Genomic DNA, 54793 nt, shown 5'->3' with positions numbered 1-54793 from the left:
CGCCGTCGCGCACGAGGAAGATGTTCTCGCCCGGCCCTTCGGCGACGTTGCCCTCCTTGTTGAGGAGGATGGCCTCGGTGTAGCCGTTGTCCTTGGCCTCCAGCGACGCCAGCACGCTGTTGACGTACGGGCCGGTAGTTTTGGCGTTGGTCGGAATCTGGCTCGAACTGTACTTGCGCCACGAGGAGACGGCCACGTCGACGCCCTCTTCGAGTGCTTCCTCGCCGAGGTAGGCCCCCCACGGCCAGACGGCGATGGCGACCTGCACGGGACAGTTCGAGGGGTTCAGCCCGAGTTCGTTGTAGCCGTAGAACGCCACGGGGCGGATGTAACAGGAGTCGAGGTCCTGTCGCTGGATGAGTTCGACCGTTGCGTCGGTCAACTCCTCGCGGTCGAAGGGAATCTCGATGTCGTACGGCTGGCCGGACTGGTAGAGCCGGTCGAGGTGTTCCTCCCACCGGAACATGGCGGGGCCGTTCTCCGTGTCGTAGCACCGGGCACCCTCGAAGACGCCGGTTCCGTAGTGGAGTCCGTGGGTGAGAACGTGGACCTGCGCGTCCTCCCAGTCGACGAACTCGCCGTCAAGCCAAATCGTGTCGACGTCCATTTCGTCGAAACCCATAGTGTGCGTTTCCTTGGCCCAATCCGCTCTTAACAGTTTCCGTGCGCCTGTGCGGCCGAACGCGGCCCTCGTAGCTCCACCCGACCCCGTGCATCTAATAAACCAATAACCGCGATACAGAAACTCAGATATCCCGGTGGGCGCGCCACCACTCGACAGTGACGATATCGCGGGCGAGTACTCCCGACTCGGCCGCCGTGGTCGCTTGCACGACGCATCTGCCCTCGTACCCCGAACTTCCGCGGACGTGTCGTCGTCGGGGACGGCACCGTCGGTTCGGCAGTCCCGTTGTCCCAATCCGTGCGACGCGCCCGCCGGTCACAGCGAACCCGATTCGAACCGTTCGCCGTCTTCCGCCGTGATTGACCTGCTCTCACCTCGTATCCGCGCCGAGAACGCCGTCTCTGCCGTGGCATGTATGCACGTAGCATCCTCGACTGTGGAATCCAGCGGTCGGCAACGCCTCTCCCGGTTCTGTGTATCGACTGTTGGGGCACGTCCGCTCGTTCTGTATATCGAAATCAGATTTATCCGGCGGCGCGCGCTGGCAGTCGGCCGTGTGGCCGTTACCCGAGGCGGTCGACGATTTCGGACCCTTCGACGTACGGAATCCCGTTTCGCTCGCCGTAGGTTCGGGCGGCGGCGGGTGGCAGGGCCGCGCCGCTCTCGTCGTCGAGCATCTCACAGACCACCGCGGCGGGTGGCTGGTCGGCGGCGTCGGCCAACACCACGGCGAGTTCAGTGTGGCCGAGGCGGTCCGAGAGGCGGTTCGGCGCGGCCTTGAGCAGGTGGACGTGGCCGGGTGCGCGGAACGCCTCCGTGAACGCCGTCGGGTCGGGGTCGGCGGCGGCGTGGCCCAACTCGGTGATGGTCAGGGCACGGTCCTCGTCGGTGATGCCGGTGAAGGTGTCGCGGTGGTTGACGGTCAGGGAGAACGACGACCGCTCGTCGTACGCGAGGTCGTGGTCGGCCGCCAGCGGGTGGTCGATGACCTCTTGGACGAACGGGAGGTCGAGGGCCTCCGCCACCTCGTGGCCGAGTGCGACACACACGAGGCCACCGGCGTCGTTGCGCATCCGTGCGACAGCCCCGGGCGTGACGCCGCCCGCGGGATACACGATGTCTGTCTCGCCCTCCCGGTCGGCCGCGTCGTGAATCAGGACGGGGTCGCCCGCGCGGAAGGCACTGATGGCCGCGTCTACGTTGCTCGTGGTTCGGGACATGCTATCGCTCCGTGACATGGATGGTGAGTTCGTCGCCGTCGTCCAGTCCCAACTCGTCGCGCAGTCGCTCGGGGGCGATGATTTCGAGTTGGTCCTCGTCGTGGTGGGTTCGCTCGGGTGTGATGACGTGTGCCGGCTCGTAGATGGCGTCGTCCGTCTCGACGCTCGCCGGGTAACAGTACGCCGGGCCGTACGTGCGCTCGTCGTCCTCCCAGCCTTCGATGGTGACGGGTTCGAGGGCGGCCACGCCCGCCCGGGTGCGGACGCTCTCGTCGGTGAGGTCCACGTTCAGCGTCCCCGCGAAGGGTTCGTAGCCCAACTTCTCGATGAACTGCTCCATGTAGCCCGGCAGCGAGATGTAGTGGCGTCCCTCGCCCATACCGCTGGTCACGAACCCGGCCAGGTCGATGCTCGCGTCGCGCTCGAATATCCGCCGGTAGTCGGCGTACTCCCGGCGAAGCGCGCTCTCGCCCTCCGGCGTAACCGTGACCCACTGTCCGTCGCTGACGATTTCGCGCTCGACGTAGTCCGCGTCGTCGAGCCGCTGGAGCCGTCGGGAGGCCGTCTGGTTCGAGGCCCCCAACTCGTCGGCTAGCACCGAACACGACACCTTCTCTTGGCCGTCGAGCGCGTCCGAGAGTGCCAACAGCTTCAGCGTCGCGAGTTCGTCGTACCCGACGTCGCGTCCCGTCGCTTCTGCCATACTCCGACGTAAGGGATTGCTCCGGATAAGCGTAACGAACGCGTGATGCGTCCCACGTTTGGAACGGTTGAGAACCGAACTCGCGTTTCTCGACTTGTGGTTCGGCCACACACGCCTAAACGTTCCGAACCGCGGTCAGCCGTGGTGGACGTGGCCTCGGGGGTCGTACTCCATCAGTCGGCAGACCTCGTCCGCTACGTCCGCGCCAGCGGTCCGTTCCACGACGTGGACCGCGAGGTCCAGCCCCGATGTGACGCCGCCGGCGGTCACCACGTCACCGTCGTCGACGACCCGGGCGTCGACAACGTCCGCGTCCGTCGCCCGCAGGTCGTCAAGCGCGCTCGCGTGTGTCACCGCCGGGCGGCCGTCGAGGACGCCCGCGCGAGCCAACAGCATCCCGCCGGTACAGACGCCGGCGACCTGCCCGCCGTCGTCGTAGTGAGCGGCGATGGCGTCGGGCACGGCACCGCGTTCGGCTTCGGCCCACGCGCCCGACTCGCTCCGGTCCGCCCATCCGCCGCCCGGCACGAGGAGGAGGTCCGGAGCCACCGCCGAGAGCGGGCCGTCCACCCCCACGTCGAGGCCGTGACTCGCGGTGACGCGCTCCCGGTCCTCGACGGTCCGAAGCGTCGTCGTCATCGCCGCACCGACGCGCGCCGCGTTCTCGAATATCTCGTACGGCCCGACGGCGTCCATCTCGTCGAAGCCGTCGTACAGCAGGATGGCGATGTCCATGTCCCACACTCGGCGGGCACGGACAAAAAGCCGCGCTCAGTCACCCGAAACTGGGTCGCGGTTCCAGAACTCGCTTCCCTTCTGCAACTTCGGCACGAGCGTGTTCCGCTCGCGGGCCAGCAGTGCGACGCGGGAGGCGGGCACCTGCTTGAGCACGTCGTGGTCGGGGAGGTGTTCCTGTACGGCCCCCGAGAACTCGACGACCCGTTCGTGGTCGGGCATCGACTCCCTGTCGAGGCGACCCCGCGAGTGGCCGACGTGCATGTACGCCTTCATCTCGACGAAGTCGGGGTCGGCCCGCTGGAACATCGCCGCGTACCACTCGGGGTGGTGCATGTTCAGCCCCTCGATGCACGTCGTCCGCAGGACCGTCCGGGTGTCCTCCTTGGCCGCGAGCACGTCCAGCGTGTCTATGAGGCGGTCCCACGCGTCGTCCTCGACGGCTTTGACCGTCTCGTCGAACGTCCCCCGGTCGGCGGCGTCGACGCTGACGTACAGTTGCGTGGGGTCGCACTCGGCCAGCATCTCCGGTCGGGTCCCGTTCGAGACGAGGAACGTGGTGATATCTCGGTCGTGGAACTCCTCGATGAGTTCCGGGAGGTAGGGGTACAACGACGGCTCACCGTCCAGCGAGATGGCGACGTGACGCGGTTCCATCGCCTCCTCGAAGACGTCGTCCGGGACTTGCTCGTTGCCGCCGAACCCCGAGAGCAGTTTCGTCTGGAGTTCGATGGAGGCGTCCGCGACGGCCGCCGGGTCGTCCCACGCCACGTCGTCCATCTCGTAGGCGTGGCCCGCGTGGTCACGCCAGCAGAAGACACACCGCTCGTTGCACTTGACCACCGGCGTCATCTGGATACAGCGGTGGGACTCGATGCCGTAGAATATTTTTTTGTAGCACTTCCCCTCGCCCCGGAGCGCGTTCTTCGTCCAGCCACAGGTCTGGACGGCCGTGTGGTTCTCGCTGTGGTAGTTCGGGTCCGACACCTGCTTGGGACCCCCGTCACCGGACTCTGAATCGCTCATTGTCAGGTGGGTGGTTTCCAGCGGCTAAAACCTCGTGGTCCACCCCAAGCCACTCCACGTCCCGCCGGCACGTGCCGGCCGATGCACCGCGATGCGTCCCCCCCATCTCTCCCTCGTCGGCCTCGTCGCGGACTGGTCGCCTCTCCCGCCCGCGAATCTCGTCCAAAGAATATACGGGAAACAGAGACAAAACGGCGAAAATAGAAACTAATGTTTCGATATACGATGTAGAACAATCTATTTGGGCGGAGAAAAGACTAATAGGGTGAAAAACAACACACGAGTATGGCTACCAACGCGGTGGACGGGCCGGAGACCGAGGACGGGGCGGAGGGAGACCCGGAGTTCACGGTGACGGTACACCTCCGTTCCTCGCCCGTCTCGGCGGCAGCGCGGCGTCAGAAGACAGTTCTCGACCGGGTACGGGAACTCGAAGCCGAGGGGGCCGTCCCCGAGTTGCGTGTCGAGCGGTGGGGCGCGCGCGTGTCCGTCCCCGCGGAGGACGCACACCCCGACGATGCGGCGGCGTTGTTCACGGAGTTCGAGGCGGCGGCCGAGGACGCCGGTCTCAGACTGACGCCCTTCTTCGAGACACGCGAGTCGGTCGGCGGACTGCTCTCCTCTGGCCCTGCAACCGAGCGTATCATCATCTTCCCCGTCGTCTCCCTCACGGTTCGTGACGACGACGGCCTCGCGGGGCTTTACCCCTGCTGGAACGACGGCGTCCACCAGAGCGTCGAGGATTGCCTCGGAACACTCGCCGACGGGGAAGACGTGCGGAACCTCTGACCGCCGGTCCGACTCGTTACGTCTATACGCGCCGCTCGAAAACGGGCGTGTATGTTCCTGTCTGCACGTGCGGAGGTCGAGGACGCCCTCGCGGGCGCGCTCGAATCGCTCGACCTCCCGACCGACGACCTCGGTGTCGAGGAACCACCGGAGGGCGTCGACGCCATCCTCGCATCCAGCGTCGCCTTCCGGCTTGCCGGTACGGTCGGCGCGCCGCCGCCCGAAGTCGCCGCCGACGTGGCCGCCGAAATCGACGCCGACGACTACGACCACCTCGGCAGCGTCCAAGCACAGGGGCCGTACGTCAACTTCCTGCCCAGCGACACCTACTTCGCCGACACGCTCCGGGCCGCCCAAGCCGAGGCGTACGGCCGACTCGACCCGAAGGACACCTCCGTCGTCGTCGAACACACGAGCGCGAACCCCACCGGCCCTGTCCACGTCGGGCGCGCGCGCAATCCCATCGTCGGCGACGCGGTTGCGAACGTCCTCGATTTCGCCGGCTACGACGTGGACCGCCACTACTACGTCAACGACGCCGGCCGCCAGATGGCCGTGTTCACGTGGGCCTACGAGACGTTCGAGGAGGCGGACCTCCCGGACCCCGAACGCGACCGAATCGAGTACGACCTCGTGCGCTACTACCGGGCTGGCAACGAGTTCCTCGAATCCGGTCCCGAGGACGAAGTCGAGGCCGCCGAGGCCGAAATCCAGTCCATCATGCAGGGGCTGGAGGCGGGCGACGACGAGGCCTACGAGCGCGTCAGCGAGGTGGTCGATGCGGTTCTCTCGGGGATGCGCGAGTGTCTCGGCCGACTCCCTGCGGAGTTCGACGAGTTCGTCAAGGAGACGCGGTTCATGCGCGACGGCTCCACTGACGACCTGGTACGTCGGCTCAAGGACCTCGACGAAGCGACCTACGAGGAGGACGCGTGGCAACTCGACCTCCCCGACATCGAGAAGAACCTCGTCTTTCTCCGTTCGGACGGCACCAGTCTCTACGCGACGCGGGACTTGGCCCACCACGAGTGGAAGTTCGAGAACTACGACCGCGCCGTGACGGTGCTGGGCGAGGACCACGAACTGCAGGCCCGGCAGGTCCGGGCGACTCTCGACTTGCTCGACAACGACACCAGCCAGTTGGAGCAGGTGTTGTACTCCTACGTCAACCTCCCCGAGGGGAAGATGAGTACGCGGAAGGGCACGGGCATCGACCTCGACGACCTGCTCGACGAGGCCATCGACCGTGCCCGTGCGGAAGTCGAAGACCGTCTCGACGACCGCCTCCGGGGCGACGACCTGACCGAGGCGGACATCGAGCGTGTCGCCCATCAGGTCGGCATCGGTGCCGTCCGCTACGACATCGTCTCGAAGCAACCCGCGAAGGCGATCACCTTCGAGTGGGAGCGCGCACTCGACTTCGAGGCACAGTCCGCCCCGTACGTCCAGTACGTTCACGCGCGTGCGTGCGGCATCGTCGCAGAGGCGCGCGAGGCCGGGCACGAGGTTCCCGACCCTGCCGACCTCGACCCGGCGACGCTAGCGACGCCCGAGGAGCGGGACCTCTTGCGCGTCATCGCCCGCTTCCCGGCAGTCGTCGATGCGGCGGCCGAGGACCTCACGCCACACGTCGTGGCGACGTACACCCGGGAGTTCGCCGACCAGTTCAACGCCTTCTACCGCGAGTGTCCGGTCCTCTCCGCCGACGGCGACCAGCGGGACGCGCGGCTCGCGCTGGTCGTGGCGGCGCGTCACACTGTCGCCAACGCGCTGTCTCTACTCGGGGTTGCCGCACCCGAGTCGATGTAACCTACACGGGAACGAGTGCCGGGAGGACGGTGCCACCGGTGAACTGGACCGCGGCCAGTCCGAGGCCGAGGGCTAACAGTAGGAAAATCAGCACCCAACTGAGCGGTATCGACTCGTCGTCTTCCATAGTGGACGTGGACGGACGTGCGGTTTAGAACTACCGTTTCTGCCGAGCGACGACGGCCGGCCGAGCCGTCAGCTGAACAGGCCGAAGGCACCGCCGTCGTCGTCGTCTTCCCCGTCGTCGTCGTCTTCCTCGTCGTCGTCTGGCTCGTCGCCGTCCGCGTCGGCCGCCGCCTCGTCGTCTGCCTCCTCGTCGTCCGCCACGTCGAACTCGGCGTCGGGACTCACGCCGCCTTCGGTGTTCGCCTCGTATATCTCTTCGAGCGTCGAGGCGAGGCGACGGTAGGCCTCGGCCGCGTAACTGTCGGAGTCGTTGATGAGGAGTGGCTCGTTCTCCGTCGCGTCCTGGTCTTCCGGGACCACGGCCAACATCTCGAGGTCGAGTTCGTCGGCGACCTCCGAGACGTTCGTCTCGTCACCGGCCCGCGTCAGGACGGCACCGAGCACGTCGCCCTCGATGCGCTCGGCCAGTTGCGCCGTCTTGATAGTGTCGCCGACGGCCACGTCGTCGGCCGTCGTCACGAGCAGGATGCCGTCGGACAGTCCCAGCGGGACCGTCGTCTCGTGGCTCAGGCCCGCCCCCGTGTCGATGAGGACGATTTCGTACGCCGTCGAGAGTGCCTTGACGACCTTCCGGAGTTTGGCCGGGTCCGCGTCGGCGAACGCTTCGAGGTCCCGCTCGCCGGGCACGATGGTGATGCCGCCCGGCCCCTCGGTAATCGCGTCGCTGACGGCGGCCTTGCCCGCCAGTACCTGATGGAGGCTCGGGTCGTGTTCGATGTCGAGCATCGCCCCGAGGTTCGCCATGCCGAGGTCGGCGTCGACGACCACTACGTCGTGCCCGGCGTCCTGCAACGCGACGGCGACGTTGATGGCTGTCGTAGTCTTCCCGACGCCGCCTTTGCCACCTGCGATAGTGTAGACGTATCCCGTCATGCTTTGTGGTATGGTATCACAGTCGAGGGGGAAACATAAACCCGTTCGTCCCACCGGGTCTCACCCTCACCGCGTCGCCCGACGCCCGCGCTCCGTACCCGACCGCGCCACGGGCGTACCTACCTCAACACATACCCGCAACCATTGTAAAGTTACACGCTCCCTATCAACCTATTGTCACTAGTGGCGAACCCCGCCCGCCGATGCCGGTCAACAGTTACTTACCGCTCATCGGGCTAGAAACCGGTAATGAGTACGCAGGACGAGGACGGGACGGACAAACAGCGGTACGAGTTCCAGAAGGTAATCGAGGACCTGAAGGAGTACGAGGGCTCGGGGACGCAACTGGTCACTATCTACATCCCCGACGACAGGCAGGTGAGTTCCGTCGTCGAACACGTCACCCAAGAGCACAGCGAAGCCTCGAACATCAAGTCGAAACAGACCCGTACCGCCGTCCAGGACGCCTTGACCTCCATCAAGGACCGTCTCCGTTACTACGACGTCTATCCCCCGGACAACGGGATGGTCATCTTCTCCGGTGCTATCGACTCCGGCGGCGGGCGTAGCGAGATGGTCACGAAGGTACTGGAGTCCCCGCCCGAACCCATCCAGTCGTTCCGGTATCACTGTGATTCGGACTTCCTGACCGAACCCCTGGAGGAGATGATGGGCGACAAGGGGCTGTTCGGCCTCATCGTCCTCGACCGCCGCGAGGCCAACGTCGGGTGGCTCAAGGGCAAACGCGTCGAACCCGTCAAGTCCGCCTCCTCGCTGGTGCCCGGCAAACAGCGCAAGGGTGGCCAGTCCGCACAGCGGTTCGCCCGCCTCCGGTTGGAAGCCATCGACAACTTCTATCAGGAGGTCGCTGGGATGGCCAACGACCTGTTCGTCGACGACAGACACGAGATGGACGGCATCCTCGTCGGCGGTCCCTCACCGACCAAAGACGAGTTCCTCGACGGCGACTACCTCCACCACGAACTGCAGGACATGGTGCTGGGTAAGTTCGACGTGTCCTACACCGACGAATCCGGCCTCTACGACCTCGTCGACGCCGCACAGGACGTGTTGGACCAGTACGACGTGATGCAGGACAAATCGGAGATGGAGGAGTTCTTCCGGGAACTCCACGACGGGAACCTCGCAACCTACGGTTTCGAGGCCACCCGCGAGAACCTCGTCATGGGTGCCGTCGACCGCCTGCTCATCTCCGAGGACCTCCGCCGCGACGTGGTGACCTACACCTGCGAGAACGGCCACGAGGAACGGGAGGTCATCGACCGCCGCGAGGAGACGCCCGACCACGACTGTACGCGCTGCAGTGAGACCGTCGACGCCGACGCGGGCGAACGCGAGGACCTCATCGACCACCTCATGGACATCGCCGGGCAACGCGGCACGGAGACGAAGTTCATCTCGACCGACTTCGAGAAGGGCGAACAATTGCTCGACGCCTTCGGCGGCATCGCGGGCATCCTGCGCTACGACACTGGCGTCTAACGACGACCTTTTTGCACCGTCACTCGGCCGTTCCGCGGCCTCGTTCGGGCAAAAATCGACCCTCGGTCCAGTCGTCGCTCGCCGCGCTCGCTCCGGTAGTCCTTCGGGTCGAACCGCTCGCACCCATCTCTCGGACGCCTACTCCAGCAACTGCTCCAACTGCCGTTTCCGTCCTTGGAGGTCTATCTGACTGTCCACACTTCCCGTGGTGGCGAGTCGGTCGAGAACGAGCATCGGGTCCGCCCCGGCCTCCTCGACGGCGGTGAACAACTCGGCGATTTCCGACCGATAGAGCGCGAGTGAGGTCAGCAGGCCGATGCCGAGTGCCATCGGTACGGCGGCGTCGGGACTCATCGGGAACGCATCACCGACGGTCCCGAAATCCGGCGGCTCCGCCGGTGGGTTGTCGTCTGGCTCTAACACGAGACACGTCGGACAGAGTGCCGCCCCGGGCGCGCCCTCCGGCACGTACTCCCGGTACTCGTCGCCGACCGGGAACTGGAGCATCGGCGTCTGACAGTCTGGACAGTCCATATTTACTCGAGTACCGCCGGGTGGAAAAACCTACCCCGCAGTCGCTCGCCGCGCGCGTCGCGTCAGTCGTCCGCGGTGACTTCTTCGCGGTCCCGCTCCGCCGCCTCGCGTTTCTCCTCTTTCTCTTCCTCTTCCTTTTTCGCCTTGATTTTCTTCATCCGGAATATCTCCTCGCGCTCCTGTTCCTCCAGTTTCTGTTCGATGTACTCCTTGTTCTCGTTGAGTTCGGGGAGGAGTTTGAACTCCAAGGCGTTGACCCGGCGTTTGGTCGTCTCGATCTCTTCGAGCATCTTCTTCATCGCCGTCTCCACCTCGGCGGCGAGGATGACCGTCTCGATGAGTTCCTCGTAGGCGTCGGCCGCCTCGTCGATGCGCGCGCTGGTCCCGAGGACACCGTACCCGCGCTCGTCGAGGCTCTTTCGTACCTTCGAGGACTCGATTTGGGGGACGACGACGCCCATGATGTTCTTCGACTCCGTGGTGAGTTCGGGGTGTTCCTTGAGCGCGGCGGCCGCGCCCCGAACTGCCACGTCGCCCTCCATCGCACGGGCCTTGTTGATGGTGTCCTGTGCCCGCTCGTAGTTCTCCGAGAGGTCCGCCCGGACGTCCTGTGCCTGGTCGAGGATGTCCATGAACTCCATGATGAGGCCGTCGCGCTTCTTCTCGAGCGTGTCGTGGCCCCGATCGGAGAGTTCGATTCTGTCCTCTATCGCCATGAGGTTCTTCCGAGTCGGCTTAACGTCTTTGGCCATTGGCGGACCCTTACCTGCGTAGCCAGTTAACCGTTTTCAGTCGTCGACAGAACGAACGCGAGAAACGAAGGTCAACGGCGGCCGGGTTATTCGGCTTCGGCTTCCTCGGTTTCCGTCTCGGCGGCGGCGGACTCGTCTTCGACGTAGTGTTCCTCGATGAGGTCCTCGTCGATGCGGTTGAGTTCCGTCTTCGGCAGCGTCGAGATGAGGTCCCAGCCCAAATCGAGCGTCTCGTCGATGGAACGGTTCGTCCGGAAGCCCTGCTGGACGAACTGCTCCTCGAAGGCGTCGGCGAAGTCGAGGTACTTGTTGTCCCGCTCCGAGAGGGCCTCGCGGCCGACGATGTTCACGAGGTCACGCAGGTCCTCACCCTCCGCGTAGGCGGCGTACATCTGGTCGGAGATGTCGGCGTGGTCGGCGCGGGTCAGTCCCTCGCCGATACCGTCGTCCATCAGCCGCGAGAGGCTCGGCAGGACGTTGATGGGCGGTTCGATACCCTGACTGTTCAGGTCGCGGTCGATGTAGATTTGCCCCTCCGTGATGTACCCCGTGAGGTCCGGAATCGGGTGCGTGTCGTCGTCGCCGGGCATCGTGAGGATGGGAATCTGCGTCACCGACCCCTCCTCGCCCTCGATGCGGCCGGCCCGCTCGTAGAGGTTGGCGAGGTCCGTGTACATGTACCCGGGGTAGCCACGGCGGCCCGGGACCTCCTCGCGTGCGGCACCGATTTCGCGCAGTGCCTCACAGTAGTTGGTCATGTCCGTCAGGATGACCAGCACGTGGTAGTCCTTCTCGAAGGCGAGGTACTCGGCGGTCGTCAGTGCCAGTCGCGGCGTGAGTGTCCGCTCGGTCGCGGGGTCGTCCGCGAGGTTCATGAAGACGACCGACCGCTCCAGCGCGCCGGTGCGCTCGAAGTCGTCCATAAACTCGTTGGCTTCCTCTTGGGTGATACCCATCGCGCCGAAGATGACTGCGAACTCCGAGCCGTCCTCGTCGCCCTCGCCCTCCTGTTCCTCCGGCACGGTCGCCTGCCGGGCGATCTGGAGCGCGAGGTCGCTGTGGGGCAGGCCCGACCCAGAGAAGATGGGGAGCTTCTGGCCGCGGACGAGGGTGTTCATCCCGTCGATGGCGGAGACGCCGGTCTGGATGAACTCCTCGGGGTACTCCCGCGAGTAGGGGTTGATGGCCTCCCCGACGATGGGACGTTCCTCCTCCGGTTCGATATCCGGCCCGTCGTCGATGGGTTCGCCGGACCCACTCAGGACGCGCCCGAGCAGGTCCTCGGTGAGTTTCATCTGCATCGTCTCGCCGAGGAACCGCACCGACGCGTTGCGGTCGATACCTTCCGTCCCCTCGAACACTTGGATGGCGACGAAGTCGCTCGTGCTCTCGAGTACCTGTCCGCGGCGTGTCTTTCCGTCGGGCGTCTCTATCTCGACGATTTCGTCGTAGCCGACGGGTTCGTCCACTTCGGCGAACACCAGCGGTCCGCTGATCTCCGTGATAGTCTTGTATTCTTTCTGCATCGTCAGTACAGCTCCCGAATCTGTGTCTCGATTTCGTCTTCCAGTTCCTCGACGTAGGACTCCCAGTCCTCCTGAACGCCGATGCGGTTGAGTCGGGGTGCGGACTCGATGTCGATGATCTCCTCGATTGGCACCCCGGCGTCCAAGGCGTCGAACGCCTCGTCGTTGAGTGTCTTGATGGCACGCAGAATCGCGTACGTCTTCGCCGGTTCACAGTACGTGTCCGTGTCGTGGAAGGCGTCCTGCTGGAGCCACGCCTCCCGGAGGAACCGGGCGACCTCGAGCGTCAACTGCTGGTCCTCGGGCAGGGCGTCCTTCCCGACGAGTTGGACGATCTCTTGGAGTTCGCTCTCCTCGTCCAGCGTGTCGATGGCCCACTGCCGCTGTTCGGACCAGTCGTCCTCGACGTTGTCCTCGAACCACGGGTCGAGTTGGTCCCGATACAGCGAGTACGACTCGTTCCAGTTGATAGCCGGGAAGTGCCGACGTTCCGCGAGGTCGGCGTCCAGTGCCCAGAACGTCTTGACGATGCGCAGGGTGTTCTGGGTCACCGGCTCCGAGAAGTCACCGCCCGGCGGGGAGACGGCCCCGATGACCGACACCGACCCCTCCTGACCGTTGAGGTTCTGGAAGTAGCCGGCCCGCTCGTAGAACTCCGAGAGCCGCGCCGCGAGGTAGGCGGGGTAGCCTTCCTCGCCGGGCATCTCCTCCAACCGCGAGGAGATTTCCCGCATTGCCTCGGCCCACCGCGAGGTGGAGTCGGCCATCAGTGCCACGTCGTAGCCCATGTCGCGGAAGTACTCCGCGATGGTGATACCCGTGTACACGCAGGACTCACGCGCCGCGACGGGCATGTTCGACGTGTTGGCGATGAGGCAGGTCCGGTCCATCAGCGCGTTGCCGGTGGTCGGGTCCTCCAGTTCCGGGAAGTCCTCGATGACCTCCGTCATCTCGTTGCCACGCTCGCCACAGCCGACGTAGACGACGATGTCCGCGTCGGCCCACTTGGCGAGTTGGTGCTGGGTGACGGTCTTGCCGGACCCGAACGGTCCCGGAATCGCGGCCGTCCCGCCCTTCGCGATGGGGAACAGACCGTCGAGGATGCGCTGGCCCGAGACCAGCGGCGTCGTCGGCGTCTGCTTCTCGTCGGCGGGGCGTTGGGTGCGGACGGGCCACTCCTGGCGCATCCGAATCTCCTCGCCGTTGTCGAGTTCGACGACCGTGTCCTCGACGGTGAAGTCACCGGACTCGACGGCGACGACTTCGCCGCCCTCGTAGTCCGGCGGGACCATCACTTTGTGGTCGATGCTCGGCGTCTCGGGGACGATGCCGACGATGTCCGTCGGACCGACCTCGTCGCCCTCCTCGACTTCGGGTGTGAACTCCCACGTCTTCTCGAGGTCGATGCCCGGTGCGTCGACGCCACGGTCGAGGAACGCCGACCCCATCTTCTCCTCCAAGACGTCCAGCGGACGCTGGACGCCGTCGTAGATGGCGTCGAGCATTCCCGGCCCGAGGTCGACGCTGAGGGGCGCGCCCGTCGACTCGACGGGTTCGCCCGGCGACACGCCGGACGTCTCCTCGTACACCTGAATGGTCGTGATGTCGCCCTCGATTTCGATGACTTCGCCCATCAGCCCCTCGTGGCCGACGTACACGACGTCGTTCATCCGCGCGTCGAGGTCGACCGCCGTCACGACGGGACCGCTCACGCTCTCTATCCGTCCGTCCTCGCGGACCTCCGATTCCGTAGCTTGACTCATTTTATTCTTCCTCCATGAGGTCGATACCGATAGCTCGTTTGATCTGCTCGCGCAGGCCGCCGCTCCCGGTGCCGCCACCGAGCGTGACCAGCACCGGTTCGACGCTGGTCTCGACGTCCTCGCGGACGCCCCGCGAGAGGTACTCGAGGTCCGAGTCGTGCATCACGACGATGCCGACACCCTCGTCCCCGAGCATCTCGCGGACCGCCTCGTCCAGTCGCTCTGCCTTCTCGTCGTCGGGTACGTCCGCGAACTTGCGGACGCCCGCGAGACGGAACCCGGTGGTGAACTCCGGACTGCCGATGACCGCTATCTCCTGGCTCATAGCACGAGTTCCTCCTCGATTTCTGTCTCCGAGAGACCGGCCTCCCGGCCCCGGGCGATGGCTCGCACGTTGTCGACTTCGCGTTCCTTCGCCAGCACGTACGCCAACACCGGACAGACCGACAGCGGGTGTCGGTTCGACAGGCGGTCGGCGTACTCCAGCAGGGCCGCATCCAGCGCGCGCTCGAACTCGATGAGGCTGTCGGCCGCTTCGAGGCTGTCCAGCCCCGCCTCCAAGTCGTCGCCGTACCGGCTCTGCCGGACGAACTCGACCAACTGGTCCTGGTTGCGGGACAGTTGCCGAATCTCGTCCTCGTCGAACAGCGTGCCCCCGTCGATGTAGTACTCCGAGGGGTCGATGTCCGCGCCGCTCCGTGCGAGCCGGAGCGCGTTGCGGACGTTGCTGAAGTCCACTTCGGCGGCGAGGAACTCGCGGTACAGTTCCATCGCCCCGCTCACCTCGCCCGACAGTCCCGTCAGCAGCTCCTCGTAGAACGCCCGGTCGAGGGCGTTCTCCAGCGGGACGAGGACGCCCTCCTCCTCGTAGAGGGGATAAGCGTCCGCGAGTCCGTCACCGAACCGTGTCGGTTCGAGCAGGTCCACGACTTCCTCGACGGTTCCCGCCGAGAGGAGCTGTTCGAGGAACTCGTCCTCGAACTCGCCTGCCCGAATGAGGTCCGCTTCGACCGCTTCCCGGTCCGCGTCGGAGTACAGTCCACGGATGACTGTCTTGACGTTCCACACGTCGAACTTCCGGAGGTAGCGGGCGATGTAACCGTACAGTTGCCCGTCCGCCCACTGGAGCAGGTCGTCGAAGTGCTTTGCGACGTTGCGGTTCAGCGCGTACTCGACGAGGTCGACGCCCGAGTGGCGCGCGCCGAGTTGGTTCATCTCGGACTCGTACTCGGTCTCCTCCATGAACCGGGCGATTTCACCGGTCCCCATCCGAACGAGTTTGCGGTAGTCGTCGTCGTCGAACAGCGAGGCTCGACGCGACCGGACCCGCGCGGTGACGTACTCGTAATTGCCGCTCTCGCCCGTGTACTCCGTGCTCATTGCTCGAACAGGCTGTCGCTTATCTCGCCGAGGTTCGACTCCCAGACGTCGTCGAGGATGGAGTCGAACGTGTTGTTCACACGGACCCGCGACGTGTCGCTCTCGACGACGACCCCGCCGAGACAGTCACGGGCGTCACCGAACGACCCGTCGTGGTCCAGTTCTTCGAGCAGGGATTCGATGAGGTCCTCGTCCTCGGCCCGCCCGTGGACGAGCAAGTCGTCGTCGGTGTCGAATTCCTCGACGGCCGCCGTGAGCAACTCGCGGGTGAGGTCCTCGCGCCGGTCGCCCTCGATGGCCGCGATTTCGTCCTCGACGTCGTTACGGACGTCGCCGAGCACGTTCCGGCGGGCCTCCAGTCGGGCCTGTTTCGCTTCGAGTTTGGCACTCGAGAGTTGCTGCTCTCGTTCCTGCTCGATTGTCGATTCAACTTCCGCCGCACGCTCCGCGCGGATGTCCTCGGCGTCGGCCTCCGCCTCGGCAAGGATTGCCTCGGCCTCCTCGTCGGCCTCTGCGCGAATCTCCTCCGCACGCGCGCGGGCTTCGTCCCGAATATCCTCTACGACCGTATCAAGGCTCATTGTAGGAAAGGTGGGTCCCGTTACAGGTTCGGTGCCAGGAACAGCGCGACGAGTGCGAGAATCACGAGCGTCTCCGGAAGCACCGTCAGGATGAGCCCACGACCGAACATTTCGTCGTCCTCGGCGACCGCACCGACGGCGGCGGCGCCGATACCACGCTCAGCGTACCCCGCGCCGAAGGCGGCGAGGCCAACGGCGAGAGCACCTGCGGCGGCCGGGCCGATGGCCGGGGCCGCGCCTTCTGTGCCCTCTGCGGCGGCGAGGACAACCTGATCTTGGAGAAGCGGTACGACGCCGGTCAGAACTGCTGCAACGGTTTCGATCATGAGTTGTAGTATCGGGGGTGTTCCGAACAGGCGGATATGGCCACAGTGGCTTCATAAAACTTCCCAAATGCCGTCGTGAGTGCGTGAATCACCGATGAGAGACAGTCTCACGGTTCCGGTACTACCCGTCCGAAACGGGCGTGTGGACGGCCGCCGTGACCGGCGGTCAGTCCTCGGCGGTGTACTCGCGTTCGTACCCGAACGGCTCGAACGCGCGACCGCCGCCCTCGTAGAACTTCCCGAAGAACTCCACGTACTCGAGACGCACTGCCTGCAGGCCGGCACTCGTGATACCGAGTGCCAGCACGAGCGCGTGCCCCAGCACGAGGATGAGGATGCCGAACAGACCGCCGACGACGAGGTTCACGGGGTCGCTCGCGTTCAGCAACCCGGAGAACACGACTTCGCCGTGCGGGTCCGAGGCGAAGGTGATGAAGTGGAACTCGCCACCCTCGAACGTCGCGCCGAACACGATGAGGTTGACCGCCAGTGCCATCCCGGCCTTGGCCAGCAGGACGGCGGCGATACGCGTGTACGACAGGACGTTCACCAGGACGTTCAGGCTCTCGAGCGCGCCGACACCGCCCTCGCCCTTGAGAAGCAGGGCGAACCCGATGCCAGCCACGACGAGGCCGGCAGTCCCGATAGTCGGCGAGAACCCGGTGAAGCCGGCGGGGAGCGCGACCATCCCCTCGGTCACTTCCGTTCCGCCGACGACGGCACCTTCACGCGCGAAGGCCGTGAACATGAACGTCGGTTTGACGGCGATTGCCTGCGTGCTGAACACCCAGCCCCAGATGCCGAACATCAGCAGCACCCACGACCCGCTCTCGGTGACGGCGTCGACGAGGCCGTGTGACAGGTTCTCGACGAAGTCGAAGACGTAGCCCACGCCCACGTGGAGCAAGCCGAGGAAGAGACTCAGCGTCAGCCACGCCTGCGCGAACTGCAGGTAGTGGGGCTGGAGGCCCTTGTGGATGGGCGGGTGCCCGTTGAACAGTATCTCACCCAACTGGTGGAGACCGAAGAACTCGCCGTACAGCACGCCGAAGAGCGCGGTGAAGCCGCCGGCCCACATCCCGACGCCACCGAGGCTCTGTATGACCTCGTTCTCGAACGAGGAGTACAGCCAGTAGCCGAGCCCCAGATACAACAGCCCGTATCCGAGGTCACCGATCATGAACCCGAAAAACGCCGGGAACGTCAGGAAGAGGACGATTGTCGGGTCGAACTCGGAGTACTTCGGCCGGTTGATGACTTCGACCAGTGCCTCGAACGGCTTGACCGAACCGGGGTTGTCCTGGATGACCGGCGGTTCGTCGTCGCTCATCGTCACCGCACCGCCGTCGGACCGTGGCTCCGACGAGGCGCGGTTCGCACCGCTCACCGCACCGCCGTCCGCGACGGCTTCCTGTTCGGTCGCCTCGGCGTCGGCGTCCTCGTCGTCCGACGCGGCGGCCCCGGTGGCCGCGGCCGACGCGCTGGTCTCCTCGTGGACGGGTTCGCTGTGGGTGGCGTGCCCGTCGCTGTCGTAGTCTGCGCGTTCGAGTTCCTCGACTTCGACGTGCCCACCGACGGCCGAGGAGAGGGCGTCGGCGAAGTCGGCGTACTCGTCGGTCGGAATCCATCCCTCCGCGACGAAGGCGTTCTCCGTCGTCGCGAACGAGAGGGGTGCTTCCGCCTTCTGTGCCTCGATGGCGAGTTTCTCTTCGGCCGCGAGCAGGAAGCCCGCCACGTCGAGTTTGAGGTTCTCCAACTCCGACTCGACGGTTTCGAGTTCGGTCTCGAGTTGCTGTTTCCGATGCCGGAGTTCCGAGATGTACTCCTCGGGACTCCCCTCGGCGTCGGGAATCGGGTAGGCCTGGAACGCAGTCCCGACGAGCACGTCCTGTACGTCCACGTCCCCCGCGGCGTCGGTGGGGTGGACGAAGACGGCGACGGCGTCGCCCTCGCTGAATAGCTCGTGGGCGGCCACCTCGTCGGCGTCGAGGAGTTCGCGTCGGATGGCCTCGGCGTCGCCCTCGCCGACGGCCACCGACAGCGAGTCGTAGCCGCTCAGCAGGTCCAGGTCGATGTTCAACTGAGCGAACGGCGCGACGCTGTCGATTCGCTCCTCGACGTCACGGAGTTCGCTCCGCACGTCGTCGCGCCGGTCGTCGAGTTCGTTGACGTTCTGGCGGATGTCGTCGAGTTCCTCCTCGATGGCCTCGTCGGTCACGAGGCGGGTCGGGCCGGCGTCGTCCTCGTCGACACCGAGCGTGTTCTTCAGCGCGCGGACGGTGACGAGTTTGCTCGACGCCTCGTCGCCGCCTTCGATGGGAGAACCGGGCTCGAACCCGTCCCACCCGCCGCTGTAGTCGGTCACGTCGACCAGTCGCAAGTCGTAGATCGTCTCGATGACGTCTTCCATGACGTGTCTGGAGCCGGTCACCGAGACCCGGCTCATCTGCTCAGGTCTGAGCATGCACCGCCTCCTCGAACAGGTCGAGTACGTGTTCGACGGCCTCGTCGGCCTGCCCTTCGGCTTGGGATTCGAGTTGCTCGCGCTCGCGCTCGCCCTCGCTGATGACGCGCTCGCGCTCGGCTTCGATTTCCTCACGGGCCGTTTCGAGCCGTTCTTTGGCCTCTTCCTCGGCCTCCTCTCGGGCCTGTTCGCGGGTCTCCTCGGCCTCCTCTCGGGCACTTTCGACCCGCTGTTCGGCCTCGCGCTCGGCCTCGGCGATGATTTCGTCGGCCTCCTGTTCCGCCTCCTTGACGCGGTCGAGAACCTCCGGCCTTGGCATTCTAATCGTCCGAAGATTGCAGAAGCCGATATATGGTAGTTGCGAAGTCGTGCAGCCCCGTCTCCGGTGTCCACCCGTGTCGGGAAACAGGGGAATTATGCCCGTCAGGCTCCAATCGATAGGCAATGGGAGTCCTCGAAGACAAGTCCCGGGCCCGCACCTTCTACAAGTACCTCTCGAAGGTGTACGACCAGGTCAACCCGTTCATCTGGAACGAGGAGATGCGCACCGAGGCACTCGGCCTACTCGACTTCGAACCCGACAACCGTGTCCTCGACATCGGCTGTGGCACCGGCTTCGCCACCGAAGGCCTCCTCAACCACGTCGACCACGTGTACGGCCTCGACCAGAGCCCCCACCAGTTAGAGAAGGCATACGCGAAGTTCGGCAAGCGCGACGGCCCGGTGACCTTCCACCTCGGGGACGCCGAACGCCTGCCGTTCAGGGACGACACCTTCGACGTGGTGTGGTCCTCCGGGTCCATCGAGTACTGGCCCAACCCTGTCGACGCCCTCCGGGAGTGTCGCCGCGTCGCGAAACCCGGCGGTCAGGTCCTCGTCGTCGGTCCGAACTACCCCAACTCCTCGGTCTTCCAGCGTCTCGCCGACGCCATCATGCTGTTCTACGACGAGAGCGAGGCCGACCGGATGTTCCGGGACGCCGGCTTCACCGAGTTCGAGCACCACACCATGGGGCCGAGTTACAACCCCGAAATCGCGATTACGACCGTCGCGCAGGTGCCCGAGTAGTCGGTACGTCCCCGGAGACCCCCAACTCAGCCGTTTCGGAAGAACTCGAACACCTGCTCGAACGGCTCGAACAGTTCCGGGTGCGCGGCGGCGAACTCCGAGATGTCGACGCCGACCTGCCGGAGCAACTCGGCCGCCACGTCCGCATACGCGGGGTACAACTCCAGCACGGCGACCATCGTCAGTATCGCCGTCGGAACGCTCGCGGCCAGTCCGATGGTGACGTACTCGAGTTCGTTGAACTCACTGACCACCGACGACAAGTCGCGTTCGTCCGTCACCTCACCCTCCTTGACTCCGGGGTCGTGGCTGGACCCGCTATCGCTTTCCTCGACTGGTTCGTACGAACTCACGTATTACCCCCCCTTTGGCCCGCAACGTCCTTTCGTGTTGGATGAACAAGGTGATATGCCTTTCGCCGAAGTGACTTCCGAACCGCGTCTCACGCCGCTCGTGTCGTGACTGTCGCCAGTTCGTACGCCCCGTGGTAGACGACGACACGGACGCGAGTGCCCGCGGACAGGCGGTGGCTGTTGGTGCCCGCCAGCCGAACCGCCGCCGTCTCGCCCGCCTGCCACCGACCATCGTCGGCGACGTTGAACGGCCCTGTCGGGCCGCTCTCGAACCCCCGCGCGGCGAAGAAGGGAACCGGTGGCTGGTGAGCGAGCCGCTCGCCGTCGACGTGGACGACGACTCGGAGTCGGCCGACGGATAGCGCGTCGCCGCCGCGGTGAGTCAGCGCGATACGGTCGGCCCCCGCGTCGGCACTGACGGCGAGTGCGACCTGTGGTGGTGCCGCGTCGGGCGTCGCCGAGAGCGTGGCGGCACCGACGACGCTGGCAGCGAGCACGGCGACCAGAACGAGCAGCGCGATACCGACGACCGAACCGAATCCGCGGGCGTCGTCGGCCAACGGCGGACGGGACACAGGGGCCGGTGGTCGCCCGTTTCTACTTGAACCCTCGCACGCGAGCGGGTCAGCCCGGCGTCACGGCGACTTCGGCGGCGCGGCCGTCGCTCACGGTGGCGTTGACGATGGTGGTCTCCGGCGGTATCGCGGTCCAGAGGTGTCCGCTGGGACCGGTCGACCCTACGTACTGCTCGTCGAGGTGGATACGCGCGTCGACCGGGTCACCGGTCGCGGGGTCGGTCGTCCGGACCTCGACCGGGCCGTTCTCGTGTGTCTCGTTCACCGTCACCGAGAGGTCGTCGGTGGTCGTCGACACGCTCCCCGTAATCGGGAGGCTCCGGAGCCGCTTTTCCTGTATCTCGCGGAAGACCTGCTCCGTTCCACCGCTGATGAACGTCACGAGCGTCCCCTGCGTGTGGTCGATGGTGATGCGATAGACGGCGGTGTTACCGTAGCTGTCGGCCGATGCCGCCGTCCGGTTCTCGTCGGCCCACGGGTACACGGCTCGTGACTGCTCGAACGCGTCCTCGATGGTGTATTGCCCCTCTCCGTCCGGTTCGTACGCGCTGATGAGGTGGGCCTCGCGGACGTACTCGTTGCCGGTCGTCCGTGCGAGGACGACGCCGTCGGACGCAGTTTCGGTGTAAATCGGCGTCGGCGTCGCCTCGCCCGTCACCGAGAGGGCCGCCTGTCCCCGGACGGGGCCTCGGAGAACCGCCGGCGTCATCTGGAGGCTCTCCATCCGTGTCTTGAGTCCCAACGGGAGCGAGTACCCGGGCTGTCCCGTCGCACGAGCGAGCAGGGCACTCACGGCCCCACTGAGATGTCGCGCGCGCTCGTCGACGACGGCCATCTCTTGGAGGAAACTGGCCGTCGAGAGGTCGCCTGCGTTGTACCGCCGAACCGCTTGGGCCTGCCGCCGCTCGAGTGCCCCGATGCGGCGTTCGTACGTCGCCGTGGCGGCTTCGAGTGCCCGGGTCCGTGCCGTCTCGTTGGGGGCGGACTCGAACGCCTGTCTCTGGGTCGCACCGACGAGTCGGTCACCGAAGCGACCACTGTCCATGGCCGACGCACTCGCGACGTTGAGTGTGGCGTTACCGAACTGACTCGTCCGTGTGTCTTCGTCTTCGAAGGTGAGATAGCCCGTCGTGTTTCGGACGTCCACGACTGGCGTCGTCGAGTCGGTGGAGGCGGCCGAGCCGGGGGCGGCTGTCGGCGCGACCGGTGTGCCGGTGGCGACGGCCGCCAGCAGGACCAGCGCGACCAGCACAGCGGGGAGTAACTGACGCATCACCCGCCACATTGACACGCAACTACAAAAACCCGTTCGACTCGGGTGCCCGACGTTTTAGGACACTGGACAGGGACACCGGAGCGGGCCGGAGACGTTTCACAACGCCCGCTGACGTTTTATCAGTCGATGGAAAGCGTTTTGCCGACGGCACGTACACAGGAAGGTAATGTCGTTGCGGGCTCGTACCGCCCTGGTCGCCCTCCTCGTTTTCCTCGTGACCGCCGGTCCGGCACTCGGGGCCGTCCACGCCACCGGAGCCGGCGTCGCGGCACAGGAAACCCCGCCGACCGCCGGGTCCGACGAGACGACGTTCGTCATCGCTCTCCAACCCGATGGTGACGCCAGCTGGACGGTCCGAATGAACTTCTCTACCCCGACTTCGGACCGGCGTGACGCGTTCAACGAGACCGCCGCGGAGTTCGAACAGGGCGTCGACCTCCGGACGCTCACCGCGGTACGGGCGGCGAGCCAGCAAGCTAGTGCCGCGACCGGCCGCGAGATGGAAATCACGAACGTCGAATACGATTCGGCCACGTACAACAACACCGGTCAACTCATCGTCCGGTTCACGTGGACGAACTTCAGCCGACTGGACGGCGACTGGCTCTACGTTGACGACGTGTTCAACACGACCGGAGTCACGTGGTTCCAGTCGCTGGGCCCGGACCAGTCACTCGTCGTCGTGCCGCCCGAGGAGTACACGCTCGTCGATGCCCCGCCCTCGGGATACGAGGTGTCGGAGGGGTCGCTCCGGTGGGTCGGCGAACAGACGTTCGGCCCCGGTGACCTCGCGGTCACGTACCGTGATGTCGGCGACGCGCCCGGCGGGTTCGCGTGGCTGCAGAACCTCGAACTGGCGGCCGCCGTCCTCGTCGGCGGCGTCCTCGTCGTCGGCCTGTACCTCGTCCGCCGGCGGGACGGTGATGTTCCGGCCTCAGCGGCCGAGAACGAGGGCCAGAGCGACGACGGGACGGACCGCGAACCGGACGCGGCGGCCGCGCCGGAACCGACCGACGACGCGTCGGCCGAGGAGGCAGTCGACACGGAACTGCTGAGCGACGAAGAGCGTGTCGAACGTCTGTTAGAGCGCAACGGCGGGCGCATGAAACAGGCGAACATCGTCACGGAGACGGGGTGGTCGAACGCGAAAGTCTCGCAGTTACTCTCCTCGATGGACGAGGACGGGCGCATCGACAAACTCCGAATCGGGCGGGAGAACCTCATCTCGTTCCCCGACGAGGACATCACGGAGACGAACGGCGAGGACCCCGAAGACAGCCGATAGCACGTTTTATCGCCGGCGTTCGTCCTCGCACAGACCGAGTGAACGGATAACACTGCTGTTGCCGTTCGGAAACGTTTAACCTTGAAGAATCCCGAGTCCACGACGAGCATGAAGATTCTTGTCACGGTAAAGGAGGTGGCGGAAGTCGAGGACGAGTTCGAGATTTCGGGCGGTGACATCGCCGACCAGTACCTCGAATACGACCTCAACGAGTGGGACGACTACGCCATCGAGGAGGCTGTCCAGATCAGCGAGGAGAACGACGACGTGGAAGTCGTCACAGCGACAATCGGTCCGGAGCGGTCCGAGGAGACCATCCGGATGGGGCTGGCGAAGGGTGCGGACCGCGCCGTCCGCGTCTGGAACGACGACCTCGCTGGTTCCGCGTACCTCGATGTCGACGCCAAGGCAGAACTGCTGGCCGCAGTCGTCGAAGAGGAGGACCCGGACCTCGTCCTCTCGGGCGTCCAGTCCGGCGACGAATCCAACGGTGCGACCGGCGTCGCGCTCGCGGAGAAAATCGACTTCGAGTGGGCCGCTGTCGTCAACGACCTCGAACTGGACATCGAGGGTGGCGTCGCCAGCGTCCACCGCGAACTCGAAGGCGGCGTCGAGGAGCTGACCGACGTGGAGGTGCCCGCCGTGCTGACCATCCAGTCCGGTATCAACGAACCGCGGTACGCCAGCCTGCGCGGTATCCGTCAGGCACAGAGCAAGCCGCTGGATGTCCACTCGCTCGACGACCTCGACGTGGACGCCTCGGTGACCGAGAGCCCGCTCGACCGCACGAGCATGTACGAACCCGAATCCGAGGGCGACGCCACCATCTGGGAGGGCGACGCCGAGGAGACGGCGGGGCAACTTGCTGACTTCCTGCGGGACAAGGGGGTCGTCGAAGGATGAGTTCCGTCGCACACTTCGTGCGCGACGACCTCCTGCTCGTCACCGGAGGTGACCTCGCATGAGCGACGTGCTCGCCGTCACGGAACACCGCCGTGGCGAACTGCGCGACGTGAGTTACGAGATGATTACCGCGGGCCGCGACCTCGCGGACCAGACTGGCGGCGACCTGCACCTCGTCGTCGTCAGCGGCGACGTGGACGCGTTCGCCGACGACCTCAACCGCGAGGGCGTCGACGCCATCCACACCGTCGACCACGGTGAGGAGTTCAACCACGACGTGTACACGCAGGCGGTCGAACAGGTGTACGCCGATGTCGACCCGCAGTACCTGCTCGCGCCGAACTCGGTCAACGGTCTCGACTACGCGCCGGCCGTCGCCGAGGGCCTCGGTCTGCCGCTGGTGACCGACGCCATCGACTTCGACGTCGACGGGTCCCTCGTCGTCACCCGCGAACAGTACGGTGGCAAGGTCGAAACCACCTTCGCCGTCGAGGAGGACAACGCCGTCGTCACCATCCGCCCGGCCGAGTGGCCGAAAGTGGAGGGTAGCGGTGACGCCGAGGTGTCTGCCTTCGACGCCGACATCGACGAGAGCGAAATCAAGTCCACCGTCACCGGCTTCGAGGAAGTTGCCGGCGGCGACGTGGACATCAGCGAAGCGGAGTTCCTCATCTCCATCGGCCGCGGTATCGAGGAGGAGGAGAACATCTCGCTTATCGAGGCACTCGTCGACGCGACGGACGCCACCCTCTCCTCGTCCCGTCCCATCGTCGACAACGGCTGGCTCCCCAAGAACCGACAGGTCGGCCAGTCCGGCAAGGTCGTCACGCCGGACGTGTACATTGCCATCGGTATCTCCGGGGCCGTCCAGCACGTCGCCGGGATGAAGGGTGCGGACACCATCGTCGCCATCAACACCGACGGGAGTGCGCCCATCTACGACATCGCGGACTACGGCATCGAGGACGACCTCTTCGACGTCGTGCCCGCGCTCATCGAGGAGTTCGGCGGCGAAGTGCCGGACGTCTGAGGCCCGACTTCTCCCGTTTTTTACGCGGTGTAGAGCGGCAGTGCCGTGCGGCGTCGTAGCGACCGGGGGGCTGTGCGGAGCGGTCGCGGGGCGGTCAGGGCACGAGCACAGCACCCGGACGCGAACAGGGCGAGACCTACGGTCTCGCTTGCAGTCGGGCGACTCGCGTGTCGCCCGACGACGAAGTGAGCGTCCGGCCTTTTTCGCCCACGTTTTTCGAGGAGTGGTGGCGCGCTCCGCGCGCCACCCGACGACGAAAAAGGTGGGTCGTCAGCTACAAACCGCCCCATTCCTTAGGGAGTGGCGATGGAGTATCTGGAGAACCGGCGGGCGAGCGTCGAGGAGCGGTTGGAGGACGTTCTCGATGCCGTCGAGCCGTCGGAACTGGCCGACGAGTTGGCACACGTCACGCTCTCCGGGGGGAAGCGTGTCCGTCCGACCGTGACCGTTCTCGTCTGCGAGTCGCTGGGTGGGGACCCCGACGACGCGGTCGACTTCGCCGTGGGCATCGAACTCGTCCACAACGCCTCGCTGGTCATCGACGACATCATCGACGACTCCGACGTGAGGCGGTCGGTGCCGAGCGCGTGGGCGGAGTTCGGCTTCGGTCCGGCAATCATCGCGTCGGACGGTCTGCTGGGGGAGGCGTTCGCACTGTTCTCCGCCGACGAGCGCGCGATGCAGGCGGTGTCCGAGGCGATGGTCGAACTCGGTGAGGGCGAGGCGACGGAGTTGGTCGCCCAGCCGAGTACCGAGGAGGAGTACATGAACCTCGCGCGGCGCAAGACCGGCGCGCTGTTCCGCGCGGCGGCCGAACTCGGGGCAATCGCCGCCGACGCCGACGCCTACACCGTCGAAGCCTTCGGGCAGTACGCCGAGCGGGTCGGCATCGCGTTCCAGATGCGCGACGACGTGCTGGACGCGACGGCCGACGCCGAGGAGTTGGGCAAGCCGACCGGGACCGACGCGGAGATGGACCGCCCGTCGCTGGTGCAGGTGACCGACCTCACGCCCGAGGAGGCAAACGAGCGGGCGCGGGAACTCTCCGACGACGCGCTCCGGGCACTCTCGACGGCCGACGTTCAGGACTCGGAGGCGTTGGCCTATCTGGAGGACCTCGCCGAGTTCGTGGTGGTCCGTGAACGGTGACAGCGTGGCCGAGCGGAGCGAGGCCACGGGGCGAGTGAGCGGCGAGTACGCGACGGGCGACGCACCGCCGCCGTGACTCACGCCGAGGCGCGCTTGTTCGGGAACCGGGACTCGGCGACGGCGAAGGCGAGCGTGCTGACGAGGCCGAGGATGGTCCCGCCGGTGAGTGCGGCCGCCAGATACGACAGCGTGACGTAGTCGAGGAAGTACGCGCTCACGCCGTGGAGGACGGCGGCGATGGCGAGGACGTAGAAGGGGGCGTTGAGGTACCGCCACTCGAAGGACTCGGCGAGGTACTCGTCGGTGACGCGGCCGAGGCTGGTCGTGACGCCGGCGGCCGCGAACCAGCGGATGGCCCCGAACACGAGCGCGGCGAGCACTTCGAGCGCGCTCAGGGTGCCCCGTTCGGCTTGGGCGGCATCGAGGGTCTGGACGCCGCTGACGCCGCCGATGACGAGCAGGGCGGCGGCGACGACGTAGGTGATGAGCGTCACGCGGCCGGCGTACAGCACCGTCCGGAGGCGGTCGATGAGCGTGTCGAGGACGCGCTCGGCACCCAACCCGCGCCCGAGGATATAGAGGCCGAGCAGTCCCGACGTGATGCCGAACACGGCACCCGGGAGACCGAGTTGGTCGGCGATGATGGCCAGCGGGTAGATGAGGAGGAGGATGCCCAGCGGGACGAGGATGGTCCCGCGTGTCTCGGGGTCGTCGAGTACCTGTTTGATGGTGTAGTACATCGATTCGAGGTCCTGTGCCTGTCGGACGACGACGCGGCGGACGGCGTCGATGGGGACGCGCGAGCGGACCACGGGCAGGACGCTCTCGTCTTGGGCACCGTCGGTCACGACGATGGCGCGGATGTCCTCGTCGGTCGAGATGCTGGCGAGGACGGTGTCTATCTCTTCCCCGACTGCGCGGTTGGCCGCCACGTCGTTCCCGTCGAGGCCGGTGACGGCGACGACTTCGACGGGTTCGTCCTCGACGGTGTCGTGGAGGTGGACGCCCTCGAACAGGACGTTCACGTCGCTGTCCTCGGGGTCGGCCGTCGCGAGCGCGACGGCGGCCTCCTCGACGGCGTCGCGGCCGATGACCGGCGTCTCGACGTCGGTTTTCCGACCGAGGTCGTCGTCCAGGTCCACACACAGGACCAGCAGCATTGTCACAACGTTCGCCGGTGTCGTTTATCTGCTTTTGGGCGATTAGTACGTTATCGGCTCGTCGCCTCGGCCGCCGACGTACTGGTAACTGACGAACAGGAGGACGGCGAGGACGAGCGTGAGGAGCCCGTAGGACCCGGCGACCAGGAGGGCATCGGCCGCGGTGTCGTACTCGCCGGTCCTGAACACGATAGCCTTCCGGACCAGCGCGATGACGCCGGTGAAGATGACGAGGCGAAGAATCCGTGCCGTCTCGTCCGACCGTGCGTACGCGATAACGGTGTTGTACACTTCGACGATGATGAACAGCAGGAGCGCGGTGTCGATGAAGCCGATGACGACCAGCGGGTCGCTGATGTCGCCCGACTGTATCTCTCCGAGTATCTGCAGGCCGAGGTCGAACACGCCGATGGCGAACAGCACGACCAACACGAGTGCGGCGACGAGTTCGACGGTCTGCATCACCCGCTCGGAGGCGTCGACCAGCCGTTCGACCTGTGGCCCGCCTTGCCGCTCCCGGTCCTCCGCTCTCGCTGTGTTTTCCTCGTCCTGCTGTGCCGGGGGCTGACCGTCGGCCGCGTCCGCCGGTTCCGTCGCCCCCTCGTCGCTCACGTGTGGTACTAGCGTGGAACAGTGAAAAACCCCAGTCCGTTTCGCACCGCTTTTGGCCCTCGACGTGTTCTGGTTGGACAGCGAATGATTTCCAAGGGCTGTGAACAGTGTGCCGAGGGCGGCAAGATGGTGCTGTTCGTCTACGGCTACTGTGACCAGCGTGACTGTTTCTACTGCCCGCTCGGCGAGAACCGCAAGAACGTCACCGACGTGTACGCGAACGAACGCCTCGTCGAGGACGACAGCGATGTCATCGAGGAGGCCGAACGGATGGACGCGCTCGGTGCCTCCGTCACCGGCGGCGAACCCCAGGAGGCGATGGGCCGGACGACGCGCTATCTCTCCCTGTTGAAAGACGAGTTCGGCGAGGACTTCCACACGCACCTCTACACCGGCATCACGGGCGGGCGCGAGAACATGCGCCGCCTCAGCGAGGCCGGACTGGACGAAATCCGGTTCCACCCTCCCTTCGAGCAGTGGGGTGACCTCCACGGCACCGAGTGGGAGGACATCCTCTACGTCGCCCGCGAGGAAGGGCTAACCCCCGCCTTCGAGATACCCGGGATTCGGCCTGAGGAGGAGTTCCTCGACTTCTTGGACGAGGGTGCCGCGGAGTTCTGCAACATCAACGAGTTCGAGATGAGCGACGGCAACTATCGCCGGATGCAGGAACGCGGGTTCGAGTTGAAGGAGGGGCACATGAGTGCCGTCGAGGACACCCGTGAGGCGATACTGGACGTGATGGGCGACCACGAGCGCGTCTATTTCTGTACGTCCGTGTTCAAGGACGCCGCCCAGCACCGCCGCCGCCTCAAGCGGATGGCCCGGACGATTCGCCGCCCGTTCGACGACGTGACCGACGACGGGACGCTCGTCTACGGGAAGACGTGGGTCGCTCCCGACCGGTTCGAGCAGTTGGGCGTCCCCGAGGAGTTCTACACAGTCAAGTCCGACCACGTCGAGGTGGCGTGGTGGCTGCTGGAGGAGATGGTCGAGGAAGGCGACATCGACGAGGGCGAAATCGTCGAGCAGTACCCGACGTACGACGGGCAAGTGGTCGAACGGACGCCCGTTGCGTAGTGCTGTGAGCGAGCGGTCTTCGATGCAGTCCGTTCCACGGGTGGTCGCCGAGCGAGGCGTCGGGACGGTGACCTGAACGGATACGAACAGTTTTGACGACGCTCCCGCAAGTGCCGATATGGCTTTGGGCGGTCGGCGTGTCGGGTACTACGTCCTGTTGTTGTTCGGGACCACGGCGGCCTTCACGCTCCTCTACAACTTCGGGATGGCGACGTGGGAGGGGCGACCACAACCGCTCTATCGGTCGCTCGAAATCGTCATCCAGAGTTTCACCACGACGGGCTACGGCGAGGACGCCGGATGGACGACGCTCCAGATGAACGTCCTCGTCATCACGATGCAACTCGCCGGCATCGGCCTCATCCTGACCGCCGTCGACGTGTTCGCGGTGCCGTGGCTCCGTGACGCGCTCTCGCCGACCGCACCGGAGACGGTCCCGGAACTGTCGGACCACGTCGTCGTCTGTGGCTTCACGCCGCGGACCGACGCGTTCGTCGACGAACTCGACGCTCGCGAGCAGGCGTACGTCCTCGTGGAACCGGACGAGGAGACGGCGAACTCGCTCCACGACGACGGGTATCACGTCATCAGTGGCGATCCCGAGACGGCGGACGCGCTGGAAAACGCACGCATCGCCACGGCACGGGCCGTCGTCGCGGACGTAGCGGACGACCGGAACGCGAGTATCGCCCTCGCCGCCACGGAGGCCAGTCCGGGAACGCGCATCGTCACGCTGGCCGAGGACCCGGACCTGAAACAGTACCACAGCGTCGCCGGGGCGGACGAGGTGCTGTCCCCGCGCGAGGTGTTGGGGGAACGACTCGCGGGCGAGGTTCCGACGGCGGTCACCGCCACCGTCGAGGAGGGGGTGTCGGTCGGGGAGAACATCGAACTCGTGGAACTCACCGTCGAGGCGGGGAGTGACCTCTGCCGGCAGACTGTCGCGGAGGCAGACCTCAGGGAGCGGTTCGGGGTGAACGTCATCGGCGTCTGGCGCGGCGCGGACTTCGAGACGCGCATCGACCCGACCATCGAACTGGAGGCCGGGACCCGTCTCCTCGTCGCGGGCGAACCGCCCCAAATCGACCCGCTCCGGGACGCAACCACCTCGACCGTCCGGGAGTTCGCGGCACAGGAGGTCATCGTCGCGGGGTACGGCAACTCCGGGCAAGCGGCCTACGGCGCGCTCGAACACACCAACACAGACCTGACTGTCCTCGACATCGAGGACGCCGAGGGGGTCGATATCGTCGGCGACGCCCGGGACCCCGAGACACTCGAGGCGGCCGGCCTCGAAACGGCGTCGGCCCTCGTTCTCACGCTGGCCGACGACACGACTGCCGTGTTCGCCACGCTCATCGCACGCGATTTGAACCCCTCGGTACACGTGGTCGTCAGGGCGAACCAGCGCGACGACGTGCAGAAACTGTACCGTGCCGGTGCCGATGCCGTGGAGTCGCTGGCCCGCATCAGCGGCCGGATGCTCGCGGCGACGGTGTTCGAGGACGAGGACGTCCTGATTTACGACAAGCAGGTCCGTGTCGTTCGCCTCTCGGCTCCCGGGCTCGCGGGGGAGACGCTCGTGAGCGCGGACGTGAGAGCAGAGACGGGCTGTACCGTCGTCGCGGTGTGGCGTGACGGTTCGGCGATAATCGACATCGACCCGACGACGTTCACCTTCGAACCCGGCGACGACGTCGTCATCGCGGGAACGGACGAGAGCGTTACCCGGTTCGACAGTCAGTTCGGTGGAGACTGACTCACTCGTCGTCGTCGCCTTTCATGTGCTGGAGCTGGTCGACCAACTCGTCGGTGGACTTGTTGGACTCGAAGGCCACGTCGCCGTCGGTTTCGTTCTCGTGGACGTTGACCGCTTCGACGTCCTCGTCCTCGTCTCGGTTCTGGTTCTCCTGCTCGGATTCGTCGTAGCTACCAAAGCCCATTGTAGTACGACGAGGTTGCTCCGGCTACAAAACGCGTGCGGTCCGTGCCAGTCGTGGTGTGCGGTCACGAGCCTAGTCTTTTGCCCGCGCCGGGCGAAGGCAGACCATGCCTCGGAGCGACCGGTTTCTGACCGTCGACGGCACCGAACTCCACTACGCCGACTGGGGCGACCCGTCTGACCCGCCGGTGCTGTGTGTCCACGGGCTCTCGCGGAACGGCCGGGACTTCGACCCACTGGCACGGGTACTCGAAGACGAGTACCGCGTGCTCTGTCCCGACATGCCCGGACGGGGCTGGAGCGAGTGGGCCGACGACCCGGCGACGCTGTACGGCGACGCGGCGATGGTCGAGACGCTCGTGGGCTTCTGTGACGAACTCGGACTGGAGACGGTGCGGTACGTCGGCACGTCGATGGGCGGCGGGCTGGGAATGGCACTCGCGGGCGGCGCGATGCCGGACCGCATCTCGCATCTGGTGGTCAACGATATCAGTCCGAACCCGGCGGAAGACGCGACGCCGGCGGCGATGGCTCGCATCATGGAGTACGTGCCCGACCCGCCGACGTTCGAGACGGTAACGGCGATGGAGGCGTACATGCGGGAGCTGTACGAGGGGCGGTTCAGCGGGATGAGCGACGAGGAGTGGCGGCGGCTGACGCTGACCTCCGCCCGCCGGACCGACGACGGGCGGGTGACTGCCGCGTACGACCCCCGAATCCTGGAGGGCGAGGACAGCGAGGACGCGCCGGACCCGTGGGACGTGTGGGCGGTAATCGACGCCGAACTGCTGATTGTCCGGGGAACGGACTCGGACATTCTCCCCGCAGAGCCGTACGAGCGGATGCTGGAGACACAACCTGACGCCGAGACGGTCGAAGTCGACTGCGGGCACGCGCCGTCGCTGAACGTCCCTGCCCAAATAGAACCGATTCGGGAGTTCTTCGCGGAGTAGCCGCGCGGTAGCGGAGGCGGAGCGGTGCCGTCCAGCACAGCACCCGGACTCGACTGGCGGTCGAGTCCGGCGGTTTTTGATCCAGCTTTTTGCGAGGAGTGGTCGCGCGGAGCGCGACCCGACGAAGTAAAAAGGTGGGTCGTAAGCGTTTACTCCTTGGTCTGACTACCTCGGGGCATGCCGGACTGTCCACTTGCGGACGATTGTCCCAGTTTCAGCGAGCGAATCGAGGGCATGGGCTGTCAGCACTACGGTGACCGCGGCGGTGCCGAGTGGTGTAGCCACTACAGCCAGCCCATCCGCGACCTCAAACAGCAGCCGGTCCAGCGGGGGCAGGAACTCGTCGTCACCGTCGAAGACATCCACGAGAGCGGGGCCGGTGTCGGGCGGACCGAGGACGGGTTCATCGTGATGGTCGACGGCGTACTCCCGGAGGCACGCGCGAAGGTGAAGGTGACCCGCGTCCACTCGAACCACGCGAAAGCCGAGGAGATAGAGCGGTTGCCGATGGAAGACGAGGCCGAGGGGGCCGACACCGAGGCCGACGAAGCCGACACGGAGGACGAGGAGGCGGACGACGAGGCTGACGAGGTGGATGCGGAGAACGACCCGCGACTCGGAAGCAGGGACAACTTCTGGGGCGGGTGACGTCGCTCCGGCCCGTGACAGGGACACGGACCAGCAGGACCCGCACGGTGGACAGTCCGGGTCCGACCTGTGGACGCGCAGGCGGTGGGTTTTTTCGCGCCGGGCGCGCTAGCAGTCGAGACGTGCCGCAACACGGCGAGCAACAATGACAGACGGGGACATCGACGCCGACGAGATTCTGGACCGTGCCGGGTTCGACGCGGCCGAGAACGTGCTGACTCGGCGTCAAGCGGAAGTACTCGCGCTCCGCGAGCGCGGGATGGCGCAGGCTGACATCGCGGAGCGGTTGGGAACCTCGCGGGCGAACGTCTCGAGCGTCGAGGCGAGTGCCCGCGAGAACGTCGCCAAGGCACACGAGACGGTGGCGTTCGCGGACGCGCTCCGGGCACCCGTCCGTATCCCCGTGGACCCGGGGACGGACCTCTACGACGTTCCACAGCGGGTGTTCGAGGAGTGTGACGACGTCGGGGTGAAGGTGAGCTACACGGCCCCTGAACTGATGAAACGCATCAGCGACGAGGCGGGCGACGCCGTCGTGGGCCGACAGGTCGAACAGCGACTGCTCGTCGGCGTCACCAGCGACGGCGAGGTTCGGGTTCGCCACCGAAGCGACCCGCAGTGAGTGCATCGGACTCGTTTTTATCCCGGGTGTCGTGTAGTCGGCTATGGACCTCGAACTCGACGGCAACACGGCACTGGTCACGGCGGCGAGCAGCGGCCTCGGACTGGCGAGCGCGACGGAACTCGCCCGTGAAGGGGCAAACGTCGCGGTCTGTGGCCGGAGCGAGGAGAAACTGGCCGACGCACGCGAGCAACTCGACGCGGCGGGTGACGGCGGCGTACTCACGGTACAGGCCGACATCACCGAACGCGCGGACGTGGAGGCGTTCGTGGACGAGACAGTCGACGAGTTCGGCGGCCTCGACCACGTGGTGACGAGCGCGGGCGGGCCTCGGAGTGGCCCGTTCCTCGACATGGACGACGAGGACTTCTATCACGCGTACGACCTGCTCGTGATGAGCGTCGTCTGGACGACCCGGTACGCACACGACCACCTGCAGGCCGACGGCGGGGGAACCATCGTCAACATCACGTCGCGGTCGGTACAGGAGGTCATCGACGGCCTCGTCCTCTCGAACTCCGTGCGCCGGGCGGTCACGGGGTTGATGAAGACACAGGCACGCGAGTTCGCGCCGGACGTGCGGGTCAACGCCGTCCTGCCGGGGGCGACGGAAACCTCCCGCATCGAGGACCTCATCGAGCAGTCCGTCGAGCGCGGCGAGTTCGACAGCTACGAGGCGGGCCGCGAGCAGTGGGGCGAGGGCATCCCGCTCGAACGGATGGGAAATCCGGCTGAACTCGGGCGAACCGTCGCGTTTCTCTCCTCGGAAGCGAGCGGCTACATCAACGGCGTGACGCTCCCAATCGACGGCGGGAGTCTGCGGAGCTAACCCCGGTCAGTCGTTCCGGTACTCCGTCTGGAACCCGCGGAACTCCGTTCGGTGCGCTTCCTCGTCGGCGAGAATCGTCACGGCGAGGTCCTCCGTGACGGGGTCGCTTGCCTCCTCGGCCGCATCTATCAGGTCGCGGTAGGTGGCGATGGCGTCCTCCTCGGCGTCGAGCACGCCCTCGACAACGGCGAGCACGTCCGTCGAATCCTCGGGCGGCTGGAGCGAGTCCTGTCGCGCAGTGAACTCGGCGGACCCTGGTGGACGCGCGTCGAGTTGCTTCAGGCGTTGCCCGAGTTGTTCGGCGTGGGTCAACTCCTCTTGGATGTCCTGTCGAAGGCTCTCTTTTATCTCCTCGGCGCGGACGCCGTCGAGGACGATGGCGTTCGTCTGGTAGTTCATCACGGTCTCTATCTCGTCGGCGTATGCCGTCCGGAGCAGGTCGACGACGCGGTCAGAAGACATGGCATTCGTAAATCACCACGCACCCAAAAATGGGTTGTGTCGGTTCTCAGTAACCGGCAACTCCCGGGTCAGCCCCGGCTTGCGGTCCTCGGTTTCAGTACCGACCCTGCGCGCGTAACTGCTCTACGACCTCGCGCACGCGCTGTGTCTCGCCTTTCGGGACGACGAGCGTCCGGTCGCCGTAGGACGCGACCACGAGGTCGGAGACGCCGACCAGACTGACGTGGCCGTCGGTGGCGACCACACAGTCCTCGGCGTCGGCCAGCAACGCGTCGCCGAGGACGACGTTGCCGGCCGCGTCGGCGTCGAGGACGCGCTCGAAGGCGTCCCACGACCCGACGTCGTCCCACGCGAAGGTGGCCGGCACGAGATACGTCTCGTCGTTGTCTTCGAGTACGGCGTAGTCGACGCTGACCGACTCGACGGCCGCGAACCCGGCGTCGGGGGAGTCGTCGTCGAGGGCCGTGACCAGCGGTTCGAGCGGCGAGTCGCGGGCGGCAGCGAGGAACGCGTCGGGCGTCCACGCGAAAATGCCAGCGTTCCAGTAGTAGCCCTCGGCGACGTATCGGGCGGCCGTCTCGGGGTCCGGTTTCTCGGTGAAGGACGCGACGGTGTGGTAGCCGGCCCAACTCTCGGCCCTGTCGTCGCCGCTCGCGCCGTCACTCTCCCCCCATCGGTCGGGTTCGCGACGCTCGCCGGGTTCGATGTAGCCGTAGCCCGGTGCGGCGCGGGTCGGTTCGACGCCGACGGTGACCAGTCCCGCCGTCTCGACGGCTACCTCGGCGGCGGTCCGGGCCGTCGTCTCGAAGTCGCCGTCGACGTGGTGGTCACTCGGCAGACAGACGAGGGCACACTCCCCGACTTGCTCGCGGATGCGGTGGGCGGCGTAGGTCAGTGCTGGGCCGGTGTCCTTGGGTTCTGGTTCGGTGAGGACGGCGGCTTCGGGAGCGTGCTCGCGCACCCCGTCGGCGAAGGCTGGGCGGGTCAGGACGTACACCTCGTCGGCGAATCCGGCGCGCTCGACGGTAGCAGTCAGGAGCGACGCGTCTCGGCCGAACGACTGGAACTGTTTCGGGCGGTCGCTCCGACTCGCGGGGTAGAGGCGCGTGCCGGTGCCACCGGCGAGGACGACGGCGACGAGCGGACGGTCCATGGCCGTCAGTCGGCCGCCGACGGCAAAAGGTTACTCGGGTACCCGTCGGTCACGGCTCCCACGTCTCTATCTGCCCGTCCCGGATGTCCTCGACACACCCGCGACAGTCCTGATGCTCCGGGTCGAAGCAGTCGGGGCGGGCCTCCTCGTCGAGCGAGACGGTCCGTCGTTCGGCGTAGCGACGGCAGACGAGACGCGCCCGCCCGTGTTCGTCCTGTGGCAGGTCCGCGAGGGCACTCCGCTTCGCGTCGCTGTAGGCCCGTCGTGCTTCGCCGACCTGTCGGCCCGCCGACCGGAGCGTCGTTCGGACGAACCGCCGGAGACGCCCGTCGTCCATGTCTGCCCGTAGGGTGCGGGTACACATAGAAACACCGCCGTCACCCTCTCGAAACGTCACCAAATCGAAACATTGAGGGTCGCCGGGTGTCGCCACCGTGAGTATGTCGAACGACCTGACGCGACGCGACGTACTGCGAACTGGGGCCGGGGTGTCGGCGGTTGCTGCCCTCGGCGGCCTCGCTGGCTGTTCGGGCCTCACCGGCGGCGGAGGCGGTGAGAGTGAGGGTGGTGTCCAGAGCCTCCCGGCGGACGCGGGTGCCGCCGCAGTCATCGACGCCGAGGCGGTCCGGACCGACGACGCGACGGCGGCCCTCGTCAACGCCTTCCTCGACGTGCAGGCCGAGCGCGAGTACTACGACGGGCCGGAGAACTACGAGGCTGTTCTCGACGAGTTCGAGAACGAGACGGGCCTCGACCCGGAAGGGGCGTCGACGCTCACTCCCTTCTTCGGATGGGGTGGCGAGTACAGTCCGGTCGACGGTGAGTTCGCGGCGGCGCGGTTCGAGGCCGACTGGTCGGCCGAGGCTGTCGTCGACTCGCTCGAAGAGAACGGTGGGTCCTACAGCGACGAGGCGTACGCCGACGGCACGCTGTACGAACCAGACGAGGAGTATCGGTCGTACCTCGGCGTGTTGGGCGACGGGCGGTACGTCGTCGGCACCGAAGACGCCGTGACCGACACGCTCGACGTCGAGGCGGGCGAGGCAGACGCCATCCCGGAGACGCTCCAGTCGGCGTACGCCGAGACGCGGACCGCACCGGTGCGGTTCGTCAGCGGCGTCCCCGAAGACGAGGTCCCCGAATCGGCCGGGGGGCAGTTCGACACGAGCGTCTTCAGAAACGTCGAGAGCGTCGCGGGGTCCGTGTACGCCGACGGCGACACCCGCGGTATCGAGACGACGCTCGCGGCCGGGTCCGAGTCGGACGCCGAGGACATCGCCGACATCATCGACGGCGGACTGACCGTCGTCGAACAGGACGCACCCGAGGCCGTCGCCGCCGAACTCGACGCCGTGGAGGTAACCCAAGACGGGACGGGCGTGACCGTCTCCTACGAGGCGACGGTGGACGAGTTGACCGCCCTCGTCGACGAGGCGGTCGGTCAGTCCGGTTCGGGTGGTGCGGAAGATACCACGCCACAGGTCGCGTTCGGGTTCGACTACGACCGGGACGCCGAGACGGTTACCATTACCCACGAGGGCGGCGACCACGTCCGTCAGCGTGCCCTCACCGTCGAAGGTGCTGGCTTCGCCGATGCCGCCGACGCGGAGATGACCGGTCCCGGCATCTGGCAAGGCACCGCCAGTGGCGAGATTGGCGGCGACCCGGCCGTGGCGGCCGGGGACCGCGTGACCGTCGGGGCCGAACCCGACTGTGACATTCGTATGGTCTGGCGGTCCGAGGACGGCAACGCGGCCGCGACGCTCGCCCAGTTCTCCGGTCCCGACGCCTGACCCGTCCGGCGGTTTTCACTTCCACCCCGCCGGGCGAGGGTTTATGTCCGAAGCCGACGAACCCTCGATTGCCTCCCATTGAAAACGACGCGGAGGCAGTGAGAGCAATGACAGATTTGCGTACCCAAGCGGAAGAGATACACGAGCAGTTTTCCGACCAGTTGGACCTCTCGGTCGAGGACGTGCAGGAACGACTGGAGACGCTGGTCACCGAATACAAGGTCCCCGTCGACGAGGCGCGGCGAAGCGTCACGAGTACGTACCTCGACGAGGCGGGGATGGAACGCGACGAGTTGGGCGGCGGTGGCGGCAACGAGCGCGTGAACGCCGCCGACGTGGACGCCCCCGAGAAGTGGGTCGACATGACCGCGAAAGTGGTCGAACTCTGGGACCCGAACAGCGACGCCGTCGCGCAGGTCGGCCTCCTCGGTGACGAGACGGGCACCATCAAGTTCACCAAGTGGTCGAAGTCGGACCTCCCCGAGTTGGAGGAGGGTGCAGTGTACGACCTGCGGAACGTCGTTACCGACGAGTACCAAGGTCGCTTCTCCGTGAAACTGAACCGGACGACAGTCATCGAAGAGTCGGACGCGGACCTCGAAGTCGGCGACGACGACGCCACCGTCGAGGGCGCGCTGGTCGACATCCAGAGCGGGAGCGGCCTCATCAAGCGCTGTCCCGAAGACGACTGCACACGCGTCCTCCAGAACGGCCGGTGTTCGGAACACGGCGAGGCCGAAGGCGAGTTCGACCTCCGAATCAAGGGGGTGCTCGACGACGGCGAGGACGTTCACGAGGTCATCTTCGACCGCGAGGCCACGGAGGAGTTCACCGGCATCACGCTCGAAGAGGCCAAAGAGATGGCGATGGACGCGCTCGATACGACCGTCGTCGCCGACAAGATGCGAAAGGAGACGCTGGGTCGGTACTACCGCGTGACGGGGCCGACGTTCAGGCGGTACGTCCTCGCGGACGACGTCGAGGAACTGTCCGGGCCGGTGGACGCAGAGGAGACACTCATCAAAGCGAGGTCGATTTGAGATGGCCGCAGTACCTACCCGAGAAGTCGCCCGGCGCGTGTTCGCGAGCGAGTTCAACGACGCCGGATACACGTTCAAGGAATCGGACGACGAGCGGGCACCGGTCTACCTGTTGCTCCCGACGGGACAACGGGCCAACCGGGTGTTCATCGTCGGGACGCTCACCGAGACGGAGGACGTGGGCGAGGACAGTGAGTACTGGCAGGGTCGCTTGGTCGACCCGAACGGCGACACCTTCTTCATGTACGCCGGGCAGTACCAGCCGGACGCCGCCTCCATGCTCCGGGAACTCGAACCTCCGGCGTACGTCTCTGTCGTCGGCAAGCCGCGGACCTACGAGACGGACGAGGGCGAAGTGAACGTCTCCGTCCGGCCCGAGTCCATCACGACGGTCGACGAGGCGACCCGCGACCGGTGGGTCGTCGAGACGGCGGAGCGGACCATCGAGCGTCTCAACGCCTTCGAGGCCGCCGAGAGCGACGAGGGCGGTGCGGTCGACGAGTACGTCGAGATGGCCCGCGAGCAGTACGACTCGCCCATCGAGAACTACCGGCGGGCAGTCGTCGAGGCGTTGGAGAGTCTGGAATCCACCGACGAACCGGACGCACAGGCCGACATCTGACGGCCTCACGACCACAGTTTCCGGCCGATACTGGCTGAAAACTGGAGCCGAACCGCAGGACGTGGGAGCGTCTGACAAAGCTTCAAGTAGGTGTAGTGACGACTATGGGACACTATGGGCAACAAAAACAAAACCATCTCGTTCCGCGTGAGCCAAGAGAAGTTCGAGACGCTCCGCGGAATCGCCGAGGAGCGGGACCTCTCGCTCTCGGCAGTCTTCCGTGACTACGTGGACCTGCTCGTTGCCCACGACGGCCAGGTCGAGGTCGTCCCGGAACACGAAGTCTCCGAGAACACGAGCGACGACACGAGTTTCCCGCCGAAAGTCGAGGTGCCCAAGAGTTTCGTCCGCGAACACGAGCGGTTGGAACTCGAAGCCGAACACCTCCGCGAGCAACTCGAGGAACACAAACGCTACGTGACGAAACTCCGCCAGCAGATAGACGAACACGAGGACGGCGAGGAGGTCATCCAACTGGAGGACCTCGACGGCGGCGAGGACGAGGACGAGGAACCCTCCTACCGCATCGGCAGCAGTTTCGACGAGTCGGTCTAACCGTTCTCCCTGCCCTGGCGTCGGGGACCGAAATATACACTACCGCTCCGCAGTCACCTGCGGCGTATGTCCCTGTCGACGGATGTCCTCCTGTTCAGCGTCGTTCTCATGCTCATGGCAGTTCAGATAGAGGCCTCTGGCTACGGTTCCGGTGACCCGTGGGTCGCGGCTGGGTTGGCCGTCGCTGTCCTCGGTATCCTCGGGAGTCTCGTCTCGGCCGCTCGTTCCGCCGAACCGCCCACGGCCGACGGGGACGACTCCTGACGACCGCTGTCGTGCCATCTCTCTTCGGGTCACCGCTCGCCCGACTGTATCGGGTCACGAAACCGACCCGGTTATCACCGTCGCCCGTAACGACGAGTTATGAGCGACGAGGAACCTTCCGTACCGGTCTTCTGTGAGGACTGCGGGACGACGACGCGTATCCCGTTGGACGAGGTGGGCCAAGCCATCGACCGGCACAACGCCCAACTCCACGACGGCGAGGATGTCGCGGAGGTCGACCCCGATATCGCCGACCAGTTGGCGGACATCGTGGCCGACGACTTGGGCCTGCTCGACGGCGAGTGACGGTGCGGTGACGGGTCGCGGCGTTACCGCACGAGGTCACGCCGCCGTTCGCCCGCGCGTCGGGCCATCTCCTCGTCCCCGTCCACGTCCGCGAGCGTCTCGACCGCTTCGAGGGTTCGAACCGACTGGTCGAGAAAGGACAGGATGTCGCCGGGGTAGGCATAGAGCATGTAGTCGTCGCCCATCACGTCGACGATGGCGTCGGGGCCGAGGCCCTGTGCGCGCAGGTCGAGCAGGTAGTGGACGAACTTCTCCTCGGGGTGGCCACAGTGGGGGCTCGCTTGGCAATCGCAGTCCAGAAAGTCCTCGGCGAAGTCGAGTACGCGGTCACGGGTCGCGTCGTCCAGTTTCGCCAGCCCCTCGCCCTGAAAGAGTAAATCGAGGGTCGCGCCGCTGAACGCCCCCTTCGGAATCGACGTCTCCAGCTGGGAGGCGAGTTGCTGGTGGTTCTTGACGTATATCTTGTCCGTGATGGCCACGCGTACCCCTACTTGACCGTCGCGGCGCAAAAGACTCTCGGAACCGGCCTCGACGACGTGTGGTTCGCAAACGCCGAAACCGCGAGTACGCATACTTTGAGACCGACGATAGCACGCTGACCGGCCCCGAGAAGGCGATGGGCATTGGCCAGTTGGAAGACTCACAGACACTGGGGCCAGAAACTCGTCGCTCACAGCGTTCGTGCGTCGCTGTCACACCCCACAGCGATTAGTCCCTCGCAGCCTACTATCGGGTGATGAGTACGCATCCGGGATTTCACTCGTTGCACGAGGAGACATCGGCCACGCTCCCGGTTACAGGCGACCTCCCTAGGTGGCTGACCGGAAGTCTGCTTCGGAACGGCCCCGGAGCTTTCTCGTTCCCAGACGGGAGTGCCGTCGACCACTGGTTCGACGGGCTGGCGATGGTGTCTCGGTTCACGTTCGACCCCGCGGACGCTGACGGTGACTCTGCAGTCCACTACCGGAACCAGTTCCTCCGGACGGACGCCTACGAAGCCGCCCGCGTGGGCGAGTTCGAGGGTGGGTTCGCGACCGGCGAGACGACACTGCGCTCGCGGTTGGCCACGTTCCTCACCGACCCCTACGACAACACGAACATCGTCGTCGAGCGGGTCGGAGACAGCTACGTCGCGCTCACGGAGTCGCCGCGATGGGTCGCCCTCGACCCCGACAGCCTCGACCTGCGGGGGCACGTCGAGTACGACGGCGACGCCCCGTCGGGACAGCTCTCCTGTGCGCACCTGAAGCGGGACCCGACGACGGGCACGCTCGTGAACGTCGACACCGAGTTCGGTCGGACGAGCCAGTACCACGTTTACACCATCCCCGAACCGGGGACACGCGAGCACGTCGGCAGCGTTCCGACGGACGAACCCGCCTACATGCACAGTTTCGCGCTCACGCCACGGTACGTTGTGTTGACCGAATTCCCGCTGCGGGTCGACCCGCTCCGCTTCCTGAAACCCGGGCGTCAAGCCCCGTTCATCGAGCAGTTCGAGTGGGAACCCGACAGGGGCACACGGGTCGTCGTGTTGGACCGCACGAGTGGCACGGTCGTCGCGGCACCGACGACCGACCCGGTGTTCGGGTTCCACCACGTCAACGCTTTCGAGCGGGCGGGCGGCACCGAAATCGTGTTCGACCTCGAAACAGTCCCGGACGCGACGACAATCGACTCGCTGTATCTCGACAGCCTCCGCGACGGGGAGATGGGTGCCATCGCCGGCAGACTCGAACGCTTCACCGTGGACCTCGGTGACCCGACCGGTCACGGTCGGTACGACGCCGAGGACGTGACCGTCACGCGCGAGGTGCTACACGACAGCGGCACGGCCCTTCCGACCGTGTCGCCGGCCCGCTGGTGCCGTGAGCATCGCTACGTCTACGCGATGGACATGCCCCAACCAGTGACCGAGTGGGCGCGTGGCGTGGTGAAATACGACACCGAAACCGGCGACGTGACCGAGGCCGACGCCGGCGGTGACTACTTCGGCGAACCGATTTTCGTCCCGAATCCCGAGGGCGACGCCGAGGACGACGGTGCCGTCGTGACCGTCGCACTCGACGCCGCCGCCGACCGTTCACGATTGGTCGTCCTCGACGGTGCGGACCTCACCGAACGGGCCCGAGTGACGTTGCCGCACGCGCTTCCCTTCGCCTTCCACGGGCGGTACTTCCCCGAAATCAGGGCACCGTCGTGACCGACCTCCCCAACACGACTCGCCCCCTGTTTCGTCCGTGGGCGGCTACCCTGCCCCAATTCAGGTCGTCGTCCAGCCGCCGTCCACGGTGAAGACGCTCCCCGTGCAGTACGACGAGGCGTCACTGGCGAGGAAGACGGCGATGCCCTTCAGGTCGTCCGGTTCGCCGAGACGACCGAGTACTGTCTCCTCGGCCATCTGCTCGTGCATGGCGTCCATCCCGGAGTCCTTGCGGAACGCGCCGCCGCCGATGCCCGTGTGGGTCCACCCGGGGGCGATGGCGTTGACGCGGATGCCCTGCTCACCGAGGTCGGCGGCGGCCTGCTTGGTCAGCTGTGCGACCCCGCCCTTCGAGGCGACGTAGGCGGCGACGCCGGGGAAGTCGGAGGCGACGCTACTCAGGACGGAGGCGGTGGTGACGATGGACCCGCCGTCGTCCATCGCCCGTGCGGCCTCCCGGACGGTGTAGAAGACGCCATCGAGGTTCACGTCCATCACCTCGTCCCACTCCTCGACGGGGTAGTCGTCGGTCGGCAGACTCAGGCGGCCGATGCCGGCGTTGGCGAAGGCGGCGTTGAGGCGGCCGAAGTGGTCGACCGTCTCTTCGACCATCGCTTCGACCTGCTCGTGTTCGGACACGTCCACCGTCAGCGCGAGCGTCTCGGCGTCGAGGTCGGCAGCGACCGTCTCGACGCCTTCCTCGTCGATGTCGGCGAGGGCCAACCGCGCGCCCACGTCGGCACACGCCTCGGCGTAGCCCTTCCCGATGCCCGACGCCGCGCCGGTGACGAGCACCACGTCGTCGTCCAGTCGGAAGCGGTCGAGGACCCCCATCTCACTCGCCCCCGTCGAACCGCGTGACGTACTCGATTTCTTCGGGTTCGAGTTCGTCGTCGTCGAAGGCGCGCTTGGCGATGGAACGCATGTGCGCCTCGTCGGCCCCGTCGATGATGCGGAAACAGCGGACGTTCTCGTAGAAGTCGGCCAGCGGCAGGTCCTTACCGATACCGTTGCCGCCACACACCTGCACGCACGTGTCGACGATGTCCTGGACTGTCTCGGCGGCGAACACCTTGGACATCGACACCTCGGTGTCCGCACTCCCTGTCTCGGCTATCTGCCGAGCGGCGTGGCGGACCATCGTCCGAGCGGCGTGGAGACGCATGTGCGCGTCGGCGATGTCGAACCGGAGCGACTGCTTCTCGCTCAGCGTGTCGCCGTAGGCCGACCGCTCGTCCATGTAGGCCTTGGCCACGTCCAGCGACCGGTCGGCCATGCCCATAAATCGCATACAGTGGGTCAGCCGGGCCTTCCCGAGGCGTTGCTGGGCGACGGCCAGTCCGCCGTCCTCCGGACCCAGCAGGTTCTCCTCGGGGACGCGGACGCCGTGATACTTCACCTCCGAGTGTCCCATCCCGGACTCGCCCATGTGCGGGATGTCCCGGACGAACTCGACGCCGTCGGCGTCGGCGGGCACGATGAACGCCGAGGTGCCGACGTAGGGGTGGACCTCCTCGTTGGTCCGGGCGACGACGATGAGGAAGTCGGGTTCGCCGGTCTGGCCGTGCGTGGTCCACCACTTGTGGCCGTCGATGACCCACTCGTCGCCGTCCTTCTCGGCACTGGTCCGTATCTGCTTTGCGTCGGACCCACAGCCGTCCATCGGTTCGGTCATCGAGAACCCCGACGAGATGTCGCAGTTGGCCAACGGCCGGAGGTACTCCGCTTTCTGTGCCTCGGTGCCGGCGTGTTCGAGGATTTCCATGTTCCCCTCGTCGGGGGCGGCGACGTGCATCGCGCCCATGGCGAAGATGGACCGTCCGGCCTGCTCGAACACCGGGAGCAGGTCCACGAAATCGAGGCCGAGACCGCCGTACTCCTCGGGAATCTGCGGGCCGAACACGTCGCGCTCGCGGGCAATCTCCCGGAGTTCCTCGACCAGTTCCCGCCCCTCTTCCTGCCGGTCTGCGTCGCTCCGGTGGTCACGCTGTCCGAACAACGCACGCTCGCGCGGCAGTACCTCCTCGTCGACGAATGCACGGGTCCGCTCCGCGACTTCCTGTGCGCGCTCCGAGTCTTGGTATCCGATATCCATGCGCTTAGTTCAACGACCAGATGAGTTAATTATACTGCATTCTTTCAGTAACATCTTTAAATTGCCTCTCGGAACAACCTTCCAATGGCAGACGCAGACGACCTCGTCGACCGCGGGAATCTGCGGACGTTCCTCGCGGAGCGACTCGGGGGGGTAGACGAGTTCGACGTAGAGCGACACGAACAGGGGTTCTCGAACGAGACGCTGTTCGTCACGTGGGGGGACCAGCAGTTGGTCGTCCGGCGGCCGCCGCCGGGCGAGACGGCCGACACGGCTCACGACGTGCTCAGAGAGTACCGCGTCGTCGACGCCCTACAGGCGGGTGACGTGCCCGTGCCGCGGACCGTCGCCGCCAGCGAGGACGGCGTGATGGGGTGTCCGTTCTACGTGATGGAGCGGTTGGACGGCGACGTGATGCGGTTCTCCGAACTCGACCGGTTCGGCGACGCCGATGCACGGCGCGGCATCGGCGAGGAGATGGTGGACACGCTCGCGGCCATCCACACCGTCGACTACGAGGCCGTGGGGCTGGGCGACTTCGGCACCCCAGAGGGGTTCACCGAGCGGCAGGTCGACCGCTGGACCGAGCAGTTCGAGTGGGCCTTCGAGGAGACGACCAGCGAGCGCGAGGTGCCCGAAATCGAGCGTATCGGTGACTGGTTGGCCGAGAACGTCCCCGAGGACCCGGCGCACACGCTGGTCCACGGCGACTACAAACTCGACAACGTCATCTTCGCGCCGGGGACGCCGCCCGAAATCGCGGGGGTGTTGGACTGGGAGATGTCCACGCTCGGGGACCCGCTCTGTGACTTGGGGTGGTTGCTCTTCTTCTGGCTCGACCCGGAGGACGACCTGACGACGCTGATGCAGACGATGGCCCCCTCGTTCACCACGCACGAGGACTACCTCACCCGCGGCGAACTGGTCGACCGCTACGAGGAGCAGACGGGCGTCACCGTCGAGAACCAACGCTTCTACCGGGTGCTCGCGGTGTACAAGATGGCCGCGTTGGGCGAGATGTTCTTCGCCCGTTACCTGATGGGCAACTCGGACAACACGCTCTATCAGATGATGGAGGACGGCGTCCCGACGATGGCCGACCACGCCGTCGAAATCATCGAGGGCGACCGGCCGCTGTAGATGCCGCTCCACACCGTCGACCGCTTGGAGGATGTCCCCGACCCGGTACCGGATGCCGACTTCGTGGTGGTCGACGTCATCATCTCCTCGACCAGCATCGTCCGCCTGCTCGAAGCCGGTGCGGCCTACGTCCGCCCGTTCGCGGACCCCGAGGCCGCCCGTTCGTTCGGGGCCGAGACGGACGCGTTACTGGTCGGCGAACAGGGCGGCGCGCCCGTCGAGGGGTTCGACGCCTCGCCGCTGCCGTCGTTGCTCCCCGAGGACATCACGGACCGACCGGTCGGCATTCTCACCTCGAACGGGACGCGCGCGTTCGAGCGTATCGGTCACGACGGGACCATCTTCGTCGGGAGCACGGTCAACGCCGCCGCCGTCGCGTCGACACTCGCCGAGAGAGACCGGGAGACGTGGCTGGTCGCCGCCGGCCGGGGTGGCGACCCAACTCCCGAGGACTCGGCTGGCGTCGAACTCGTCCGGCGGTGTTACGAGGACAGGCTGACGACGGACGCCGCGGCGTCGCTGGCGGCGACTGTCGAGGAGAGCGGGACGGCCGGGTGGCTGCGGGAACTGGGACTGGGCGACGACGTGAACGCACTCCTTCAGTTCAACGAGAGCGACGTGGTGCCGCGACTACGTGACGGCGTCTTCGTCGCGTAGGCTGTGAGTCCGTCCGGGGTGTGTCACCTTCTCCCGTCGCGTTCACGGAGTCGTAACGTATTTCAGGTGCAGGGGGGCTATTTACACGTGCTCAGTGTGTCCGGACTGGGGTATTGGTATCCTACAGCCTTGTGGTGGCTGTGAAGTGGGTTCGATTCCCACGTCCGGACTTGTCTGTTTTATTATAATAATGGGCGTGATGAGCCGAATCGATTTCATTTTGTCCGCGCGAGGCTAGTATTTATTTTACTACTGAACGAAACGAATACTGATGGTAGCACACCACTGTCCGACTTGTACTCGGTCGTTCGAGACCCGCCGGGGTCTCGGTGTCCACCATAGTTCGGTCCACGACGAACGGTTGCCAAACAGGGAGTGCGACCGCTGCGAGGAGCGGTTCTACAGCGAGTCGGCACGGGCCTACTGTTCAGAGGACTGCCACGATGCGTCGGTATCCTACACGGGAGCGGACAACCCGAACTACCGGGGCGGGAAGGAGACGACGGCGTGTGACATCTGTGGCGACGAGTTCGAGTACTACCCCTCTGAGAAGGACGGCCTGTACTGCGCCGAGTGTGTCGAGGACGAATCGTGGCGGCCACGCCCGTCCTTGGAGGGCGAAGCGAACCCGCGGTGGGCGGGCGGAAAAATATATGTTCCCTGTCATTCATGCGGTGATACTGTAGAACGGCATCCGAGCGAAGTGGCAGGTGAAGTGACGTTCTGTGGCTCGGATTGTCAAGCAGAGTGGCTCTCGGACGCTTTCACGGGTGATGGGCACCCCAACTGGAAGGGCGGAGATACGGGTCCGTACGGCAAGGGCTGGAATCGCGTGCGCCGACAGGCACTCGAACGCGACGACTACGAGTGTGCGGTCTGTGGGAAGTCGAAGGCGGAGATCGGGCGGAATCCGGACGTTCACCACATCGTACCGGTTCGTGCGTTCGAGCAGTCCGACGAGTGCGACCGGACGGACGCACACGAACTGGGGAACGTCGTCTCGCTGTGTATCGACTGTCACCGGAAGGCGGACTTCGGGACGATTCCGAAGTCCGCGCTCCGCGAATCAGTCAGCGCGTGACGCGGGAAAACCCCTAATTACGTCGAACCCCTCTCACGGACAGATGCAGGTCGCACTCGTGACTGTCGGCGACGAACTGTTGGCGGGGGACACGGCGAACACGAACGCGACGTGGCTCGCTGGCGAACTGGCCGACAGTGGTGTGACCGTCGCGCGTGTCCTCGTGGTACCGGACGAGATGGCGGCCATCACGGAGAACGTTCGGGCGTACAGCGACACCTACGACGCGGTCATCGTCACCGGCGGCCTCGGTGGGACGCCGGACGATATCACGATGGCGGCCGTCGCGGCGGCGTTCGACCGCGAACTCGCGGTCGACGAACTGGCGCGGGCCGACGTGGAGGAGACGCTGGACGCTATCGCGGGGGACTATCCGGACATCGATGTGGACGTGACTGCGGAGGCGACGATTCCCGCGGGGGCACGTCCGCTTCTCAACCGTGGCGGTCTCTCGCCGGGGTGTGTGGTCGAGAACGTGTACGTCCTCCCGGGGATTCCGGGAGAGATGAAGACGATGTTCGCCGATGTCGCGGACGAGTTCGACGGCGACACCACCGCACGATACCTCTACACGGACCGCCCGGAGGCGAACCTCATCGACCCGCTGACCGACGCCCAGTCACAGTTCGACGTGCGCGTTGGCTGTTACCCGGACCGGGACGCGGGCCACAATCGCCTGAAAGTGAGCGGCGAGGACCCTGCCGAAGTCGACGCCGCGACGGAGTGGTTGCTGGTCGAAGCCGGGGCCAGCGACGACCCCGACGACGTAGAGCGCGTACGAGCAGGCGAGGAGTAGGCTGAGGCGATGCGGCCGCGAGGCGGAGCGGTCGCGGAAGACACCAGTACAGCATCCGGACGCGAGCCAGTGGTTCGCCTCCGGCCTTTTTGACCCACGTTCGCAAGAGCGAAGCTCTTGCGCAGCCCACCAGAAATCTCCGATTTCTGGGGACGTTTTTGCGCGAGCGGTGACGCGCTCCGCGCGTCACCCGGTGCGGAAAAAGGTGGGTTCAGAAGCGTTCCGGATGCGACGTGAGCGACTCCTCGCGGTCCTCGGCGAGTTTCTCGCCGCGGTACGCGCCGCTCTGTTTGATGATGCTGAGTGCGGTCATGATGTCCGAGCGGGTGATGATGCCCGCGAGCGATTCCTCGCCGGCGCGGCCGTCGCGCTCCATGACGAGCAGGCGGCCGACGCTCGCCTGCTGGAGGGTGGTCATGGCGTCCATCGCGTCGGCGTCCGGGGCGATGGTGTGGAGGTCGGTGGTCATCACCTCGTCGACGCGGAAGGCGTCGCGTTCGACGTCGTTGACGCTGAGGGCGTCGTCGAGGGCGACCAGTCCGACCACCTCGCCGTCGCGGACGACGGGGTAGCCGGTGTGGCGTTCGCGGAACATCCGTTCGAGCAGTTCACCGACGGTGGTGTCGGGGGAGACGGTCCGGACTTCCTCGACCGGGGTCATGATGTCGCCGACGGTGACGCCCTGAAACGCCGCCCGCATGACCGTCTGCTGGGCCTCGCTGGAGGCACCGATGTAGATGAAGAAGGCGATGGCGACGAGGAAGATGCCGCCGCCCCCGAACAGGCCGAACAGGCCGAGCAGGACGGCGAAGACTTTCCCGACTTCGGCGGCCCACTGGGTCGCCTTGGCGTAGGGGAACGACCGGGCGAGCAACGCCCGGAGGACGCGGCCGCCGTCCATCGGGAAGCCGGGGAGCATGTTGAACGCCGCCAGCGCGAGGTTCATGAGCGCGAGGTAGCCGAGTAGGAACTTCACAATGGGGAGGCTCGCCGGCGTGCCGAGGAAGGCGGCGTACGCGCCGACGCCGAGGCCGATGCTGACGATGGGACCGGCGATGGCGATGAGCAACTCCTGTTTCCAGTCTTCGGGCATCTCGGTCAGTTGGGCGACGCCACCGAACAGCCAGAGGGTGATGGAGTCGATGGGGAAGCCAAAGCGCATGGCGACGACGGAGTGGCCGAGTTCGTGGAGGACGACACCGACGAACAGGCCGATGGCGGCCACGGCACCGATGGCGAGGGCTAACCCGGACGCTGCGAAGGCGTCGGCGGGGATGGCGGCACCGAGCGTGTCGTTCAGGATGGAGACCCACTCGCCGAGTTGGATACTGATAATCCACGCGAACAGCGGCAGGACGAGAAGAAAGGTGAGATCCAACTTGATGGGAATGCCCACGAGACTCCCGATTCGGAAGCTTCGCATACCCGACCTACGCCCGCACCGCCCTTAACGAGTGTGACCGGTCCGTGCCCACCGAACATATGTCGACCGACGACGTACCGGCCGCGTATGGCAGACACTGACCCGGAACCGCTGATTCGACGGGCCGACGACGTCGAGTACGAGACGGTCGACGCCGCCGACGGCGTCGAAAAGGGCGTCCTGATAAACGAGGCCCACGGCGCGCCCAACCTCGCAATCCGTCGGTTCACGCTCGCCCCCGGTGGTGGGATTCCGAAACACACCAACGAGGTCGAACACGAGCAGTACGTCCTCGCCGGGGAGTACACAGTGGGTGTCGACGGGGCGGAACACACCGTCTCCGCGGGTGATTCGCTGTTCATCCCCGCGGGTGTCGTCCACTGGTACCGCAACGACGGCGACGAGGAGGGGGCGTTCGTCTGTGCCGTGCCGACGGGCGACGACGACATCCGACTGTTGGACGACGAGGAAGCGAACCGCTGAAATAGGACACTCGCGTACCGTGGCCCGTGTCAAAGCAGGTTGCGCGGGTGGACACGCTGTTCCTCCACGAGTCCGGCGACGACTACCGCGTGGTCGTCCAACGGGACGGTGAGCGACTGTTTCAGGCCGTCCTCGAACTCAAAGAGACCAGTGCGGGACCCCGACCCGGCCGGTTCCGTGTCAAGGAGGGGACCAGCGAGGACCCGCGTGACCCCGAGCAGTTCGTCGAACTCGCCCGCCGGGCCGACCGCATCCGCATCTCCGAGCAGACCTCGCGGAGCGGGCGCGAGCGGCTTCGAGCGATGCTCGACGGCTACCAACTCGACGCGAAAGTCGTCCGGACGTGCCGGCTCTGTGCGGGCGAGGGGCGGTACTCGCCGCTGACAAGTGAGACGGCAATCGAGAGCGACGACGAGCACATCTGCCCCGACTGCGCCCGCGCACAACTGGACCGCGAACTCGCCTTACAGGGCGACCTCAGCGCGAACGCCCGGGACCGACTCGAAGACCTGCTGTTGGACGTACAGGACCTCGACCGTATCACGAACCTTCTGGCCGGGCAACTCGACCCCGAACTGACGAAGTTCGACGAAATCAGCGCGACGCTCGACGACGTGGACCTCGTGCCGGTCGATTCTCTCTCGCTCCACCCGGGCATCCAGTCGAAACTCGAATCCCGGTTCGACACGCTCCTGCCCGTCCAGAGTCTGGCCGTCGAGAACGGTGCCCTCGACGGTACCGACCAGCTCGTCGTGAGTGCGACGGCGACGGGGAAGACGCTCATCGGCGAGATGGCGGGGCTGAACCGCGTGTTGAACGGCGAGGGCAAGATGCTCTTTCTCGTCCCGCTGGTGGCACTGGCGAACCAGAAGTACGAGAGCTTTCAGGAACGGTACGGCGACGTGGCCGACGTGACCATCCGCGTCGGGGCGAGTCGTATCAACGACGACGGCAACCGCTTCGACGCCGACGCCGACATCGTGGTCGGGACCTACGAAGGAATCGACCACGCGCTGCGGACGGGGAAGGACCTCGGCGACATCGGCACGGTCGTCATCGACGAGGTACACACGCTCGGCGAGGACGAGCGCGGGCACCGACTCGACGGCCTCATCTCGCGGCTGAAATACTACTGTGAACGCGGGACGACGAGAGCGGCCCGGAACGAGCGAGCGGGCGACGCCCGCGAGCAACGGGTGTCGGACACCCAGTGGATTTACCTCTCGGCGACAGTCGGGAACCCCGGACAGTTGGGGGAGAAACTCGGTGCAAAGACCATCGAGTTCGAGGAGCGTCCGGTCCCCATCGAGCGTCACGTCACGTTCGCGGACGGGCGCGAGAAGGTCGACATCGAGGACAAACTCGTCAAGCGGGCGTTCGACACGAAATCCTCGAAGGGGTATCGCGGACAGACCATCATCTTCACCAACTCTCGGCGGCGCTGTCACGAGATATCCCGTCGGTTGCAGTACTCCGCCGCCCCCTATCACGCCGGGCTAGATTACAAGCGGCGGAAGATGGTCGAGTCGCAGTTCGCCGAGCAGGAACTGGCCGCCGTCGTCACGACGGCGGCGTTGGCGGCGGGCGTGGACTTCCCCGCCTCGCAGGTCATCTTCGACTCGCTGGCGATGGGCATCGAGTGGCTCACGGTCCAGGAGTTCGAGCAGATGCTCGGCCGGGCGGGGCGGCCGGACTACCACGACGAGGGGACGGTGTACATGCTGGTCGAACCGGACGGCGCGTACCACAACAGCATGGAGATGTCCGAGGACGAAGTGGCGTTCAAACTCCTCAAAGGGGAGATGGAACCGGTGGTCACGCGCTACGACGGGGCGTCCGCCGTCGAGGAGACGCTGGCGAACGTCACCGTCGCGGGCGAACACGCCAAACGACTCAACGACCGGATGGTCGGGACCGTCCCCACGAAACACGCACTCGCCAAACTCATCGAGTACGAGTTCATCGAGGGTCTGTCACCCACGCCGCTCGGGCGCGCCGTCACGCGCCACTTCCTCGCGCCGGACGAGGCGTTCCTGTTGCTCGACGGGATTCGGAAGGGACGGGACCCCTACGACATCGTCGCCGACATGGAACTGCGCGACGACGAGTGACTATTCGAGGTGGTGGTAGTCGAGTTCGTACCCATCGTCCAGTGCCGCCTGCACCTCCGGAGAGGGGTCGCCGGGTTCCCGTGTGGCCAGTGTCATCTCGTCGTGGTCGTCGGCGACGGCGAGGACGTTGCGCTGCCACTCGGGGTCAGTTTCGGGGTAGTCCGTCCGGTAGTGCGCACCGCGTGACTCGGTGCGGTGGGCCGCCGACCGGAGCACCGCCTCCGCGAGGGTGAACATGAAGCCCAAATCGAGCGCGTACTCGAAATCGAGCCCCGTGCGGTCACCCTCGACCCGCAGGTCGCGTGCGCGCTCGCGGAGCGACGCGAGTTTCTCGCGGCCGGCGGCCAGCGACTCGCCGTCCCGGCTGATGCCCGCGTGTTCGGTGAGCAAGTCGCCGAGGTCCGCCGTTAGCTCTTCCGGGCGCACGTCGCCGTCGGCACTCACGAGGGCGTCGAGCGTGGCGAAGTGTTCCGCGGCCGCCGTCTGCCACCGCTCGGGGATATCGGTCGGTGCCCGTGGTGCGTAGTGGGTGGCGATGTGGTCGCCGACTATCTTCCCGAGTGCGACCGTCTCGGCCAGCGAGTTGCCGCCCAGTCGGTTCGCGCCGTGGACGCCCGCCGTCGTCTCTCCGACGGCGTAGAGACCCTCGACTGTCGTCTCGCCAGTGGTGAAATCGACGTCGACGCCGCCCATCGTGTAGTGTGCGGTCGGAGCCACCTCGACGGGTTCCTCGGCCAAGTCGACGCCGAGGGTCATGAACCGCTCGTACATCCGGGGCAGACGCTCCTCGATGAAGTCCCGGTCACGGTGGCTGATGTCGAGGTGGACACCGCCGTTCGCGGTGCCGCGGCCGGCGTCGATTTCCGACCGGATGGCCCTGGCCACAACGTCGCGGGCGTCGAGTTCCATCTGGTCGGGCGAGTACCGCTCCATGAACCGCTCGCCGTCGGCGTTGTAGAGTCGGCCGCCCTCGCCGCGGACCGCCTCGGTGACCAAGCGACCGTTCCAACTCTCGTCCCACTCCTCTCGGGCGACCATCCCAGTCGGGTGGAACTGGACGAACTCCGTGTCCATCAGGGCCGCACCGGCGTCGTACGCCAGCGCGGGGCCGTCGCCGGTGTTCTCGTCTTCGCGCGAGGAGTGGCGGGACCACAGGGCCGAGAACCCGCCGGCCGCGAGCACGACGTGGTCGGTCCGGAACAGAACGGAGTGCCCGTCGTCCATGTCGTACCCGACCGCACCGTAGACCCGGCCTCCGTCCGAGAGCAGTTTCGTGACCATCACGTTCTCTCGGTAGGGAATCGACCGCTCCTGTGCCTGTTCGACGAGAGTGTTCAGCATGGCCTCGCCGGTGCGGTCGCCGACGAAACAGGTCCGCCGGAACGACTGCGCGCCGAAGTACCGCTGGTCGATGTCCCCCGCGTCAGTCTCGGCGAAGGGCGTGCCCCACGCCGCGAGTTCGCGGATGCGGTCCGGCATCGCCTTGGCCACCGTCTCGACGGCGACGGGGTCGTTGACGAGGTGACCCTCGTCGAGGGTGTCGGCGGCGTGTATCGCCCACGAGTCCTCGTCGTCGAGGCTTCCGAGGGCGGCGTTGATGCCGCCGGCGGCCACGTCGTGTGTGCGTCGCCGTGGTCGCGCTTGCCGATGACCAGCGGCTCGATACCGTGGTCCGCCAGCGCGATAGCCGCCCGCGCACCGGCGGCACCGGCACCGACCACGAGGACCGGGACCGACACCTCCTCGTACGCGTCTGCCGGTGCGTCGGACGGGACTGTCTGGCTGGGCATGATAGTGTTCATTTTCGGAGAGAACTGCGTACACTATCGTACGGTCTGGACACCTAGACGCGTTCTGGAAAATGAGGTTTCGTGCCCTCAAATCGGCGTGAAGCGGAGAATAAACGTTCAGATAGTATTGGCATATATCCGATGTCGATGAAATATATTATATTTGATACTATCCGGCAAAACGCTCCTGCTGGTCGCTGCCGAAATCAATGGTTTTTCTACGGCAGGGACTGAGATGGCGTGCGTGTCTCTCCCACCCGTCACGCCGGGGATGACACTAGTTTTCACGCTCATCCTCGTCGCCCTCGTGCTGTTCGCCACGGAAGTCGTTCCCATCGACATCACCGCTATCGGGGTGATGGTGACGCTCCTGTTGGTCGAACCGCTCTCGGCGTTCGCCGCCGATGTGGGCCTCCTCGCCGAACGGGTCGTCGTCCTCAGCGACGGGGACGCGACGGCCGTCGAACAGGGCTTGTCAGGGTTCGCCAGTGCGGCGACGATTACCGTCCTCTCGATGTTCGTCCTGAGTGCCGGCGTCC

General features: G+C 66.0%; 58 protein-coding genes and 2 pseudogenes (2 of these 60 running past the window's edge). 28 read left to right on the top strand and 32 right to left on the bottom strand.

What is annotated here, in order from left to right:
* The 5 genes from MUG95_RS07040 to twy1 all read right to left on the bottom strand — a co-directional run.
* A protein-coding gene (locus tag MUG95_RS07040) for a branched-chain amino acid transaminase (protein WP_247010356.1) crosses the window boundary here: on the bottom strand, window positions 1–622 show its 5' portion. It extends 308 nt beyond the left edge of the window; 622 of the gene's 930 nt are visible here — the first part of the coding sequence; the start codon lies at window positions 620–622; its stop codon lies off the left edge, out of view.
* A 566-nt stretch (window positions 623–1188) separates the two neighbouring features.
* Window positions 1189–1863 (bottom strand): 3,4-dihydroxy-2-butanone-4-phosphate synthase, encoded by a 675-nt coding sequence (gene ribB, locus MUG95_RS07035; RefSeq protein ID WP_372608189.1) that lies wholly within the window; start codon window positions 1861–1863, stop codon window positions 1189–1191.
* On the bottom strand, window positions 1847–2548 hold the full coding sequence (locus MUG95_RS07030; protein ID WP_247010354.1) for a DUF120 domain-containing protein: 702 nt from the start codon (window positions 2546–2548) through the stop codon (window positions 1847–1849). The genes ribB and MUG95_RS07030 overlap by 17 nt, the downstream gene beginning before the upstream one ends.
* 135 nt (window positions 2549–2683) lie before the next feature.
* Entirely contained in the window at window positions 2684–3283 is a 600-nt protein-coding gene (locus MUG95_RS07025) for a DJ-1/PfpI family protein (protein ID WP_247010353.1), read from the bottom strand.
* A gap of 36 nt (window positions 3284–3319) precedes the next feature.
* The gene (gene twy1 / locus MUG95_RS07020) at window positions 3320–4309 is read right to left on the bottom strand and encodes a 4-demethylwyosine synthase TYW1 (protein ID WP_247010352.1); all 990 of its coding nucleotides are present in this window, start codon (window positions 4307–4309) and stop codon (window positions 3320–3322) included.
* 285 nt (window positions 4310–4594) lie between these two features.
* Between twy1 and MUG95_RS07015 the strand changes: the two genes are divergently transcribed.
* Window positions 4595–5098, top strand: a complete 504-nt coding sequence (locus MUG95_RS07015; protein WP_247010351.1) for an HTH domain-containing protein — start codon at window positions 4595–4597, stop codon at window positions 5096–5098.
* A 51-nt stretch (window positions 5099–5149) separates the two neighbouring features.
* A complete protein-coding gene (argS, locus tag MUG95_RS07010) occupies window positions 5150–6907 on the top strand; it encodes an arginine--tRNA ligase (RefSeq protein ID WP_247010350.1) in 1758 nt (585 codons plus the stop codon).
* A gap of 1 nt (window position 6908) precedes the next feature.
* Here argS and MUG95_RS16860 read toward each other — a convergent pair whose 3' ends face one another.
* Together MUG95_RS16860 and MUG95_RS07005 are read right to left on the bottom strand one after the other, a co-directional pair.
* The gene (locus MUG95_RS16860) at window positions 6909–7034 is read right to left on the bottom strand and encodes a hypothetical protein (protein WP_256463871.1); all 126 of its coding nucleotides are present in this window, start codon (window positions 7032–7034) and stop codon (window positions 6909–6911) included.
* A 68-nt stretch (window positions 7035–7102) separates the two neighbouring features.
* Entirely contained in the window at window positions 7103–7966 is an 864-nt protein-coding gene (locus MUG95_RS07005; RefSeq protein ID WP_247010349.1) for a MinD/ParA family ATP-binding protein, read from the bottom strand.
* A gap of 249 nt (window positions 7967–8215) precedes the next feature.
* Here MUG95_RS07005 and prf1 point away from each other — a divergent pair, with 249 nt between their 5' ends.
* A complete protein-coding gene (prf1, locus tag MUG95_RS07000) occupies window positions 8216–9469 on the top strand; it encodes a peptide chain release factor aRF-1 (RefSeq protein WP_247010348.1) in 1254 nt (417 codons plus the stop codon).
* 138 nt (window positions 9470–9607) lie between these two features.
* Here prf1 and MUG95_RS06995 read toward each other — a convergent pair whose 3' ends face one another.
* The 10 genes from MUG95_RS06995 to ahaH all read right to left on the bottom strand — a co-directional run bounded on the left by MUG95_RS06995 (window position 9608) and on the right by ahaH (window position 19114).
* Window positions 9608–10003, bottom strand: coding sequence for a DUF6276 family protein (locus tag MUG95_RS06995; protein WP_247010347.1), 396 nt, complete (start codon window positions 10001–10003; stop codon window positions 9608–9610).
* A 62-nt stretch (window positions 10004–10065) separates the two neighbouring features.
* Complete coding sequence (locus tag MUG95_RS06990; RefSeq protein WP_247010346.1) at window positions 10066–10755, bottom strand: V-type ATP synthase subunit D; 690 nt, start codon at window positions 10753–10755, stop codon at window positions 10066–10068.
* A gap of 86 nt (window positions 10756–10841) precedes the next feature.
* Window positions 10842–12281, bottom strand: coding sequence for an ATP synthase subunit B (locus tag MUG95_RS06985; RefSeq protein WP_247010345.1), 1440 nt, complete (start codon window positions 12279–12281; stop codon window positions 10842–10844).
* Between the two features lie 2 nt (window positions 12282–12283).
* On the bottom strand, window positions 12284–14044 hold the full coding sequence (locus tag MUG95_RS06980; RefSeq protein WP_247010344.1) for an ATP synthase subunit A: 1761 nt from the start codon (window positions 14042–14044) through the stop codon (window positions 12284–12286).
* Between the two features lies 1 nt (window position 14045).
* Complete coding sequence (locus tag MUG95_RS06975) at window positions 14046–14369, bottom strand: V-type ATP synthase subunit F (RefSeq protein ID WP_247010343.1); 324 nt, start codon at window positions 14367–14369, stop codon at window positions 14046–14048.
* Window positions 14366–15424 (bottom strand): V-type ATP synthase subunit C, encoded by a 1059-nt coding sequence (locus tag MUG95_RS06970; RefSeq protein WP_247010342.1) that lies wholly within the window; start codon window positions 15422–15424, stop codon window positions 14366–14368. The genes MUG95_RS06975 and MUG95_RS06970 overlap by 4 nt, the downstream gene beginning before the upstream one ends.
* On the bottom strand, window positions 15421–16005 hold the full coding sequence (locus tag MUG95_RS06965) for a V-type ATP synthase subunit E (RefSeq protein WP_247010341.1): 585 nt from the start codon (window positions 16003–16005) through the stop codon (window positions 15421–15423). Before MUG95_RS06965 ends, MUG95_RS06970 begins: the two co-directional genes overlap by 4 nt.
* Window positions 16006–16025: 20 nt before the next feature.
* The gene (locus MUG95_RS06960; RefSeq protein ID WP_247010340.1) at window positions 16026–16331 is read right to left on the bottom strand and encodes an ATP synthase subunit C-like protein; all 306 of its coding nucleotides are present in this window, start codon (window positions 16329–16331) and stop codon (window positions 16026–16028) included.
* A 166-nt stretch (window positions 16332–16497) separates the two neighbouring features.
* The gene (locus MUG95_RS06955; protein WP_247010339.1) at window positions 16498–18795 is read right to left on the bottom strand and encodes a V-type ATP synthase subunit I; all 2298 of its coding nucleotides are present in this window, start codon (window positions 18793–18795) and stop codon (window positions 16498–16500) included.
* Window positions 18782–19114 carry an ATP synthase archaeal subunit H gene (gene ahaH / locus MUG95_RS06950; protein WP_247010338.1) on the bottom strand — a complete coding sequence of 111 codons (333 nt, stop codon included), beginning with the start codon at window positions 19112–19114 and terminating at the stop codon, window positions 18782–18784. The genes MUG95_RS06955 and ahaH overlap by 14 nt, the downstream gene beginning before the upstream one ends.
* 125 nt (window positions 19115–19239) lie before the next feature.
* Between ahaH and MUG95_RS06945 the strand changes: the two genes are divergently transcribed.
* Window positions 19240–19863 (top strand): methyltransferase domain-containing protein, encoded by a 624-nt coding sequence (locus MUG95_RS06945; protein ID WP_247010337.1) that lies wholly within the window; start codon window positions 19240–19242, stop codon window positions 19861–19863.
* Window positions 19864–19889: 26 nt separating this feature from the next.
* On the opposite strand, the gene MUG95_RS06940 is transcribed toward MUG95_RS06945, so the two are convergent.
* The 3 genes from MUG95_RS06940 to MUG95_RS06930 form a co-directional block, all read right to left on the bottom strand.
* Window positions 19890–20216, bottom strand: coding sequence for a hypothetical protein (locus MUG95_RS06940; RefSeq protein WP_247010336.1), 327 nt, complete (start codon window positions 20214–20216; stop codon window positions 19890–19892).
* A gap of 89 nt (window positions 20217–20305) precedes the next feature.
* Window positions 20306–20791 (bottom strand): type IV pilin domain-containing protein, encoded by a 486-nt coding sequence (locus tag MUG95_RS06935; RefSeq protein ID WP_247010335.1) that lies wholly within the window; start codon window positions 20789–20791, stop codon window positions 20306–20308.
* A 49-nt stretch (window positions 20792–20840) separates the two neighbouring features.
* Window positions 20841–22064, bottom strand: coding sequence for a DUF7094 domain-containing protein (locus MUG95_RS06930; RefSeq protein ID WP_247010334.1), 1224 nt, complete (start codon window positions 22062–22064; stop codon window positions 20841–20843).
* A 169-nt stretch (window positions 22065–22233) separates the two neighbouring features.
* Here MUG95_RS06930 and MUG95_RS06925 point away from each other — a divergent pair, with 169 nt between their 5' ends.
* The 4 genes from MUG95_RS06925 to MUG95_RS06910 all read left to right on the top strand — a co-directional run bounded on the left by MUG95_RS06925 (window position 22234) and on the right by MUG95_RS06910 (window position 26434).
* Entirely contained in the window at window positions 22234–23352 is a 1119-nt protein-coding gene (locus tag MUG95_RS06925; protein WP_247010333.1) for a helix-turn-helix transcriptional regulator, read from the top strand.
* Between the two features lie 108 nt (window positions 23353–23460).
* Complete coding sequence (locus MUG95_RS06920; RefSeq protein WP_247010332.1) at window positions 23461–24255, top strand: electron transfer flavoprotein subunit beta/FixA family protein; 795 nt, start codon at window positions 23461–23463, stop codon at window positions 24253–24255.
* A gap of 58 nt (window positions 24256–24313) precedes the next feature.
* A complete protein-coding gene (locus MUG95_RS06915) occupies window positions 24314–25285 on the top strand; it encodes an electron transfer flavoprotein subunit alpha/FixB family protein (protein ID WP_247010331.1) in 972 nt (323 codons plus the stop codon).
* A 306-nt stretch (window positions 25286–25591) separates the two neighbouring features.
* Window positions 25592–26434 (top strand): polyprenyl synthetase family protein, encoded by an 843-nt coding sequence (locus MUG95_RS06910; protein ID WP_247010330.1) that lies wholly within the window; start codon window positions 25592–25594, stop codon window positions 26432–26434.
* A gap of 77 nt (window positions 26435–26511) precedes the next feature.
* Here MUG95_RS06910 and MUG95_RS06905 read toward each other — a convergent pair whose 3' ends face one another.
* Together MUG95_RS06905 and MUG95_RS06900 are read right to left on the bottom strand one after the other, a co-directional pair.
* Window positions 26512–27594: a DUF373 family protein gene (locus tag MUG95_RS06905; protein ID WP_247010329.1), complete on the bottom strand. Its 1083-nt coding sequence runs from the start codon at window positions 27592–27594 to the stop codon at window positions 26512–26514.
* A 42-nt stretch (window positions 27595–27636) separates the two neighbouring features.
* Window positions 27637–28206 (bottom strand): phosphate-starvation-inducible PsiE family protein, encoded by a 570-nt coding sequence (locus MUG95_RS06900; protein ID WP_372608188.1) that lies wholly within the window; start codon window positions 28204–28206, stop codon window positions 27637–27639.
* 84 nt (window positions 28207–28290) lie between these two features.
* Between MUG95_RS06900 and MUG95_RS06895 the strand changes: the two genes are divergently transcribed.
* Together MUG95_RS06895 and MUG95_RS06890 are read left to right on the top strand one after the other, a co-directional pair.
* A complete protein-coding gene (locus tag MUG95_RS06895) occupies window positions 28291–29286 on the top strand; it encodes a radical SAM protein (protein ID WP_247010328.1) in 996 nt (331 codons plus the stop codon).
* 118 nt (window positions 29287–29404) lie between these two features.
* Complete coding sequence (locus tag MUG95_RS06890; RefSeq protein ID WP_247010327.1) at window positions 29405–31045, top strand: potassium channel family protein; 1641 nt, start codon at window positions 29405–29407, stop codon at window positions 31043–31045.
* A gap of 1 nt (window position 31046) precedes the next feature.
* On the opposite strand, the gene MUG95_RS06885 is transcribed toward MUG95_RS06890, so the two are convergent.
* On the bottom strand, window positions 31047–31229 hold the full coding sequence (locus tag MUG95_RS06885) for a DUF5786 family protein (RefSeq protein ID WP_247010326.1): 183 nt from the start codon (window positions 31227–31229) through the stop codon (window positions 31047–31049).
* Window positions 31230–31335: 106 nt separating this feature from the next.
* On the opposite strand from MUG95_RS06885, the gene MUG95_RS06880 reads away from it, so the two are divergent.
* From MUG95_RS06880 to MUG95_RS06865, 4 genes are all read left to right on the top strand, one after another.
* Entirely contained in the window at window positions 31336–32181 is an 846-nt protein-coding gene (locus MUG95_RS06880; protein WP_247010325.1) for an alpha/beta fold hydrolase, read from the top strand.
* Between the two features lie 177 nt (window positions 32182–32358).
* Entirely contained in the window at window positions 32359–32829 is a 471-nt protein-coding gene (locus MUG95_RS06875; RefSeq protein ID WP_247010324.1) for a TRAM domain-containing protein, read from the top strand.
* 145 nt (window positions 32830–32974) lie between these two features.
* Window positions 32975–33451: a Tfx family DNA-binding protein gene (locus MUG95_RS06870; RefSeq protein ID WP_247010323.1), complete on the top strand. Its 477-nt coding sequence runs from the start codon at window positions 32975–32977 to the stop codon at window positions 33449–33451.
* Between the two features lie 43 nt (window positions 33452–33494).
* Entirely contained in the window at window positions 33495–34280 is a 786-nt protein-coding gene (locus tag MUG95_RS06865) for an SDR family oxidoreductase (protein ID WP_247010322.1), read from the top strand.
* Between the two features lie 6 nt (window positions 34281–34286).
* Here MUG95_RS06865 and MUG95_RS06860 read toward each other — a convergent pair whose 3' ends face one another.
* The 3 genes from MUG95_RS06860 to MUG95_RS06850 all read right to left on the bottom strand — a co-directional run bounded on the left by MUG95_RS06860 (window position 34287) and on the right by MUG95_RS06850 (window position 36232).
* A complete protein-coding gene (locus MUG95_RS06860) occupies window positions 34287–34742 on the bottom strand; it encodes a ferritin-like domain-containing protein (protein ID WP_247010321.1) in 456 nt (151 codons plus the stop codon).
* A gap of 94 nt (window positions 34743–34836) precedes the next feature.
* Window positions 34837–35895: a mannose-1-phosphate guanylyltransferase gene (locus tag MUG95_RS06855; protein ID WP_247010320.1), complete on the bottom strand. Its 1059-nt coding sequence runs from the start codon at window positions 35893–35895 to the stop codon at window positions 34837–34839.
* Between the two features lie 49 nt (window positions 35896–35944).
* Window positions 35945–36232 (bottom strand): DUF7091 family protein, encoded by a 288-nt coding sequence (locus MUG95_RS06850; RefSeq protein WP_247010319.1) that lies wholly within the window; start codon window positions 36230–36232, stop codon window positions 35945–35947.
* A gap of 103 nt (window positions 36233–36335) precedes the next feature.
* Here MUG95_RS06850 and MUG95_RS06845 point away from each other — a divergent pair, with 103 nt between their 5' ends.
* The 6 genes from MUG95_RS06845 (at window position 36336) to MUG95_RS06820 (ending at window position 40475) form a co-directional block, all read left to right on the top strand.
* Window positions 36336–37688, top strand: a complete 1353-nt coding sequence (locus MUG95_RS06845; RefSeq protein WP_247010318.1) for a twin-arginine translocation signal domain-containing protein — start codon at window positions 36336–36338, stop codon at window positions 37686–37688.
* 107 nt (window positions 37689–37795) lie between these two features.
* Window positions 37796–38728 (top strand): replication factor A, encoded by a 933-nt coding sequence (locus MUG95_RS06840; RefSeq protein WP_247010317.1) that lies wholly within the window; start codon window positions 37796–37798, stop codon window positions 38726–38728.
* Window position 38729: 1 nt separating this feature from the next.
* Window positions 38730–39350, top strand: a complete 621-nt coding sequence (locus MUG95_RS06835; protein ID WP_247010316.1) for an RPA family protein — start codon at window positions 38730–38732, stop codon at window positions 39348–39350.
* Window positions 39351–39464: 114 nt separating this feature from the next.
* Window positions 39465–39905, top strand: coding sequence for a DUF8146 domain-containing protein (locus MUG95_RS06830; RefSeq protein WP_247010315.1), 441 nt, complete (start codon window positions 39465–39467; stop codon window positions 39903–39905).
* A 66-nt stretch (window positions 39906–39971) separates the two neighbouring features.
* The gene (locus MUG95_RS06825; protein WP_247010314.1) at window positions 39972–40169 is read left to right on the top strand and encodes a hypothetical protein; all 198 of its coding nucleotides are present in this window, start codon (window positions 39972–39974) and stop codon (window positions 40167–40169) included.
* Window positions 40170–40268: 99 nt separating this feature from the next.
* The gene (locus MUG95_RS06820; protein WP_247010313.1) at window positions 40269–40475 is read left to right on the top strand and encodes a DUF8149 family protein; all 207 of its coding nucleotides are present in this window, start codon (window positions 40269–40271) and stop codon (window positions 40473–40475) included.
* A 23-nt stretch (window positions 40476–40498) separates the two neighbouring features.
* On the opposite strand, the gene MUG95_RS06815 is transcribed toward MUG95_RS06820, so the two are convergent.
* Window positions 40499–40954, bottom strand: coding sequence for a DUF5814 domain-containing protein (locus MUG95_RS06815; protein ID WP_247010312.1), 456 nt, complete (start codon window positions 40952–40954; stop codon window positions 40499–40501).
* 257 nt (window positions 40955–41211) lie between these two features.
* Between MUG95_RS06815 and MUG95_RS06810 the strand changes: the two genes are divergently transcribed.
* A complete protein-coding gene (locus tag MUG95_RS06810) occupies window positions 41212–42678 on the top strand; it encodes a carotenoid oxygenase family protein (RefSeq protein WP_247010311.1) in 1467 nt (488 codons plus the stop codon).
* Window positions 42679–42738: 60 nt separating this feature from the next.
* Here MUG95_RS06810 and MUG95_RS06805 read toward each other — a convergent pair whose 3' ends face one another.
* Together MUG95_RS06805 and MUG95_RS06800 are read right to left on the bottom strand one after the other, a co-directional pair.
* Window positions 42739–43512: an SDR family NAD(P)-dependent oxidoreductase gene (locus MUG95_RS06805; protein ID WP_247010310.1), complete on the bottom strand. Its 774-nt coding sequence runs from the start codon at window positions 43510–43512 to the stop codon at window positions 42739–42741.
* 1 nt (window position 43513) lies between these two features.
* The gene (locus MUG95_RS06800; RefSeq protein ID WP_372608195.1) at window positions 43514–44767 is read right to left on the bottom strand and encodes an acyl-CoA dehydrogenase family protein; all 1254 of its coding nucleotides are present in this window, start codon (window positions 44765–44767) and stop codon (window positions 43514–43516) included.
* A 90-nt stretch (window positions 44768–44857) separates the two neighbouring features.
* On the opposite strand from MUG95_RS06800, the gene MUG95_RS06795 reads away from it, so the two are divergent.
* From MUG95_RS06795 to MUG95_RS06780, 4 genes are all read left to right on the top strand, one after another.
* Window positions 44858–45913 carry a phosphotransferase family protein gene (locus MUG95_RS06795; protein ID WP_247010308.1) on the top strand — a complete coding sequence of 352 codons (1056 nt, stop codon included), beginning with the start codon at window positions 44858–44860 and terminating at the stop codon, window positions 45911–45913.
* Window positions 45914–46570: a 2-phosphosulfolactate phosphatase gene (locus tag MUG95_RS06790; protein WP_247010307.1), complete on the top strand. Its 657-nt coding sequence runs from the start codon at window positions 45914–45916 to the stop codon at window positions 46568–46570.
* Window positions 46571–46841: 271 nt separating this feature from the next.
* The gene (locus MUG95_RS06785) at window positions 46842–47651 is read left to right on the top strand and encodes an HNH endonuclease (RefSeq protein WP_247010306.1); all 810 of its coding nucleotides are present in this window, start codon (window positions 46842–46844) and stop codon (window positions 47649–47651) included.
* Window positions 47652–47694: 43 nt separating this feature from the next.
* The gene (locus tag MUG95_RS06780; RefSeq protein ID WP_247010305.1) at window positions 47695–48447 is read left to right on the top strand and encodes a competence/damage-inducible protein A; all 753 of its coding nucleotides are present in this window, start codon (window positions 47695–47697) and stop codon (window positions 48445–48447) included.
* Between the two features lie 211 nt (window positions 48448–48658).
* On the opposite strand, the gene MUG95_RS06775 is transcribed toward MUG95_RS06780, so the two are convergent.
* Window positions 48659–49870 carry a CBS domain-containing protein gene (locus MUG95_RS06775; RefSeq protein WP_247010304.1) on the bottom strand — a complete coding sequence of 404 codons (1212 nt, stop codon included), beginning with the start codon at window positions 49868–49870 and terminating at the stop codon, window positions 48659–48661.
* An 87-nt stretch (window positions 49871–49957) separates the two neighbouring features.
* Between MUG95_RS06775 and MUG95_RS06770 the strand changes: the two genes are divergently transcribed.
* Both MUG95_RS06770 and MUG95_RS06765 read left to right on the top strand, forming a co-directional pair.
* Window positions 49958–50353 (top strand): cupin domain-containing protein, encoded by a 396-nt coding sequence (locus MUG95_RS06770; protein WP_247010303.1) that lies wholly within the window; start codon window positions 49958–49960, stop codon window positions 50351–50353.
* 26 nt (window positions 50354–50379) lie between these two features.
* Window positions 50380–52464 (top strand): DEAD/DEAH box helicase, encoded by a 2085-nt coding sequence (locus MUG95_RS06765; RefSeq protein WP_247010302.1) that lies wholly within the window; start codon window positions 50380–50382, stop codon window positions 52462–52464.
* Here the strand turns inward: MUG95_RS06765 and MUG95_RS17035 are convergent.
* Together MUG95_RS17035 and MUG95_RS17030 are read right to left on the bottom strand one after the other, a co-directional pair.
* Window positions 52465–54143 (bottom strand): annotated as a pseudogene (locus MUG95_RS17035) (L-aspartate oxidase).
* A pseudogene (locus MUG95_RS17030) lies at window positions 54144–54254 on the bottom strand (hypothetical protein); the annotation flags it as partial.
* A 271-nt stretch (window positions 54255–54525) separates the two neighbouring features.
* Between MUG95_RS17030 and MUG95_RS06750 the strand changes: the two are divergent.
* Window positions 54526–54793: the 5' portion of an SLC13 family permease gene (locus MUG95_RS06750; RefSeq protein ID WP_247010462.1), read on the top strand. 1577 nt of this gene lie beyond the right edge of the window; only the first 268 of its 1845 coding nucleotides appear in the window; it begins with the start codon at window positions 54526–54528; the stop codon falls past the right edge of the window.

The organism is Halorientalis litorea (genome assembly GCF_023028225.1).
Taxonomy (GTDB): domain Archaea; phylum Halobacteriota; class Halobacteria; order Halobacteriales; family Haloarculaceae; genus Halorientalis; species Halorientalis litorea.
This window is presented reverse-complemented; position numbering and strand designations above follow the sequence as displayed.

What these genes read in the sequence shown, in the direction of transcription:
- MUG95_RS06975 (WP_247010343.1), bottom strand. Translation starts at nt 14,369, where the DNA reads ATGAGCCAGGAGATAGCGGTCATCGGCAGTCCGGAGTTCACCACCGGG.
- MUG95_RS07030 (WP_247010354.1), bottom strand. Translation starts at nt 2,548, where the DNA reads ATGGCAGAAGCGACGGGACGCGACGTCGGGTACGACGAACTCGCGACG.
- MUG95_RS06965 (WP_247010341.1), bottom strand. Translation starts at nt 16,005, where the DNA reads ATGAGCCTTGATACGGTCGTAGAGGATATTCGGGACGAAGCCCGCGCG.
- MUG95_RS06905 (WP_247010329.1), bottom strand. Translation starts at nt 27,594, where the DNA reads ATGCTGCTGGTCCTGTGTGTGGACCTGGACGACGACCTCGGTCGGAAA.
- MUG95_RS06795 (WP_247010308.1), top strand. Translation starts at nt 44,858, where the DNA reads ATGGCAGACGCAGACGACCTCGTCGACCGCGGGAATCTGCGGACGTTC.
- MUG95_RS06945 (WP_247010337.1), top strand. Translation starts at nt 19,240, where the DNA reads ATGGGAGTCCTCGAAGACAAGTCCCGGGCCCGCACCTTCTACAAGTAC.
- MUG95_RS06920 (WP_247010332.1), top strand. Translation starts at nt 23,461, where the DNA reads ATGAAGATTCTTGTCACGGTAAAGGAGGTGGCGGAAGTCGAGGACGAG.
- MUG95_RS06915 (WP_247010331.1), top strand. Translation starts at nt 24,314, where the DNA reads ATGAGCGACGTGCTCGCCGTCACGGAACACCGCCGTGGCGAACTGCGC.
- MUG95_RS06895 (WP_247010328.1), top strand. Translation starts at nt 28,291, where the DNA reads ATGATTTCCAAGGGCTGTGAACAGTGTGCCGAGGGCGGCAAGATGGTG.
- MUG95_RS06885 (WP_247010326.1), bottom strand. Translation starts at nt 31,229, where the DNA reads ATGGGCTTTGGTAGCTACGACGAATCCGAGCAGGAGAACCAGAACCGA.
- MUG95_RS06850 (WP_247010319.1), bottom strand. Translation starts at nt 36,232, where the DNA reads ATGGACGACGGGCGTCTCCGGCGGTTCGTCCGAACGACGCTCCGGTCG.
- prf1 (WP_247010348.1), top strand. Translation starts at nt 8,216, where the DNA reads ATGAGTACGCAGGACGAGGACGGGACGGACAAACAGCGGTACGAGTTC.
- MUG95_RS06790 (WP_247010307.1), top strand. Translation starts at nt 45,914, where the DNA reads ATGCCGCTCCACACCGTCGACCGCTTGGAGGATGTCCCCGACCCGGTA.
- MUG95_RS06830 (WP_247010315.1), top strand. Translation starts at nt 39,465, where the DNA reads ATGGGCAACAAAAACAAAACCATCTCGTTCCGCGTGAGCCAAGAGAAG.
- MUG95_RS06980 (WP_247010344.1), bottom strand. Translation starts at nt 14,044, where the DNA reads ATGAGTCAAGCTACGGAATCGGAGGTCCGCGAGGACGGACGGATAGAG.
- MUG95_RS06960 (WP_247010340.1), bottom strand. Translation starts at nt 16,331, where the DNA reads ATGATCGAAACCGTTGCAGCAGTTCTGACCGGCGTCGTACCGCTTCTC.
- MUG95_RS06835 (WP_247010316.1), top strand. Translation starts at nt 38,730, where the DNA reads ATGGCCGCAGTACCTACCCGAGAAGTCGCCCGGCGCGTGTTCGCGAGC.
- MUG95_RS06930 (WP_247010334.1), bottom strand. Translation starts at nt 22,064, where the DNA reads ATGCGTCAGTTACTCCCCGCTGTGCTGGTCGCGCTGGTCCTGCTGGCG.
- MUG95_RS06775 (WP_247010304.1), bottom strand. Translation starts at nt 49,870, where the DNA reads ATGCGAAGCTTCCGAATCGGGAGTCTCGTGGGCATTCCCATCAAGTTG.
- MUG95_RS06860 (WP_247010321.1), bottom strand. Translation starts at nt 34,742, where the DNA reads ATGTCTTCTGACCGCGTCGTCGACCTGCTCCGGACGGCATACGCCGAC.
- MUG95_RS06995 (WP_247010347.1), bottom strand. Translation starts at nt 10,003, where the DNA reads ATGGACTGTCCAGACTGTCAGACGCCGATGCTCCAGTTCCCGGTCGGC.
- MUG95_RS06865 (WP_247010322.1), top strand. Translation starts at nt 33,495, where the DNA reads ATGGACCTCGAACTCGACGGCAACACGGCACTGGTCACGGCGGCGAGC.
- MUG95_RS06990 (WP_247010346.1), bottom strand. Translation starts at nt 10,755, where the DNA reads ATGGCCAAAGACGTTAAGCCGACTCGGAAGAACCTCATGGCGATAGAG.
- ribB (WP_372608189.1), bottom strand. Translation starts at nt 1,863, where the DNA reads ATGTCACGGAGCGATAGCATGTCCCGAACCACGAGCAACGTAGACGCG.
- MUG95_RS06780 (WP_247010305.1), top strand. Translation starts at nt 47,695, where the DNA reads ATGCAGGTCGCACTCGTGACTGTCGGCGACGAACTGTTGGCGGGGGAC.
- MUG95_RS06855 (WP_247010320.1), bottom strand. Translation starts at nt 35,895, where the DNA reads ATGGACCGTCCGCTCGTCGCCGTCGTCCTCGCCGGTGGCACCGGCACG.
- MUG95_RS06955 (WP_247010339.1), bottom strand. Translation starts at nt 18,795, where the DNA reads ATGCTCAGACCTGAGCAGATGAGCCGGGTCTCGGTGACCGGCTCCAGA.
- MUG95_RS07005 (WP_247010349.1), bottom strand. Translation starts at nt 7,966, where the DNA reads ATGACGGGATACGTCTACACTATCGCAGGTGGCAAAGGCGGCGTCGGG.
- MUG95_RS06825 (WP_247010314.1), top strand. Translation starts at nt 39,972, where the DNA reads ATGTCCCTGTCGACGGATGTCCTCCTGTTCAGCGTCGTTCTCATGCTC.
- twy1 (WP_247010352.1), bottom strand. Translation starts at nt 4,309, where the DNA reads ATGAGCGATTCAGAGTCCGGTGACGGGGGTCCCAAGCAGGTGTCGGAC.
- MUG95_RS16860 (WP_256463871.1), bottom strand. Translation starts at nt 7,034, where the DNA reads ATGGAAGACGACGAGTCGATACCGCTCAGTTGGGTGCTGATTTTCCTA.
- MUG95_RS06925 (WP_247010333.1), top strand. Translation starts at nt 22,234, where the DNA reads ATGTCGTTGCGGGCTCGTACCGCCCTGGTCGCCCTCCTCGTTTTCCTC.
- MUG95_RS06890 (WP_247010327.1), top strand. Translation starts at nt 29,405, where the DNA reads ATGGCTTTGGGCGGTCGGCGTGTCGGGTACTACGTCCTGTTGTTGTTC.
- MUG95_RS06845 (WP_247010318.1), top strand. Translation starts at nt 36,336, where the DNA reads ATGTCGAACGACCTGACGCGACGCGACGTACTGCGAACTGGGGCCGGG.
- MUG95_RS06875 (WP_247010324.1), top strand. Translation starts at nt 32,359, where the DNA reads ATGCCGGACTGTCCACTTGCGGACGATTGTCCCAGTTTCAGCGAGCGA.
- ahaH (WP_247010338.1), bottom strand. Translation starts at nt 19,114, where the DNA reads ATGCCAAGGCCGGAGGTTCTCGACCGCGTCAAGGAGGCGGAACAGGAG.
- MUG95_RS06810 (WP_247010311.1), top strand. Translation starts at nt 41,212, where the DNA reads ATGAGTACGCATCCGGGATTTCACTCGTTGCACGAGGAGACATCGGCC.
- MUG95_RS06770 (WP_247010303.1), top strand. Translation starts at nt 49,958, where the DNA reads ATGGCAGACACTGACCCGGAACCGCTGATTCGACGGGCCGACGACGTC.
- MUG95_RS06870 (WP_247010323.1), top strand. Translation starts at nt 32,975, where the DNA reads ATGACAGACGGGGACATCGACGCCGACGAGATTCTGGACCGTGCCGGG.
- MUG95_RS06910 (WP_247010330.1), top strand. Translation starts at nt 25,592, where the DNA reads ATGGAGTATCTGGAGAACCGGCGGGCGAGCGTCGAGGAGCGGTTGGAG.
- MUG95_RS07015 (WP_247010351.1), top strand. Translation starts at nt 4,595, where the DNA reads ATGGCTACCAACGCGGTGGACGGGCCGGAGACCGAGGACGGGGCGGAG.
- MUG95_RS06820 (WP_247010313.1), top strand. Translation starts at nt 40,269, where the DNA reads ATGAGCGACGAGGAACCTTCCGTACCGGTCTTCTGTGAGGACTGCGGG.
- MUG95_RS06840 (WP_247010317.1), top strand. Translation starts at nt 37,796, where the DNA reads ATGACAGATTTGCGTACCCAAGCGGAAGAGATACACGAGCAGTTTTCC.
- MUG95_RS06785 (WP_247010306.1), top strand. Translation starts at nt 46,842, where the DNA reads ATGGTAGCACACCACTGTCCGACTTGTACTCGGTCGTTCGAGACCCGC.
- MUG95_RS06970 (WP_247010342.1), bottom strand. Translation starts at nt 15,424, where the DNA reads ATGAGCACGGAGTACACGGGCGAGAGCGGCAATTACGAGTACGTCACC.
- argS (WP_247010350.1), top strand. Translation starts at nt 5,150, where the DNA reads ATGTTCCTGTCTGCACGTGCGGAGGTCGAGGACGCCCTCGCGGGCGCG.
- MUG95_RS06985 (WP_247010345.1), bottom strand. Translation starts at nt 12,281, where the DNA reads ATGCAGAAAGAATACAAGACTATCACGGAGATCAGCGGACCGCTGGTG.
- MUG95_RS06805 (WP_247010310.1), bottom strand. Translation starts at nt 43,512, where the DNA reads ATGGGGGTCCTCGACCGCTTCCGACTGGACGACGACGTGGTGCTCGTC.
- MUG95_RS07025 (WP_247010353.1), bottom strand. Translation starts at nt 3,283, where the DNA reads ATGGACATCGCCATCCTGCTGTACGACGGCTTCGACGAGATGGACGCC.
- MUG95_RS06880 (WP_247010325.1), top strand. Translation starts at nt 31,336, where the DNA reads ATGCCTCGGAGCGACCGGTTTCTGACCGTCGACGGCACCGAACTCCAC.